Genomic DNA, 56,615 nt, shown 5'->3' with positions numbered 1-56,615 from the left:
GCGGCCCGGTCCTCGGTCAGGCGGAACAGCCGTGGCTTTGGATTGCCAGGTTGCGGCAAGGGAGTAGCGGCCCCGACCTCCATGAAACCGAATCCCGCACGCGACAGCGGCCCGAGCGCGGTGGCATTCTTGTCAAACCCGGCGGCAAGCCCGACCGGATTGGCCAGGCGCATGCCCGCCAGCGTGCAGGCCAGACGCGGCGATGTCACCTCGCCAGGCAATGGCACCACGCCGCTGTTCAGCGCCCGTAGCGACAGGCCATGTGCTATTTCAGGGTCCAGCCGGTGCAGGATGGCAAGTCCCGCGCGTTCGATCAGGGTCACCATACACCTTCGGGAAAAATATGTCCTGTCGCGCCCAGGGGCAGCGATTTGTCCCAGACCACATCGGCCAACGTCAGCCGACGGTACAGGTGCGGGAACAGATCCCCGCCCCGCGATGGCTCCCATTTGAGGTCAGGGCCCAGCGCGCCGCTGCGAAATGCCACCAACACCAGATCGCTTTCGGTGGCGAAATGGCGCGCCGCGGTTTCGGCCACCTGTGCCGCGGTCGAGAAATGAATGAACCCATCCGCCAGATCGACGGGAGCGCCAGCGGTTTCACCGGCGGCGCGGAACGCATCCCATTCGGGGCGGCGGAAGATCTTGTAAATCAGCATGACTTTCCATGCACATTGCAAGAGCCTTGGTCAATGGCAACTGCGGCACCACCCACTGTCACCGGGCAGTTGCAAAGGTGACGCAAGGTCAGGTCTGGCGGGAAATTCGACACGGGTTTGACTCCGCCGATCTTGCGAGTCACGCTTGTCCGATCAACCAATAAGGGAGCCATTTGATGAAATACCGTTTGCTTGGGTCCGCTGCGGCCATGGCGCTGTCAGCGGGGGCGGCACAGGCCGATTACACGCTTCACGTTTTGCATATCAACGACTTGCACAGCCGGATCGAAGCGGTCAACGCGTTCGATTCAACCTGCTCTGCCGAAGACGCCGCCGAGAACAAATGCTTTGGCGGCATCGCCCGGGTGGCCACCAAGGTCAACGAGCTGCGCGACAGCCTGACCGCCGATGGTCAGAATGTGATCTTTCTGGACGCCGGTGACCAGTTTCAGGGCAGCCTGATGTACACCACCTACAAGGGCGCTGTTGAGGCCGAGTTCATGGAACAGATCAAGCCTGACGCCATGGCGCTGGGGAATCACGAATTTGATGATGGTCCCGAAGGGCTGGCGGGCTTTCTTGACAAGGTGACCTTTCCGGTGATCTCGGGCAATCTGGATGTCAGCCAGTCGAATGTGCTGGCCGGCCGGGTGCAGAACCATGTGGTGCTGGAGGTCGGTGGCGAGAAGATCGGGATCATCTCGGTGCTGGCGACCGACACGGTTGAAACCTCCAGCCCTGGCCCGTCGGTGATCTTTCAGGACGAGATTGACTCTCTGAAAGCCGATGTGGCGACCCTGGAAGCCGAAGGTGTCACAAAGATCATCGCGCTGACCCATGTGGGCTATGCGCGCGATCAAGAGATTGCCGCTGCCGTGCCCGGGATTGACGCGGTGGTGGGCGGGCACAGCCATACCTATCTGTCCGCAAGCGACCCTGATCGCGCCGGGGCCTATCCGACCTGGGTCAGCCAGGAGTCTGGGGCCATGGTGCCGGTGGTGCAGGCCTATGCTTATTCCAAATACCTCGGCCATCTGGAACTGACCTTTGCCGATGACGGAACGCTGATCCATGCGGGCGGCGACACCATCCTGCTTGATGCCAGTGTCACCCCTGACCCGGCGATTGAAGCGCGGGTGACAGAACTGGCCGGCCCGATCGAAGAGTTGAAATCGACAGTCATCGGTGAAACGGCAGAGGCGATTGATGGCAGCCGCGAAACCTGTCGTCAGGGCGAATGCCAGATGGGCAATCTGGTCACCGACGCCATGCTCGACCGGGTGAAAGACCAGGGCGTGACCATCGCCATCACCAATGGCGGCGGTCTGCGCAGTTCGATCGACGCCGGGCCTGTCACCATGGGCGAGGCGCTGAGCGTGCTGCCGTTCCAGAACACCCTGTCGACCTTTACCGTGACCGGAGAGGCGATTGTGGCGGCCTTGGAAAACGGCGTCAGCGGTCTGGAAGATGGCGCAGGCCGCTTTGCCCAGGTGGCGGGGATGAAATACACCTTCGATCCGGCGCAACCTGTGGGCAGCCGGGTTTCAGATGTGATGGTTCTGGTCGGTGGTGACGCCTGGGCACCGATTGATCCGGCGGCAGAGTACATGCTGGTGTCGAACAACTATGTGCGCGGCGGTGGCGATGGCTATCGCATGTTTGTCGACGCCAGCAACGCCTATGACTTCGGCCCCGATCTGGCAGATGTCATGGCGGAATATCTGGCAAAGTCACAACCCTACACCCCCTATCTGGACGGGCGGATCACCCGCAAATAACGGCATGCCCCACACAAGGGGCCATTGGAGACAGTGGCCCCTTACCCCACGCCCTGTTTTTGCTGATGTCCGTCAGGGGTTCCTGCGCCCCGCCGCCCCCGAAGCCGAAGCTTGCAAGATGCCCTTTTTGGGCGCATAGACTCGGCCAACGGGTGACCGGGCCCCTCTGGCAGGACTTTGCGGCAATCCTGCGATGTCGGCACCTGAACCGCAACATGCCGCGCGGTCACTTGTTCATGTCTTCCTCAGATACCCTGCAGCGCTCGTCGCTGTCCTATTTCACATGGGCCTTCATCGTCACGGCGATCGGCCTGGCTCTCGGACTCTGGCTGGGGTTCAGCACCGAGCACACCTTTGGCGGCGCCATGAAGGTGTTCTTCATTGTCAGCGTCCTGGCTGTGCTGGAAATCTCGCTGTCGTTCGACAATGCTATCGTCAATGCCAACAAGCTCAAGGACATGACCCCGGTCTGGCAACAGCGGTTCCTGACCTGGGGTATTCTGATCGCGGTGTTCGGCATGCGGATCGTGTTTCCGCTGTTGATCGTGGTGATCGCCGCCAATGTCGGCCCATGGTCGGCGCTGGTTATGGCCGCAAGCCAACCGGAAGAATACAGCCGCATCATGATGGAAGCGCATCTGCCGATTGCGGCCTTTGGCGGCACCTTCCTGATGATGGTGGCGCTGTCGTTCTTTTTCGACCACGAAAAGGATGTCCATTGGGTGCGCTGGCTTGAGGAAAAAGTGTCCACCTATTCTTCGGTCAAGGGCATCGAGATCGCCTTTGTGCTGGTGGTGATGCTGGCGTTCTCCAAGGTGATCGAAGGCCAGAAGGGTGCAGCCTATGCAACGACCTTCTTTCATGCGGCAATCTGGGGCCTGCTGACTTTTTTGCTGGTAGAGGTGCTGGGTGGTATTCTGGACCGCAGCCAGCAAGCGCTGACCGGGGCCGCCCAAGGTGGTCTGGGTGCCTTCCTGTATCTGGAAGTGCTCGACGCCAGCTTCAGCTTTGATGGTGTCATCGGGGCCTTTGCCCTGTCGTCAAACCTGTTCATCATTGCCATCGGGCTGGGCATCGGGGCGATGTATGTGCGGTCGATGACCATCATGCTGGTCGAACGCGGTACGCTTGCGCAATACCGCTATTTGGAACATGGCGCATTCTATGCCATCCTGATCCTGTCGGTGATCATGTATGTCCAGACCCTGGTCCACATTCCCGAAGTGATCACGGGTCTGGGCGGCGCAACCCTGATCGGCATCGCCCTGTGGTCGTCCATTCGCTGGAACAAGGCAAACCCGGCAGAGACATAACAGGGAAGTTGGAGCGGGCGGCGGGAATCGAACCCGCGTCTTTAGCTTGGAAGGCTAAGGTCTTACCATTACACAACGCCCGCGCTCTGCTGCCGGAAATAGAGGATCGCGCGTTCAGGGTCAACCGGCCCTGTGCGGGGGGCGGAGAAGAAAAATCTCCCTCCCCTGCGCCACGCTCCGGCCCTGCGCGTCCCGCCCCAACCCGGGGTGGCGGTCAGGGTCGGATCAACCCGGCATTGCGTGCGATCATGGCGGCATGGGTGCGGTTGCGCGCCCCAAGTTTGCGCGCCAAGGTCTTGACGTGCAGCTTGACAGTCACTTCCTGAACATCAAGGTCGCGCGCTATTTCCTTGTTGGACTTGCCGTCGCAGATCCCTTCCAGCACCTCGCGCTCCCTCCGCGTCAGATCTTCCAGCGCGGCGTTGGGCGGCGGCGGATCTTCCAGCATTGACATCGGTGCGAAAATCTCACCGGTTGCCATGCGTTTGATGGCCGCGATCAACGCCTTGATGCCCAGGGTTTTCGGAACAAAGCCGACCGCGCCGCAGGCAAGTGCCTCTTGCGCCAGGTCGCGGCGGATGGTCCCCGACATCACCGCCACGGGCAGCGCCGGAACCGCAGCCCGGATCTTTTTCAACCCCTCCAGACCGTCCATGCCCGGCATTTGGTAATCCAGCACGACCAGATCAAAAGATTGCTGCGCCAGACACTCTAGCGCGTCCTGCACCCCGGCGACCGATACAACCACAATGCCGCCATCCGCCCCCAGCATTGCCGAGACCGATTCACGGAACAGATCATGATCATCGGCCAAAAGCATCCGCACGGTGTGATTTCCCTTCGATTTGCCGCGGACAGTCGCATTTTCAGGGGCGTCACTTCGCTATGAAAATGTACTAGGATATAGTCTAGCCTGACTTTGGCCCGCAGATGCAAGGGTTGCGATGACACTTTCCCCATTCATTTCGCGCGGGCCGGTCTCCGGATCGCTGCGCACCATGGCGATTGTCGGCCTTGTGTTGGGGTTGCTGGCCATCATCGGCACATTGGCGCTGGATGTGCGCGACCGACTGGATGACCTTGATCTCGCGGACAGCGACAATGGCCAATGGGTCATGATGCAGACCGAAGTCGAGGTGCTGCGTCTGCAAAGCGCGCTGGTCAAGGCGCAGGCCGGACGGGCCAGCCTTGGCGATGTGCGGCGCTGGTTCAACGTGATGTACAGCCGTCTGCAGATGCTGGAACAAAGTCCGCTCTATGCCGGGTTCATTCAGCAGCCCGAAAACCTGAGCCGGCTGAACGCAATGCAGGCCTATGCCGATCGCTGGGTCAGCGCGATTGACGCCGATGATGCGGCGCTTATGGCAGCCCTCCCAGAAATGGAGGCGCAAAGCGTCGAGGTGCAGCGGCTGGGACGGGATCTGTCGCTCGACTCGCTGCTGATGTTTTCGGCAAACACGGATGCGTCCCGCGCCAGAGTGCAGGAGACCCTGACACTTCTTGCCATGGCCGTTGTGACCACCATCCTTTTGCTGGTCTTGCTGGCCGTCATGGCGACCCGGCTGTTCCGCGTGACCCGGCAACAGGCGCGCGAAAACCAGATCGCGGGCGAACGGCTGCAACTGATCATCGCCACCTCTCCCGATGCCATTGTGGTGACGAACCGGGGTGGGTGGGTGGTCGAGTTCAACCATGTGGCCGAGGCGATGTTCGGTCTGTCACGCGGTCAGGTTCTGGGCCGGCAGATCGTGCCCCTCCTGTTTGCCCCCGAACATCAGGAGGCCTACGCCGCCCGCCTGCGTGCCATCACCACAGCTGCGGCCAGTTCTGGCCCGCAACGATTCGAGATGACCGCCCGCCGCGCCGATGGCAGGGCCATTCCGCTGGAAGCGTCGCTGGCGATCCGCGACCTGAACCGTGGGGCTCTTGTCGTCAGCTTCCTGCGCGATATCTCGCAGCGGCTGGAAGACCGGCAGGCCCTGCAAGAGGCCCTGACACGGGCGCAGGCAGGCGAAAAGGCCAAGGCGGAGTTTCTGGCCGTGATGAGTCACGAGATGCGTACTCCGCTGAACGGGCTGATCGGCTCGATGGACCTGATGCGCAACACAAGCCTTGATGAGGATCAGCGCGAACTGCTGCGGATCATGGAAGTGTCGGGCACCATCCTGCTGGGACATGTCGATTCCGTGCTGGACTTGTCGCGCACCGCCGCCGGTCAGATCCGGCTGTCTGACACACCCTTTGCGCTGGATCAGCTGATCGAGGATTGTCTGGCCAATCAGGCAGGCATCGCCCGCGCCGGTGGCAATGTGCTGCGGCATGTGCCCCTTTCGGGCCCGCTTGGCACTGTGCGCGGCGATCCGGGACGCTTGCAGCAGATCTTGCTGAACCTGATCGGCAATGCGGTCAAGTTCACCCGCAACGGCACCATCACTGTGGAAAGCGAACGCCTGTCGCACCGGGCCGGCACCACCGCGGCCAATGCCGGGGCGCAGATGATCGAATTCCGGGTGATCGATACCGGCATCGGCATTCCACACAGCGATCTGGACCGGGTGTTTGACGATTTTGCCACCGTCGATTCCTCGTTCGGGCGCGAAGCGGGCGGCACCGGGCTGGGGCTGGGCATCGCGCGGCGGCTTGCACAGGCGATGGGGGGCACGATCGGTGCCGAAAGCGAAGCCGGCGAAGGCAGCCTGTTCTGGCTGCGCCTGCCGCTGCCCGCCGCCGAATCTGTCCCCGACCCTGTCGCCGAACCTGCCCCGCCACTGGCGCAGATGCCGGGCAGGCCCACCCTGCCCCCGCTATCCGACAAGCAGGGAATGGAGATCCTGCTGATCGAGGACAACGAGATCAACCGCTTTTTGCTGCGTCGCACGCTGAGCGATCTGAACCACCGGGTGACCGAGGCGACAGATGGGATCGAAGGTGTGGCACTTGCGGCAAAGACCCGGTTCGACCTGATCATCACCGATATTTCCATGCCCCGGCTGGACGGGATCGAAGCGGCACGCCGCATCCGGGCCGGGGGCGCATCGATGCAGGCCCGCATCATCGCCCTGACGGCCCATGCCCTGCCCGAAGATGTGGAGGCGTTCCGGCTCGCCGGGCTGGATGTGTGCCTGACCAAACCGGTCAGGCGCGAGCAACTGCTGGCGCAGCTGCACGGCGATGCGCCACTGCCTGCAAGCACGGTCGCTGATCCCGTGGAACAGACCGAGTTGGATGCCCTCGCCGACGGTGTGGGCAAGCCTTTTGCGGCCTCCCTCATTGACCGGATGCTGGCCGAAGGCGGCGAAACGATCGCCCGGATCGGCGCAGAGCTTAACCCTGATGCCGAAACGGCCAGGATCGCCCACCATCTGGCGGGCAGTTGCACCATCTTTGGCGCGACTGCCTTGCGGGATGCGCTGTCGTCCCTCGAGCGGGCCATCGACGCGGCCGACCATGAAGAGACCGCCCGACTGGTTTCGACCTTACCCGCACTCTGGTCCGACACCCGTCAGGTGCTGGCCGCGCACAGCAGATCACTGCTCGCCTGAACCCTGTGCCGCGCGGCGCAAGGCGCTTGCAATCAGCCCGGGCACCCGCGCATCACGCCCCAAGGCCGGCAGGACAGGGCCCTTGAATCCGGCCTCGCTCAGGGCCGCGGGCAAGTCGTCGGTGACATGCTCGCCTTCTGCGGCAAAGAAGGGCAGGCAAACCGCGTCGGCACGGTATCCGCTGACCTCGGCCAGCCGCGGGTGCTGGTCGATGAAGGCGGCGTCACAGCGCGCCAGCAGAAGACCTTCCTTCAACCGCCCTGCAACGGCATTGGCCACATCCGACGGGGCCGAACTGCGACCCGAGCCATGGGCCGCCAGCAAAACCTCGCCCCCCGGCGGCACCCCGGCCTCGTGCAGCACCCGCAGGGCCAGGTTCTGCACCTCCAGGTCCAGCCCGAAAGGGAGCAGGCAACGCCAGCGCGCGCAGCCCGCCGCGCCACCGCACCCTGTCCGGTCACAGTGCCCGGTGTCAAACAGGGCCTCCGCACAGGCCTTGGCGAGCCGTTCCGGCAGATGCTGCCGGGTGAACCAGCCATCCGCCATGAACATCGGATAGACCAGCCCGCCCGCATCCCCCGCCCGCAACAGGGCGTCCGCAAGCCTGCCCTCGGCCGCCAGCGTGGCCGACCCCACCTGCCAGCCGGGCAAATGCGCCGCCACATCAGCAGCAAGCGCGGCCAGCGCGGCCTCGGCAGGTTCGGGGTCGGAAGGTTGGCCATGGGCCACGATCAGGGCGGTCTGTGTCATAGGGGGTGATTTAGGCGCAGCGTTTCATGTTGCAAGCATTATCGGCCCCCGGCGTCACAGGCGGGCCAGATCACAGATCATAGGGCCATGTTGCCTGCGAAAATACGCCGCCATCGACCCAGATCGTCTGCCCGGTGACAAAGCTGGCCGCCTCTGAACACAGAAACAACAGCGGCCCGGCGATGTCATCGGGCGTGCCCACCCGGCGCAACGGCGTGACCTTGGACCATGTGGCCGCATAATCGCCCGCCTCGGCCGCCGTGCGCTCGGTCGCGATGGCCCCCGGCGCGATGCAGTTGACGCGGATACCATGCGGCCCCAGTTCCACCGCTGCGGATTTGGTGAACTGCTCGATCCCGCCCTTGCTGGCGGTGTAATCCACCAGTTTCGGGAAGGCGAGCTTGTTGCAGCCAGACCCAAGCGTCACGATGCTGCCCCCCTTGCCCGCCGCGACCATGGCCCGCCCTGCCGCCTGTGTGTTCAGGAATGTCCCGCGCAGATTGGTGTGCATCACCGCATCCCACTGATCGGCCCGCAGGTCCAGAAGACCGGCCCAGGTCTGGATACCGGCATTGTTCACCAGCACGTCCGGCGCGTCTCCGGCCCAGTCTACCGCCTCGGCATGCAGGCGCTGCACGGCCCCCTCGTCGCCCGCATCCGACTCCCACGCGCGGGCACGACGGCCCAGCGCTGCGACCTCTGCCACCAGATCGACGGCAGCTTCGGCTGCACCAAGATGGGTAAAGGCCACATCATACCCGGCCCCGGCCAGCGCCGTGACCAACCTGCGCCCGATGGCCGAAGGCCCCGCTGTGACAATGGCAAACATCTTTAGTCCTCCCTCTGCCCCATGCTTCGCGCGCGAAACATCCGGTGGCAAGGGGTAACGTCGCGGGGTCAGGCGGTCAGGTCAGGTGCCGGGGCGGCGGATCAGAGGGGCTGCATCAAGGACCAGCGGTCGCAGACCCGCGCCACCTGCATCCAGCATCTCGAACAGGTGCCGCCGCATGCGCGGCTCCCAGAAGTCATTGATATGGCTGGCCAGCCCCTCGCGCGCTTCGGCATGGGGCTTGCTTTCCATGAAACGCGCGATCTGATTGGCCATGGTGATCAGCTTCTCCTGCGGGGCCAGACGGGCTTCAAGCGACATGCGCCACCTCTTTGCAATCGGTCAGACGATAAGGATGGGTATAACAATCAAACCCGTCCGGGCGGGCATTGCCGATCAGCGTCAGTCCTGCGGCTTCGGCCATACGCACCGCCGTTGCCGTGGGCGCAGACACTGCGATCAGTACCGCGAAACCCGCCGTGCAGGCCTTCTGCACCAGATCGATCGACACCCGGCTGGTCAGGATCAGCGCCGCCCCATCGGCAGGGTGCCGCATCGCCCCCACCAGCTTGTCGAGCGCATTGTGCCGGCCCACGTCTTCGCGCGACAGCATTATGCCGGCAGGCGTCCACAACGCCGCGCAATGTGCCGCGCGCGTCGCGTCATGCAGGGGTTGGTGCTGCGGCAAAGCGGCCACCGCCGCCATCACCTGCGCCGGGGACATCACCAGCGCGCTATGCACCTGCGGCGCCTCACGCACGGCCTCTTCCAAGGATTCCAGCCCGCACAGCCCGCAGCCGACCGGCCCCGCCATGCTGCGCCGCCGCTGCATCTGCCGCGCCGCCGCGCCCTCTGCCAGCCAGATCTGCAGATCCACGCCAAGCGGCGTTTCCACCACATCGATCCGCTCGATCTCGTCGCGCGCCGCGATGCCCTCGGCCAGCGTAAAGCCGCGCGCGAAATCGGTCAGGTCGGCGGGGGTTGCCATCATCACCGCATGGGTAGACCCGTTGTAGGACAGCGCCACCGCCACTTCCGCAGGCAAGACCCGCTGGCTTTCCCGCGCGAGACCGCCCGCGAATGACAGGCGCGGAAAGGGCGCTTGCGCCTGCATTATTCTGCCGCTGGCAGAATACGCCGCGCCAGCGCTGCCTGCTCGGCATAGTCTTCCTGCCATTCGCTTGGCCCGTTGGAAGGGGACACCTGCACCGCCGTCACCTTGTACTCCGGGCAATTGGTGGCCCAGTCGCTGAAATCGGTGGTGATCACATTGGCCTGCGTTTCAGGATGGTGGAAGGTGGTATAGACCACCCCGGGCGACACCTTGTCGGTGATCTCGGCCCGCAGGGTTGTCTCCCCCGAGCGAGACGCCAGCCGCACCCAGTCACCATCCCGTATCCCGCGCACCTCGGCGTCATGCGGATGCACTTCCAGCACATCCTCGGCATGCCAGACCACATTCGCCGTGCGCCGGGTCTGTGCGCCGACATTGTATTGCGACAGGATGCGCCCGGTGGTCAGGAGCAGCGGAAAGCGCGGCCCGGTCTTCTCATCCGTCGCCACATATTCGGTGCGGATGAACCGGCCCTTGCCGCGCACAAATCCATCAACATGCATCAGCGGCGTGCCTTCGGGGTTGGCCTCATTGCAGGGCCATTGCACCGACCCAAGGGTTTCCAGCCGCTCATAGCTCACCCCGGCAAAGCTGGGTGTGGTCAGGGCGATTTCATCCATGATCTGGCTGGGGTGGGTGTAACCCCAGCCCGCCCCCATGGCATTAGCAAACAACTGCGTCACTTCCCAATCGGCGTAACCTTGATTCGGGGCCATCACCTTTCGCACGCGGTTGATGCGGCGTTCGGCGTTGGTGAAGGTGCCGTCTTTCTCAAGGAACGAACTGCCGGGAAAGAACACATGCGCGTAATTTGCAGTCTCGTTCAGAAACAGGTCATGCACGATCACGCAGTCCATTGCCGCAAGCCCCGCCGCGACGTGTTTGGTGTCGGGGTCCGATTGCAGGATGTCTTCGCCCTGACAATACAACCCCTTGAAGGTGCCCTCCACCGCCGCATCCAGCATATTGGGGATGCGCAGGCCGGGTTCATTGTCGATCTGCACGCCCCAGACCCGTTCGAACACCGCCCGCGCGTCATCCAGCTTCACATGGCGATAGCCGGGCAACTCATGCGGGAACGACCCCATGTCGCAGGACCCCTGCACATTGTTCTGCCCGCGCAGCGGGTTCACCCCCACACCCGGCCGCCCGATATTGCCGGTCAGCATGGCAAGATTGGCAATTGCGATCACGGTGGTGGAGCCTTGGGAATGTTCCGTCACCCCCAGCCCGTAGTAAATCGCGCCATTGCCGCCTTTGGCAAAAAGCCGCGCTGCCGCCCGCAGCTCTGCCGCCGGCACCCCGGTCAGCAATTCCACCGCCTCGGGCGCATGATGCGGGGCGGCGATGAACTCGGCATAGTCCTGAAACGCGTCCCAATCGCAACGGTCACGGATGAACGCCTCATCCATCAGCCCTTCGGTCACGATCACATGGGCCATGGCCGAGACCACGGCGACATTGGTCCCGGGTTTAAGCGCAAGGTGGTGGTCGGCCTTGTAATGCGGGCCTTCCACCATTTCCGTGCGGCGCGGATCAATCACGATCAGTTTGGCCCCCTGCCGCAGCCGCTTGCGCAAGCGGCTGGCAAAGACCGGGTGGCCGTTCACCGGGTTGGCCCCGATCACGATCACCACATCGGTTTCCTCGACCGAGTCGAAATCCTGCGTGCCTGCGCTGGTGCCAAAGGTCTGGCCCAGACCATAACCGGTGGGCGAATGGCACACCCGCGCGCAGGTATCGGTGTTGTTGTTCAAAAACACCGCCCGGGTCAGCTTCTGCACCAGATAGGCTTCCTCATTGGTGCAGCGGCTTGATGTGATCACCCCCACCGACTGCCGACCGTATTGCGCCTGAATCCCCTTCATGCGGGCGGCGGCAAAGGTCATCGCCTCATCCCAGGACACCTCGCGCCACGGATCAGTGATCGCCTCGCGGATCATGGGTTTCAGGATGCGGTCCTTGTGCGTGGCATAGCCATAGGCAAAGCGGCCCTTGACACAGCTGTGCCCCCGGTTGGCCTTGCCGTGCTTGTAGGGCACCATCCGCACCAGCTCATCCCCGCGCATTTCGGCCTTGAAACTGCACCCGACCCCGCAATAGGCGCAGGTGGTGATCACCGACCGTTCCGGTGTGCCGATGTCGATGATGGAATTTTCCTGCAAGGTCGCGGTCGGGCAGGCCTGCACGCAGGCCCCGCAGGACACGCAATCAGAGGTCAGCGCAGTGTCGGTCTTGGCCCCGAACGACACCCGGCTGTCAAAGCCGCGGCCTTCGATCGTCAGCGCAAAGGTGCCCTGCACTTCTTCGCACGCCCGTACACAGCGGCTGCAGACGATACATTTCGCCGGGTCATAGGTGAAATAGGGGTTGGAGTCGTCCTTCGGCACCCACTGGGGGTTGACCTCGCCGCTGGTGTTCTTGGCGCGGAAATGCGTCTCCACAGCGTCATAACGCACATCGCGCAGACCCACGGCGCCCGCCATATCCTGCAACTCGCAATCGCCATTGGCCGAACAGGTCAGGCAATCCAGCGGGTGGTCGCTGATATAGAGCTCCATCACCCCGCGCCGAAGCTTCTTGAGGCGCTCGTTCTGGGTGGACACCTTCAGCCCCGGCGCCACCGGCGTGGTGCAGCTGGCCGGCGTGCCATTGCGCCCCTCGATCTCTACCAGACACAACCGGCAAGACCCGAATGCCTCCACCGAGTCGGTGGCGCACAGCTTTGGCACCGTGATGCCCGCGATTGCCGCCGCGCGCATGATGCTGGTGCCTTCCGGCACCGTCACGTCGAACCCGTCAATCCTCAGCGTGACCATCACCTTCGACTTCGCCGCAGGCGTGCCGAAATCGCGGTCGGGAATGATGAAATCCTTCATTCGGCAGCCTCTTTCACACGGGCAAAATCATCGGGAAAATGAGTCAGGGCCGACAGCACCGGATAGGGCGTGAATCCCCCCAGCGCACAAAGCGATCCGGCCTTCATCGTGTCGCACAAATCATGCAGCAGGGGGATGGCATCGGCATCGCCGCGCGCGACCCGGTCCACCGTTTCCACCCCACGCACCGCCCCGATACGGCAGGGTGTACATTTGCCACAGGACTCCACAGCGCAAAATTCAAAGGCAAACCGCGCCTGCGCCAGCATGTCGGCAGTGTCATCAAACACCACAATCCCGGCATGGCCGATCAGCCCGCCCTGCCCGGCATAGTCTTCATAGCCAAACGGCACATCGAACAGCGCGCGCGGGAAATAGGCCCCCAGTGGCCCGCCGACCTGCACCGCTTTCACGGGGCGCCCCGTGGCGGTCCCGCCCGCCAGATCATCGACAATCTCGCGCAGCGACATTCCAAAGGCCGCCTCGAACAACCCGCCCCGCGCCACATTCCCGGCAATCTGCAACGGAATCGTACCGCGCGACCGCCCGATGCCAAGCGCAGCATAGGCCGCAGCCCCGCGCTCAAAGATCACAGGTATGGTCGCCAACGAAATCACGTTGTTCACCACTGTGGGCTTGCCCATGAACCCTTCCAACGCCGGCAGCGGCGGCTTGGCGCGCACCACGCCGCGCTTGCCCTCCAGACTGTTCAGCAGGCTGGTTTCCTCGCCGCAGACATAGGCCCCCGCGCCGACGCGGATCTCCATATCGAAGGGCAGCCCCGACCCCATGACCGACGGCCCCAGCATCCCCGCCGCCCTTGCGGCCTCGACCGCCCGGGTCATCATCGCAATCGCATCAGGGTATTCGCTGCGCAGATAGACAAAGCCCTTGCCGGCCCCCACCGTGATCCCGGCAATCACCATGCCCTCGATCAACGACAAGGGATCGCCCTCCATGATCATCCGGTCGGCAAAGGTGCCGCTGTCGCCCTCATCGGCATTGCAGACAATATACTTGCGGTCGGCCACCGCCCCCGCCACCGTGCGCCACTTGATGCCGGTGGGAAAGCCCGCCCCGCCACGCCCGCGCAGGCCCGACTCGGTGACCTCCGCCAGCCGCCCCTCCACATCCATGCCCAGCGCACGCAGCAACCCGGTGCAGCCACCATGCGCCCGGTAATCGTCAACAGACAGCGGATCAATCACCCCGCAGCGCGCAAAGGTCAGCCGGGTCTGCGCCTTCATCCAGGGCAGATCCTCCACCGGGCCAAGCGCCAACGGCCCGCCATCGAACACCTGCGCCACCGATGCCGCCTCCACCGGGCCAAAGCCCATGCGACCCTGCGCCGTCTCTACCTCGACCAGCGGCTCCAGCCAGACCATCCCCCGGCTGCCATTGCGCACGATGGTCAGGTCTATCCCGCGCCGTGCGGCCTCGGCCTGCAAGGCTGCTGCCACTTCATCCGCGCCAAGCGCCCGCGCGGCAGCATCCAGCGGCACATAGACCTTCATGCCTGCCCCCTGCCCGCAGCCGCCAGAATCCGGGCTGCATCGGCCCGCCCGATCAGCCCTCCCTTCACCTGCGCCGCCGGGGCGCAGGCGCACAGCCCCAAACAGAACACCGGCTCCAGCGTCACCGCCCCATCGGCGCTGGTCTCGTGCCAGCCAAGGCCCAGCCGCGCCTGCACCTCAACCGCCAGCCGGTCCGCCCCCATCGCCTGACAGGCCTCGGCCCGGCACAACCGCACCACGGTTGCCCCGGCAGGTGCCTCGCGAAAATCGTGATAAAAGCTCACAACGCCATGCAATTCAGCCCGCGTCACCCCGGCTCCCTCGGCAAGCGCGGGCATCGCCGCCTGCGGCACATGGCCGAATTCGGCCTGCACCGCGTGCAGCATCGGCAGCATTGCCCCTTCAAGCCCCTGATGGGCCAGCACAATCTCTGCGGTACGTGCAAGGATCGCATCATCGTCCGGCATGGCTTCTCCCGTGGCTCTGCTCTGCGCCGGAGTTTATCTGCCATGACAGCCGGATCAATAATGAAATCCCGTCAAACGATAGGCAAAGCCTATTGAACCTGCCCCTCCGCCATCCGTCTTGCGGCCTCGATCAGCGCCTCGATCAGCGGCGTCGGCGGATCGCGCCGGGCGGCAATCACCCCGACCAGATGCCCGGCCTCCGGCTCAACGATCGGCACCGCCCGCACGGCACCCGACTGCGCGAACAGATCGGCCAGCGCGCGGGGCAGGATCGACACCCATGGCCCGCTGGCCACATGGGCCATCAGGGCAATTGTTGAATTGCTCTCAATCCCCGGCACCGTGCGCACCCCGGCCTCGGCCAGATGCTGGTCCACAATGCGCCGGTTCTGCATATCGCCGGTCAGCAGGCACAGCGGCAGGCCCGCCAGATCGGCCCAGCGCACCTGCGTCCGGTCCGCCATCGGCGATTCCGGCGCACAGATCAGCCGGTAGAACTCGGTATAAAGCGGCAGGCTCGACACCCGGCCCAATGGCTCGTTGTCCAGATAAGTGATGCCGGCATCCAGCTCCAGACCCTCGATTCCAGACAGGATCTCGGCGCTGGTGCGTGACAGCACGGTGACCGAAACCGCCGGATGCCGCCGGATCAGCGGCCCCGTCAGCTGCGCCACCATCGGCAAGGCCGTGGGGATCACCCCGATCCGCAGCTTGCCCGCCAGCCCTTTCTTGGCTGACCGCATCTCGTCGCGCAGGGCCCGCACCTCGGCCACGATGCCCTGTGCCCGCTCCAGCACCCGCTGCCCCTCGGGCGTCAACCCCTGATAGCGCGCACCGCGAAACACCAGCTGCACCCCCAGCTGCTCTTCCAGCTGCCGGATCGCCGCCGACAGCGAGGGCTGCGACACGCCGCAGGCCTCTGCCGCGCGTCCGAAATGGCGCGCCCGGGCCAGCGCTATGAACATTTCCAGCTTGTCAATCACCGGCGCATCCCTCCGGCTTGCGCCTTTCCCAAGGCTGCCCGCCAGAGGCCCCGGACAGCCCCACGCGCACCATCCGACACTGGTCCGCGGCAGCGCGGCCGAGCGGGGGCTCGATGCTCCCCGAGGCTGCCCCGGGGGACAGGGTCACGCCATCACCTCGAAACGGTCCACGTCCACCATCCCCATGTCGGTAATCTTGAGATGCGGAATCACCGGCAGGCACAGGAAGGCCAGCTGCAAGAACGGCTCTTCCAGCGCCACCCCAAGCCCCTTCGCCGCCGCCCGCAGCCCGATCAGGGTATCCCGCACCCCTTCGAACGGTTCCAGACTCATCAGCCCCGCCACGGGCAGTGCCAGTTCCGCCAGCACCTTGCCGTCACAGACCACCACAAACCCGCCCTCGATCTCGCCCAGCCGGTTTGCTGCCAAAGCCATGTCATGGTACTCTGCGCCCACCACTGCGATGTTGTGATGGTCATGGCAGACGGTCGAGGCAATGGCCCCGCGCTTCAGCCCAAATCCCTGCACAAAGCCGGTCGCGATATTGCCGTTCACCCCGTGCCGCTCGATCACCGCAATCTTGATCAGGTCGCGGTCAAGGTCAGGCCGCTTGTCGCCATCAACTGGCGCTATCTCAAAGGTCAGATGCTCGGTGATGATCTTGCCCGGCAGGATACCGATCACCGGCGTCTCGACGCGGTTGCCACCGGTCCGGAAATCCGCAGCCGCCACCGGCCGCGCCCTGACCGAGCGCCGCGCCACCGGCGCCACGGTCCCCCGCGCGGCAAAGGCCGCCGCATGCGCCACCACACCGCCGGCCAGCACCAGGCTGGCGCGGCAGCTCTCCAGCGTATCGATCACTGCAATATCCGCACGCTTGCCCGGCGCAATCAGCCCGCGATCCTTCAACCCAAAGGCCTCTGCCGCCGACAGGCTCGCCGCGCGGTACACGGCCAGCGACGGGCAGCCAAGGCTGATCAGCGTGCGGATCATGTAGTCCAGATGGCCATGTTCGGCGATGTCCAGCGGGTTGCGGTCATCGGTGCACAGGCACAGATAGGGCGCGTGCCGTTCGGTCAGCAGCGGGGCCAGCGCCTGCATGTCTTTGCTGACCGATCCTTCGCGGATCAGCACCCGCATCCCCTTGCGCAGCTTTTCCAAACCCTCTTCAGCCGTGGTCGCCTCATGCTCGGTGCGGATGCCGGCGCTGATATACCCGTTCAGGTCATTCCCGCGCAGCAGGGGCGCATGGCCGTCGATATGACGGCCCTGCCATGCCTCCAGCTTGGCCATGCAGCCCGCGTCCTGCATCAGCACGCCCGGAAAGTTCATGAATTCGGCCAGCCCGATCCCGCGCGGATGGTCGCGCAGCGGCAACAGATCCGCCGCCTCCAGCCGCGCCCCGGCGGTTTCCATATGGGTGGATGGCACGCAGGACGACAGCTGCACGCGGATGTCCATCAGGCAGTGCAACGACGCATCAAGAAAGTACTGCACCCCCTTGATCCCGCAGACATTTGCAATCTCATGCGGGTCGCAGATCGCGGTGGTCACCCCGCGCGGGGTCACGCAGCGGTCAAACTCGAATGGGGTGACCAGCGAGGATTCGATATGCAGATGGGTGTCGATAAATCCGGGCACCAGGATCTTGCCCGACACGTCAATCTCACGCTGTCCGCTGTAATCTCCGAACACACCCACGATGGTGTCACCACAGATCGCAACATCGGTTTCGACCAGATCGCCGGTGACCAGATCGAACACCCTGCCGCCCTTCAGCACCAGATCGGCGGGTTGCAGCCCCCGGCCTTGGGTGATCCGGTCTGACAACGGGGCTTTGGGGGCGAGATGTGGCATGAGGCGACTCCTTTCGCTTTAGCAAATCAGACCGGCAGCCGGCAGGGAAGCCGCGATTGCACCCGGCGCGATTGTGCCGGGGACAATCCCGCCCCTTGCAGCCCCGGGCCATCCCCGCCACCATGCACCATCATGAACCCGTTGCGCGGCATTGCCCTCAAACTCATCTCGGTCCTGCTGTTCATCACGATGTCGGCGCTGATCAAGGCCACCGCCGACCATGTGCCGCCGGGCGAGGCGGTGTTCTTCCGGTCGTTCTTTGCCATTCCCGTTATCCTGATCTGGCTGATCTGGCGGCGTGAACTGTCAACCGGCCTGCGCACCAAAAACCCGTTCGGACATTTCTGGCGCGGATTGGTGGGCACCACCTCCATGTGTCTGGGCTTTGCCGCCCTTGGCTATCTGCCGCTGCCCGAGGTGACGGCCATCGGCTACACCGCCCCCTTGCTGACCGTCATCTTTGCCGCCATGTTTCTGGGCGAAGAGGTGCGTGCCTTCCGGATCAGCTGTGTCATCCTTGGCATGGTCGGTGTTCTGATCGTGGTTTCGCCCCGGCTCAGCGTGCTGAACGGCGGCGCCAATCCGGCCGAGGCGCTAGGGGCGATCATGGTGCTGAGCAGCGCGGTCTTTGCCGCATTGGCCCAGGTGTTCGTGCGCAAACTGGTGCAGACCGAACAGACCGCCACCATCGTGTTCTGGTTTTCGGCGACCGCCACGCTGCTGTCGCTTGTCACCCTGCCCTATGGCTGGGTGATCCCGACCCGGACCGAGGCCGCCCTGCTGGTCACCGCCGGATTGCTGGGCGGGCTGGGCCAGATTTTCCTGACCTCCTCCTATCGCAGCGCCGATGCATCGGTCATTGCGCCTTTTGATTACGCCTCGATGCTCTTTGCCCTGCTGTTTGGCTGGTTCTTCTTTGCCGAGGTGCCCACCGTCACCATGCTGGCCGGGGCAGCCCTGGTGATCAGCGCCGGCGTGCTGATCATCTGGCGCGAGCGTCGCCTGGGGCTCGAACGGGCCCGCCAGCGCAAGGCAATGCCACCCGGCTCATAAGCCAGCCGCATCTGGGCAGCGCGCATGGCACGCTCTGCGCCGCGCCGCCTAGGGCCAGCCGATCGACACATCCGCGGGGCGCGAGTGTGCAATGGTGCGGCGGATGTTGGGCATGTCATTGCCATCAATCCAGGCCCGCGCCGCTTCAGGCGTTTTGCCATGGTGCAGCCAACGCTGCATCAGGCGACGGTCCAATTCTGCCTCGGGCACGTCGATCCACACCGTCAAGTCAAAGGCCGGGGCCATGGCTGACCATGGCGCCTCGTTCAGCAGCAGATAATTACCCTCGATCACCAAAAAGCGGTCCTCGGCCAGCACCATATCTGCGGCAGCGCGTGACAGTTCCATGCTGCGGTCAAACACCGGGATCGCAACCTCTGCATCGTTGCGCAGACGGCGGATGAGATGGGCAAAGCCGAGCACGTCAAAGGTCTCGGGCGCGCCCTTGCGCGCGCGCAAGCCGCGCCTGTCCAGCACCGCATCATCCAGATGAAATCCATCCATCGGCACCACGCGCGCGCCTGCCCCAAGCGCCGCGACAACCGCTTCGGCAAGGGTGGATTTGCCCGCACCCGGGGGGCCGGCAAGGGCGGTCAGAAACCGCCCCTGCCCCTCAGCCCGCTGACGGATCAGATCGGCCAGCCCATCGGGTGTCATGCCGGTTCTGCCACGCCTTCGGGCAGCTTTGCCCCGGTCATATAGGCCACCGCATCCGACATCGAATGCTCGCCCGACTTGATCACGCACAACCGCTTGCCAAGGCGGTGAATGTGGATGCGGTCGGCCACTTCAAATACATGCGGCATGTTGTGGCTGATCAGGATGATCGGAATGCCCCGCCCGCGCACATCGCGGATCAGTTCCAGCACCCGGCGCGATTCCTTGACGCCCAGCGCCGCGGTGGGTTCGTCAAGAATCACCACCTTGGACCCGAATGCCGCCGCCCGCGCCACGGCAACCCCCTGGCGCTGGCCGCCCGACAGGGTTTCCACCGCCTGATTGATGTTCTGGATCGTCATCAGACCCAGTTCATTGAGCTTTTCACGGGCGAACTTTTCCATCCGGGGCCGGTCGAGCTTGCGAAACACCGATCCCATGATCCCTGGCGCGCGCAATTCGCGGCCCATGAACATGTTGTCGGCAATCGACAGGGCCGGAGACATCGCAAGGGTCTGATAGACGGTTTCAATCCCCGCAGCCCGCGCCTCGATCGGGGTAGAGAACCGCACCGGCTTCCCCTCCAGCGTGATCTCGCCCTCATCGGGAATGACCGCGCCGGAAATCGCCTTGATCAGCGTCGATTTGCCGGCACCGTTATCACCGATCACCGCCAGAATCTCGCCGGGGTACAGATCGAAGTCGCAATGGTCCAGCGCTGTCACCTTGCCATAACGCTTGACCAGATTTGTGCCTTTCAGAAGCGGTTCCATCAGCTTGCCACCTTTCTGATCCATTGGTCCACGGCGACTGCAAAGATGATCAGCACGCCGATCAGGAAGAACGTCCATTGCGGGTCGGTGCCCACCAGCCGAAGGCCCATTTCGAACACGCCCACGATCAGCGCGCCAAAGAACATACCCATGATGCTGCCCCGTCCGCCAAAGAGGGAAATGCCGCCGATCACCACAGCCGTGATCGACTGGATATTGCCCAACTGCCCGGTTGATGCGGTGGGGGACACCGACCCGAAACGCCCGATCATCACCCAGCCCGCGATGGCGCAGAAAAACCCGGCCAGCGCGTAGACCTGGATCAGCACACGTTTGGTCGGCACCCCCGCAAGTTCCGCCGCCTGCGGATCATCACCCGTGGCATAGACATGGCGGCCCCAGGCGGTGTTGCGCAAAATCCAGGCCATGATGGCGACCAGCGCGATCATCAGAAACACCGCGTACAGGATCTTGACCCCACCCGGCTCGATCGATCCGCCCCACAGCTGCAAGGCCGGGGCGTTTGCGGCAATGTCGGAAGATCGTATCGTCTCGTTCGCGGAAAAGATGAAATTCGATGCCAGCAGAACCTGCCAGGTGCCCAGCGTGACGATGAAGGGCGGCAGCTTCATCTTGGCGATCAGAAAGCCGTTCATCGCCCCCATGCCGGTGCCAAGAACCAGACCGATCAGAATCGCCAGCTCTGCCGGAAGACCGAAGCGGAAAGTGATCTGTCCCATCAGCACGGATGAAAACACTGCAATGGCCCCTACCGACAGATCGATGCCGGCGGTCAGGATCACGATGGTCTGCGCACAGCCCAGAATGCCGACGATGGCAATCTGCTGCAAGATCACCGACAGGGTGCCGGCCCTGAAGAAATTCTCCGACAGAAACCCGAACACGATCAGCGCGGCCACCAGCACGATCAGCGGCACCGCCGAAGGTGTCTGATGCAGCCAGTGCTGCAGCTTTTTCAGCAGGCTCTGCTCTTCATGAAACTCGGCCACTTTCTCGGAGGCGCCTTTCAGCCCCTCTTCGAAACTGGTCGCGGTCTTTGCATCTGATGCCATGTCGTTCCCCTCCCCGGCGCAGCCGCTCGGCTGTGCGTTGGCTGTGACAAGGGCGGCGCGATGGCCGCCCTTGACCGTAAGACTGAGGTCAGGCAACGCCGCAAATCAACTGCGCTGTTGCCAGGGTGCCAGGATCAGCCCCAGCACAGCTCCATGCCTTTGGTGGTATCGAGCGACTCGACGCCATCAACCGGCTTGTCGGTGATCAGCGCCACGCCCGTGTCAAAGAAGGCCTTGCCTTCGGTCGGGGCCGGTTTCGTGCCATCTGCGGCGAATTTCGCAATGGCTTCGACACCCAGAGCCGCCATCTGCAGCGGGTATTGCTGGCTGGTCGCACCGATCACGCCGTCCTTGACATCCTGCACGCCCGGGCAGCCGCCATCGACAGAGACGATCAGCACGTTTTCCTTGCCTGCCGCTTTCAGCGCCTCGAACGCGCCGGCGGCTGAAGGTTCGTTGATGGTATAGACCACATTGATGTCGGGGTCTTTGGCCAGCAGCGATTCCATCGCCTTCAGGCCGCCTTCTTCGTTGCCCGAGGTGACTTCATTGCCCACGATGCGCGGATCGGTTTCATCGCCCCATTTGTTCGGGTCCACCAGATCAATGCCCATGCCCTGCAAGAAGCCCTGGTCGCGCAGGACATCGACTGATGGCTGGGCGATGGACAGATCCAGGAGCGCGATCTTGGCATTGGCGGCCTCAGCCCCCAGCGTTGCATTGGCCCACTGACCAATCAGCAGACCGGCCTGAAAGTTGTCGGTGGCAAAGGTTGCATCCGCGGCATCAATCGGGTCCAGCGGGGTGTCGAGTGCGATCACCAGCACGCCTGCCGCACGGGCAGCGGCAACTGAATCGACGATTGCCTTGGTGTCCGACGCCGCAATCAGAATGCCCTTGGCCCCATCGGCCACGCAGGCCTCGACCGCAGCGACCTGGCTTTCATGGTCGCCGTCAATCCGGCCGGCATAGGATTTCAGCGTCACACCCAGTTCGGCTGCCTTGGCTTCGGCCCCTTCCTTCATCTTCACGAAGAACGGATTGGTATCGGTTTTCGTGATCAGGCAGGCGCTGGTCTGCGCGGCGGCTGCGGTTGCCATCAGCGCAAGCGCGGCCGAGCCCATAAGGACTGTCAGTGACTTTTTCATGCGGTTCCTCCCAAGGATGACAGGGGATTTACCCCTGCTGCAATCATGTTGCGCAGCCGTTCCTCCTGCTGCGGTGGGCATACAAAACCTGATTCGCGTCTTTGCGTCAACATAAATAAATAAGAGTGATTTAATATTGACAGAATGCCGCAATCGCCTGCACCTTTGGTCAGGGAGGAAGCGCTCTGGCCCGGTGCCGGGGGGCGACATACGACATGCTGATTGGTATTCCGTCCATTCTGGGGCCAGAGCTTCTGGCCGCCTTGCGCGCCATGGGACATGGCGACGAAATCGCGATCGTTGATGGCAATTATCCGGCACAAGACCATGCGCGCCGCCTGGTGCGGGCCGATGGCCACGGGCTTTTGCCACTGTTGCAGGCAATTCTGACCGTGCTACCGCTGGATACGGATGTGCCCTTCGCGCTGTTCCGTGCCAGCCTGAACAACGATCCTGCGCAAACCGGCGCGATCCATCATCAGATAGAGGCCCTGTGTGGCTGCATGAAGCCGGGTTTTGCCGTGCAGGCCTTGGCGGGCGATGATCTGTATCCGCGCATCCGCGCCGCCCACACAGTCATTGCCAGCAGTGAAACCGCGCTTTATGCCAATGTCATCCTGCGCAAGGGTGTGATCAGGGGCGACGGATGATACCATCGGGCGATATCGCAGCCATTGCCGACCGCCACGGCACCGATGACCCGGTTCTGCGCGGCACCAACCAATCCGGCATGCGTGCCCAGAACGAACGGCTGGTGCTGACCCTGCTGCGCCAGCACGGGGCGCTGGCAAAATCCGATATTGCCCGCATCACCGGCCTGTCGGCCCAGACGGTTTCGGTCATCATGCGCGCGCTGGAACAGGACGGCTTGCTGGCACGCGGCACGCCGCAGCGTGGCCGCATCGGTCAACCGTCGATCCCGATGTCTCTGGCCCCCGAAGGCGCGTATTTCTTCGGGCTCAAGATCGGGCGGCGCTCGGCTGATCTGACGCTGGTCAATTTTCTGGGCCAGGTGCTGCGGCTTGAGCGCCAGGTCTATCGCTATCCGACCCCCGGGGCCGTTGTGGATTTTGTCCGCGCCACCCTGCCCGGCCTGATCGCAGATCTGCCCGCCACGTCGCGCGGGCGCATCGGCGGACTTGGCGTGGCAATGCCCTTCCAACTGTGGAACTGGGTCACAGCCCTGGGCGCGCCGCAATCCGAGATGGATGCCTGGCGCCACCGCGACATTCAGGCCGAACTGGCCGCGCTCTCCGGATTGCCGGTCTTTGTGCAGAATGATGCCACTGCCGCCTGTGGGGCCGAGCTGGTCTTCGGCACTGGCGAACGGCCCAAGGATTTCCTGTATTTCTACTTCGGCACCTTCATCGGCGGCGGTCTGGTGCTGAACGGCCAGCTGTTCACCGGGCGCAGCGGCAATGCCGCCGGCGTCGGGCCGATCCCGGTTCCCGGCCCCGATGGCCAGACCCGACGGCTGCTGGACGTGGCCTCGATGTCGGTGCTGGCCGATGCGATGGAGGCAGCAGGCGAATCGTCCGACCATCTGTGGGCCCAGCATCTGGACTGGCAGGTCAGCCCTGCCGTTTTGGAAGCCTGGATCGACGGGGCCGCCCGCGGTCTGGCACATGCCATCCTGTCCGCCGCCGCCCTGATCGAGTTGGAGGCGGTGCTGATCGACGGCTGGATGCCCGCCAGCATCCGGGCCGCGCTGACCGCGCGCACCCATGCCGCACTGCACGCGCTGGATCTGGCCGGGATCGACCCGCCCGCGATCCGTCAGGGCACGGTGGGGGCCAATGCGCGCGTGCTGGGGGCAGCGGCCATTCCGCTGTCGCATCGGTATCTCATCGATCAGAACGCAGCGGGCCGCGACACCTAGCCGCAATTTTGGGGCTTGCGCGCGATTCGCGTGCCGAAAATGCTTTCCGTCACCGGTTATGGGCCCTAAAGGTCTTGAAAACGGTGCCGCCAAGTCTTTGATCGGCAAAAACCCGCCGCGACGCCAAAGACGCAAAAACGCCACGCCACGACGAGGGAACGTCCGCTCTATGTCACTCGCCCTGATTGCTGCGCTGCCTTTTCTGGGTGCGCTTCTCCCCGGCCTGATGATCCGCGCAGGCAAGAATGCCTGTGCCTTGGTCACAGGGTCAGTGACCGCCCTTGCCCTGCTGATGCTGGGCCTGAACGCCCCCGCCGTCCTGCGCGGCGAGGTGGTGCAGACCCGCATCGAATGGATCCCGTCGCTGGGCCTGAACGCCAATTTCTTTCTCGATGGTCTGGGGCTGCTTTTCGCGGGGCTGATCCTCGGCATTGGCCTGCTGATCATCCTCTACGCCCGCTTCTATCTCGCGAAATCCGATCCGATGGGGCAGTTCTACACCTACCTCATGCTGTTCCAGGGCGCGATGGTGGGCATCGTCCTGTCCGACAACATCCTGCTTTTGCTGGTGTTCTGGGAACTGACCTCGCTGTCGTCCTTTCTGCTCATCGGCTATTGGAAACACCTGCCCGAAGGCCGGCAAGGCGCGCGGATGGCGCTGACCGTCACCGGCGGCGGCGGGCTTGCGATGATCGCGGGCATGCTCATTCTGGGCAATATTGCGGGCAGCTATGATCTGTCGGTCATTTTGCAGAACAAAGAGGCGATTCAGGCCTCGGACTGGTATCTGCCGGCGCTGATCCTGATCCTGCTGGGCTGCTTTACCAAATCGGCCCAGTTCCCGTTCCATTTCTGGCTGCCGCATGCGATGGCCGCGCCCACGCCCGTTTCGGCCTATCTGCATTCGGCAACCATGGTCAAAGCCGGGCTGTTCCTGATGGCGCGCATGTGGCCGGTGCTGTCGGGCACGCCGGAATGGTTCTACATCGTGGCAACCACCGGGCTGATCACCATGGTCATGGCGGCCAAGATCGCGCTGTTCAAGGATGATCTCAAGGCGTTGCTGGCGTTTTCCACCGTGTCGCATCTGGGCCTGATCACCATGCTGCTGGGGTTCGGCACGGCCGAGGCGGCCACGGTGGCCGTGTTCCACATCATCAACCACGCCACCTTCAAGGCTGCGCTCTTCATGTCGGCGGGCATTGTCGACCATGAGGCGCATACCCGGGATCTCAAACGTCTTGGCGGCCTGCGCACCCTGATGCCGATCACCTTCACCATCGTGACCATCGCGTCGCTGTCGATGGCGGGCATTCCGCCGCTGAACGGCTTCTTGTCCAAGGAACTGATGCTGGAAGAAGCCGCTCATACGGCATGGATGGCAAATCCCTGGCTGATCGGGGTGCTCGCCACCATCGGCGCGCTGTTTTCGGTGGCCTATAGCTTTCGCTTCATCGCCCATGCCTTCCTTGGCCCGGTGCGCAGCGATTACCCCGCAAAACCGCATGATCCGGGCTTTGGCCTCTGGGCGGCCCCAGCCCTCTTGGCCTGCCTTGTCATCCTGATCGGCCTGTTCCCGATGCTCACCGCTGCCTGGCTGGTGAACGCGGCGGCAAGTGCCGTGACCGGCGCGCCGGTTGCGGTCAAGATCACCCATTGGCACGGGCTTTATGCCCCCGCCCTCTGGATGTCTCTGGCCGCGATCGGCGGCGGTCTGATGGCACTGGGCCTGCACCCGCGCCTGATGGCGCTGTGGACCGCCACGCCGCGGCCCGAGGCCAAGCGGATCTTTGACGGGTTGATGGAACCCTTTGCCACGCTGGCGGGCCGCATCGCCAATGGCCTGCATGACGGCGCGCTGACCCGCTATATTGCCATCGGCACGCTGGCGATTGCGGCGGTCTGTTATTACGCCTTCGACACTGGCACCCATGCCATCGGCACCCGCGATCTGATGCCTGTTCCCCCGGTTCCGGCGTTGGGCTGGCTGTCGCTGGTGCTGGCAACCCTGGCCATCGTGATCTTCCACCGCAACCGGCTGCTGACGCTGGTTCTGGTGGGGATCGTCGGTCTGATGGTTTCGGTCGGCTTCGCCTATTTCTCGGCCCCTGACCTGGCGCTGACCCAGATCTCGGTCGAAGTTGCGACCATCATCCTGATGCTTCTGGCCCTGAACTTCCTGCCCAAGGCGACCCCGGTCGAAAGCGCCCCGCTGCGCCGGACATGGGATGGTGCCATCGCGGTGATCGCCGGTGTCGGCATCGCGGCACTGGCCTATGCGTTGATGACGCGTGACCCGGCCTTCCAGGCCATTTCCGACTTCCACATCACCAATTCAAAGCCCGGTGGCGGCGGCACCAATATCGTCAATGTCATTCTGGTCGATTTCCGGGGCTATGACACGTTCGGTGAAATCATCGTTCTGGGAATCGCGGCGCTGGTGATCTTTGCCCTGACCGAGGCGCTGTTGCGTGCGGGGCCGGCCAATGACCGCCTGCTGGCCTGGAAACCCGACCAGCGGCGCGCCGGCGACCGGCATCCGATGATGCTGGTGGTGGCGACCCGGGTGATCCTGCCCATTGCGCTGATGGTCGGTTTCTTCATCTTCCTGCGCGGGCATAACGAACCGGGCGGCGGCTTCATCGCCGGTCTGATCGTCGCCATCGCGCTGGTCATGCAATACATGGCGTCGGGCTTTGCCTGGACGGCGGCGCGGCAAAAGGTGGATTACCATGCGCTGATCGCCTGCGGCGTGCTGATCGCGGCCGCCACCGGCATCGGGGCCTGGTTCAATGGACTGCCCTTCCTCACCTCGGCCTTCGGCTATTTCACCATCTGGCCGCTTGAGGAATTCGAACTGGCCACGGCGTTGTTGTTCGACATCGGGGTGTTCCTCACGGTTCTGGGCGCGGTGATGCTGGCGCTGGCTTCGCTGTCGCGGATCGGACTGCGCGCCGGAGAAACCGTGAACACGCAGCCGTTTGATATCGACCCGTCCGAAGGCCGGACCCTGAATTCCGAGGAGGCCCGCTGATGGAGGCTCTTGTCGCATCCGCAATCGGCATGATGACCGCCGCCGGCGTCTATCTGATGCTGCGCCAGCGCACGTTTCCGGTGATTGTCGGTTTGACGTTGCTGACCTATGCGGTCAACGTCTTCCTGTTCACCTCTGGCCGTCTGGCCACCAACGTGCCCGCGATCTATGGCGAAGGCGCGCCGGGCTATGCCGATCCGCTGCCGCAGGCGCTGGTGCTGACTGCCATCGTGATTTCCTTCGGCATGACGGCCGTCATCGTGATGATGGCACTGGGCGCATTTCTGGAAGCTGGCCATGACAAGGTGGATATGAACGACGACGACACCCCGGCCAATGGGGGCCAGAAATGATGTCTCACTGGATCGCAGCGCCGGTTTTGCTGCCGGCCATCATGGGTGCGCTGATCGTCCTGCTGATGCGCAACGACCTGCTGCTGCAGCGCGTGTTCTCGCTGGTGGCCAGCTTTGCCCTGCTTGCTGTCAGCCTTGCCCTACTGATCGCCGCCAGCACGGAAGCCCCCGAGGTTTACCGCCTTGGCGACTGGCCCGCCCCCTTTGGCATCGTGCTGGTGCTGGACCGCCTGTCGGCGATGATGGTCCTGCTGACGGCGGTGCTGGCCGTCTGTGTGCTGCTCTACACCATCGGCACCAATTGGGATGCGCGCGGGCGCCACTTCCACGCCCTGTTCCAGTTTCAACTGATGGGCATCTGCGGCGCCTTCCTGACAGGCGATGCCTTCAACCTGTTCGTGTTCTTCGAGGTGTTGCTCATCGCCTCCTACGGTCTGATGATCCACGCGGGCGGCAAGGACCGGCTGCGCGCAGGCGTCCAATACGTGGCCTTCAACCTTGTCGGCTCATCCCTGTTCCTGTTTGCGCTGGCGGCGATCTATTCGATCACCGGCACGCTGAACATAGCCGATCTGGCGGTCAAGGCAGCGGCCTTGTCCGAAGGGGACGCCGCCCTGTTCCGCGTGGCGGCCGTGATGCTGATGATGGTCTTCGCCATCAAGGGCGCGCTGGTGCCGCTGCAGTTCTGGCTGCCCGGCACCTATTCCAATGCCCCCGGCCCGGTGGCGGCGCTGTTCGCGGTGATGACCAAGATCGGGGCCTATTCGGTGATCCGCTTCGGGGTGCTGGTGCTGCCGCCGTCCCATCCGATCACCGGCACGCTGATCGCCGATCTGATGCTGCCCGCAGCATTGCTGACCCTGATCATCGGCGCACTTGGCATCCTTGGGGCGACCACCCTGTCGCGGCTGGCTGCCTTTGCCGCCGTGGCCTCGATGGGTACCGCCTTCATCGCCATCTCGGCCTTTACCCCGGCCTCCATTTCGGCCGCGCTCTACTACATCGTGCACTCCACCCTTGCCGGGGCCGCCCTGTTCCTGATCGTCGATCTGGTGGTGGACCGTCGCGCGCATGACTCCTTGCGCGACGCCCTGCCCCCGATTGCGCAGGCCGGGCTGATTTCGGCGCTGTTCATGGTCTCGGCCATCGCCACCGCAGGCATGCCGCCGCTGTCGGGCTTTATCGGCAAACTTCTGGTGCTTGATGCGCTGCGCGACTCTGCGGCCCTGATCTGGTCGGTCATTCTGGTGACCTCGCTGATCATGATCGTAGGCTTTGCCCGTGCCGGGTCGACCCTGTTCTGGAAGGCCCACGCCTCTGCCCCCGAAGGCGATGCGCCCCACCATCCGGCGCAGGCGCTGGCCTTTGTCGCCGTCGGTCTGCTGCTCGCCGGTCTGGTCGGGCTGACGGTGCTGGCTGGCCCCGTCATCGACTGGATCGAAGGAACCTCCGCAGGCCTGTTTGACACCAGCGCCTATATCAACGCCAATCAACTGCCCGAGGTGAAGTAAGATGCTGCGCCGCCTCTTTCCCCACCCGCTGCTGTCGATCCTGTTGTTTGCAACCTGGATGCTGCTGGTCAACGGCTTCAAGATCGGCAGTCTGGTGATGGCGCTTATCCTGGCCATCGTCATCCCCAAGCTGACCGCGCCCTATTGGCCGAACCGCCCGCCGCTCCGCAACATCCCGGCCTTTGCCGGCTATGTCCTGCTGGTGATGTGGGACATCGTCAAAGCCAATATCGAGGTTGCCCGGATCGTGCTGTTCATGCGCAATGAAAACATCCGCTCCGGCTGGGTCGCCGTGCCGATTGACCTGAAAACCCCCGAGGCGATCACCATTCTGGCTGGCACCATCACCATGACACCGGGCACCGTCACCTCTGACATGTCATCCTGTGGCCGGGTGCTGCTGATCCACGCCCTGCATGCGCCGGACCCTGACAGCATCGTCCACGACATCAAGACCCGCTACGAGGCCCGCCTGAAAAGGATATTCGAATGATCCTGAATTACGCCCTTGATTTTGCCTTCCTCTGCTTTGGCCTTGGTCTGGCGATGAACCTGTACCGCGTGTTCCGGGCCCCCGGCGTGCCCGACCGCATTCTGGCGCTTGATACGATGGTCATCAATGTGCTGGCCCTGATCGTGCTTTACGGGGTGCGCACCGGATCGGGCGTGAACTTCGAAGCGGCCTTGCTGTTTGCCATGACCGGCTTCGTCTCCACCGTGGCCTATTGCAAATTCGTCCTGCGCGGCGACATCATCGAGTGAGTGGTATGGACCAGATTGTCGAATACTTCCTTGCAGCCCTGCTGGTGATCGGCGGTGTTTTTGCCATCGTCGGCAGTTTTGGCCTGCTGAAACTGCCCACCACGATGCAGCGCCTGCACGCCCCCACCAAGGCAACCACCATCGGCGTCGGATCGGCGCTGATCTCGTCGATGCTGTATTTCTGGTTCTTTGAAGGCACGCTCAGCTGGCATGAGCTGATGATCACGCTGTTCCTGTTCCTGACCGCGCCGATCACGGCCAATTTCATCGCAAAGGCGCAGCTGCATCTTGCCGTCAAGCCGGAAGACCTGCCGCCCAGCGGCGTCGGCACCGCTTGGGCCACCTTCGACCCCGAGGTGGAATCGGTCAGTCCAACCCTGATCCGCGACCGCGCGCCTGACTGATTTCTGACCAACGGGTCAAATACGCGCAGCGTCAGGCTTGTCCGGTGGCAGCGCCCATGCCACATTACGCGAAATTTTTCGCAGCAAAGGGCCTGCCGTGACCGCGCCTTCCTCTGACATGCCCCTCTCTGCCACGCAGCTCGTGCATCTGGCCCCCGATCATCCGCCCCATGACCGCAACCCCGGCATGGCGCTGGATCTGGATTGGGTGGCCGGCGTGCAGGCCAATACCTCGGCCATCGAACGGCGCGCGGCCAGCCTGGGCGGCCGGCGATCGGTCAAGAAAGACCATCAGGCCGCCTGGCTGCTCAAGGCCATCAGCCTGATCGACCTCACCACCCTGTCGGGCGACGATACCCCGGGCCGCGTGCAACGGCTCTGCGCCAAGGCGCGAGCCCCGGTGCGCGCCGAAACCCTGCACGCCCTGGGGATGGAAGGGCTGACCGTCGGCGCAGTCTGCGTCTATCACGACATGGTGGAAACGGCAGTGCGCGCGCTGGAAGGCACCGCCATCCCCGTCGCCGCCGTTTCCACCGGCTTTCCGGCGGGCCTGTCGCCCTGGCATCTGCGCGTGCAGGAGATCCGCGAAAGCGTCGCCGCCGGGGCGCGTGAAATCGACATCGTCATCTCGCGCCGCCATGTGCTGACCGGCAACTGGCAGGCGCTGTATGATGAAATGGCAGAGATGCGCGCCGCCTGCGGCGATGCCCATGTGAAGGCCATCCTTGCGACGGGCGAGCTTGGCACCCTGCGCAACGTGGCACGCGCCTCGCTGATCTGCATGATGGCGGGCGCCGATTTCATCAAGACCTCGACCGGCAAGGAAGGCGTGAACGCCACCCTGCCGGTCAGCCTGACGATGATCCGCGCCATCCGCGACTATCAGGACCGCACCGGCATCAAGGTCGGCTACAAACCGGCGGGCGGCATCTCCAAGGCCAAGGATGCGCTTCTGTATCTGGCACTGATGAAGGACGAGCTCGGCCACCCCTGGCTGCAACCCGACCTGTTCCGTTTCGGGGCCTCCAGCCTGCTGGGCGATATCGAACGCCAGCTCGACCACCACCTGACCGGCCACTACTCCGCCGCCAACCGCCACGCGATGGGATAAGGCCATGACAATCAAAGAAATCTTCGACACCATGTCCTATGGCCCTGCCCCCGAATCCAATGCCGAAGCGCTGGACTGGCTGGCGCGGCACGATCACCGCTTTGGCCATTTCATCAACGGCAGCTTCACAGCCCCCCAAGCGCTGTTTGACAGCACCAATCCCGCCACCGGCAAGGTGCTGGCGCAGGTCAGCCAGGGGTCTGAGACCTCGGTGGATGCCGCCGTCGCCGCAGCCCGCCGGGCGCAGCCCAAATGGGCGCGGCTTCCGGCGCATAAACGCGCGCAATACCTTTATGCGCTGGCCCGTCTGGTACAGAAACACGCCCGCCTGCTGGCGGTGCTGGAAACCATGGACAATGGCAAGCCGATCCGCGAATCCCGCGATATCGACCTGCCCTTGGTGGCGCGGCACTTCTATTACCACGCAGGCCTGGCACAACTCGCCCCGACCGAGCTGCCGGGGATGGAGCCTTTGGGCGTTTGCGGCGCGGTGATCCCGTGGAACTTCCCGCTGCTGATGCTGGCGTGGAAAGTGGCCCCTGCGCTTGCAGCGGGCAATACCGTGGTTCTGAAACCCGCCGAGTACACCCCGCTGACCGCGCTGCTGTTCGCCGACATCAGCCGCGAGGCGGGCCTGCCCCCCGGCGTGCTCAACATCGTCACCGGCGACGGCGACACCGGAGCGGCGCTGGTGGCCCATCCGGGCGTCGACAAGATTGCCTTCACCGGATCGACCGCCGTGGGCAAGGGCATCCGCCGCGCCACGGCCGGAACCGGCAAGGCCCTGACCCTGGAGCTTGGCGGCAAATCCCCCTACATCGTCTTCGATGATGCCGACATCGACTCGGCCATCGAAGGGCTGGTCGATGCGATCTGGTTCAACGGCGGGCAGGTCTGCTGCGCGGGCAGCCGTCTGCTGGTTCACGAAGGCGTCGCCGACCACTTCCATGCAAAATTGAAACGCCGGATGGACGGGCTGCGCATCGGCGACCCGCTGGACAAATGCATTGACGTGGGTGCCGTGGTCGATCCGGTGCAACTGGCCAGCATCACCCGCATGGTCGATGCGTCGGATGGCGACAAATACACCGCCGACACCCCCCTGCCCTCGGGCTGCTTCTACCCGCCAACGCTGATCACCGGCCTTTCTGCCGCATCGCCCCTGATGCAAGAGGAAATCTTCGGCCCGGTTCTGGTCAGCATGACCTTCCGCACCCCCGCCGAAGCGGTGGAGCTTGCCAACAACACCCGCTACGGCCTGGCCGCCACCGTCTGGACCGAGAATGTGAACCTTGCGCTGGACATCGCCCCCAAGCTGCGCGCCGGGGTGGTCTGGGTCAACGGCACCAACATGTTCGACGCCGCCGCCGGGTTTGGCGGCGTGCGCGAAAGCGGCTTCGGGCGCGAAGGCGGCTGGGAAGGCCTGCTCGCCTACCTGCGGCCAAGCGGCAAGGCGGCGGCGCTCAAACCCGTCGCCCCGCTGCCCGCTCCGAAATCGGCCACGGTCGATACCCTCGACCGCACCGCAAAGCTGTTTATCGGCGGCAAACAGGCCCGGCCCGACGGCGGTTATTCGCAGCCGGTCTATGGCCCGAAAGGGGCGCTGCTGGGCCATGTCGGCATCGGCAACCGCAAGGATATCCGCAATGCGGTAGAGGCGGCGCAGGCCGCCAAAGGCTGGGGCCGCGCCACCGCCCATAGCCGCGCGCAGATCCTGTTCTACATCGCCGAAAACCTGTCGGCCCGTGCCGAAGAATTTGCCGCCCGCCTCAAGGCCCAAACCGGCAGTTCCGGCACGGCAGAGGTCGAGGCCGCCATTGCCCGCCTGTTCAGCTATGCCGCCTGGGCCGACAAGTTCGATGGCGCGGTGAAATCCGTGCCGATCCGCGGTGTCGCTTTGGCGATGAACGAACCCTGCGGCGTGATCGGCGCGCTGTGCCCCGATGATGCCCCGCTTCTGGGGCTGATCTCGGTCATGGCCCCGGCGATTGCGATGGGCAACACCTGCGTCCTGGTGCCGTCCCAGCCCTTCCCGCTGTCGGCGACAGATCTCTATCAGGTGCTGGAAACCTCTGATCTGCCCGCAGGCGTGGTCAACATCGTCACCGGCCCGCATGCCGAACTGGCAAAGCCGCTGGCCGGTCACATGGATATCGACGCGGTCTGGAGCTTTTCCTCCACCGATGTCTCGCAGATCATCGAGGCGGACTCGGCAACCAATCTGAAACGCACCTGGGTCAATCATGCCCGCGCGCGCAACTGGTTTGCGCCCGACGCCGAAGGCCGCGCCTTCCTGCGCCACGCAACTGCGGTGAAAACCGTCTGGGTGCCTTACGGCGAATAGGCCGTGCAGCCCCTCTGGGGCCTGGGGTCAGGCACGGCCCGCTGTCGCCGACAGTGTCAGCGGGTCAATGCCGAGCGTTTTCAACGCTCTCACCCATTTCGCGCTGTCATCTGCGGCAAAGATCAGATCGGCGGGCGCATCGGCCAAAAGCCAGTCATTGCGCGAGATCTCGGCCTCAAGCTGCCCCGGCCCCCAGCCGGAATAGCCCAGCGCAAGCAGCGCCGCATCCGGACCCTCGCCGCGGGCCAGCGATTCCAGAATGTCCAGCGTGGCCGTCATCAACAGCCCACCCGGAACCGCCATGGTTGCAGGCCCGCGCGCATAATCGGGCGAATGCAGCACAAAGCCGCGCCCGCGCTCCACCGGGCCGCCGAAATGCACGCGGATGTCACGTCCTTCCGGCGCGCGCGAAATGTCCAGATGATCCAGCAACCCGGCAAAGCTCAGATCCGGGGTCGGCTTGTTGACGATCAGCCCCATGGCCCCGTCTTCGGAATGGGCGCAAATCAGGATGACACTGCGGTCAAACCGCGCGTCCCCCATACCGGGCATCGCAATCAACAGTTTGCCGCCAAGATCCATTCTTGCCACTCCTGCCTGAGATTTTTCTAACATGGTCCTGATGCAACGCTGCCTCAAGGGGCTTGTTCCCTCCGCGTGCTACAATGGCTTCCCGTCTTTGTGACTTTCCATTCCGGGGCCAGTGCTTATCTTCCCCACCATGATCCGCGTCCTTGCCCTCTGCCTCGCCCTTGCCCCCGCCGCCGGTTTTGCGCAGGCACAGCCTGATGTGGTGCGCGGTGAATTCCGCTCGGGCTGGCAAACATCATCCGGAACCCATATGGCCGCGCTGCATCTGCGCCTGGCACCCGATTGGAAAACCTATTGGCGCGCGCCGGGCGATGCGGGCATTCCGCCACAGTTTGACTGGGCCGGATCGGAAAACCTTGGCTCGGTCCGTTTCCATTGGCCCGCGCCCGATGTGTTCCACACCAATGGCATGCAGACCGTCGGCTATCATGACGAACTGGTTCTGCCGATCGAGATCACGCCGAAAGACCCGCGCAAGCCAGTGCGGCTACAGGCGTCGATTGATCTGGGCGTGTGCAAGGACATCTGCATTCCGACCACGCTGCTGCTGGGCGGCGCGCTCACCACGCCCGGGCAGTCTGACGGCACCATCAACGCCGCCCTGCGCGCCCGCCCCGCCACCGCGTCCGAGGCCGGGCTGACCCGTATCGCCTGCCGGATCGAACCGATCCGCGATGGGCTGCGCGTCACCGCCCGGATGGACCTTCCGCTGCAAGGACACCAGGAGGCTGTGGTGTTCGAACCGGGCATCGCCAATGTCTGGGTGTCGGAATCACAGGTCAGCCGCGACGGGCGCAGCCTGACCGCGGTGGCCGAAATGGTGCCGCCCTCGGGCCAGCCCTTCGCCCTGAACCGCTCTGCCATGGTGGTCACCGTGATCGGCGGTCAGGGCCGCGCGGTGGAAATCCTCGGCTGCCCCGCCGGTTGACGCCATGCCCGTCAGCGCCTTGCCGGCCGCAAGCGCACCATCCAGAACGCCGCAAGGCTCACCCCCCCCGCGCCCAGGGCAAACACGCCAAAGGCCATGCCCAATGGCAGGGCTGGCACCGCACCGCCCAGCCAACCGTCCAGCACCGCCGGTGCCAGGGTTACGGCAAACAGCACCGCCAGCACCGCGCCCGTGCCCAGCAGAACCCCGCGCGAGCGCCCCGCGCGCAGCCCCCGTGACAGCGCCCGGAACATCTGGCCGATATCGGCCTGCACCGCCATCAACGCCGGCACCATGATCAGCACCAAAAGCATGCCAAACGCCAGACCGTAAACCAGCGTGATCACCGTAGGCTTGAGGAATTCGGCCTGCGAACTGCCCTCGAACAACAGCGGCGACAGACCGATGACGGTGGTCAAGGTGGTCAGCAGCACCGCGCGGAACCGGTCGGCCACCCCATCGACAATCGCGGGAAACAGCCCACGCTTATGCGCATAGTCGTCAATCGTCGAGACCAGCACGATGGAATCGTTGATGATGATGCCTGACATCCCGATCAGCCCCACAACCGAGAACAGCGACAGCGGCACCCCCCAGTGGAAATGCCCCCACATCGCCCCGATCAGCCCAAAGGGAATCACCGACATCACCACCAAAGGCCGGGTCCAGCTGGCAAAAATCCAGGCAAGGCACAGGTAAATCCCCATCAGGCACAGGATCACAGCGGTACCGGCATCACTGAGGAATTCGGCCTGCTGTTGCACCAACCCGCCTTGGCGGACCTCGACGCCGAAATCCTGCGCGATCCCGGGCAGAATCGTTTCGCGGATGGTGGCCTGAATCTCTGCCGCCCGCGCCGGATCATCCTCGGCCAGATCGCCTGACACCGAGACAATCCGCAACCCATTCTCGCGCCGGATGGTGGAAAACCCGGCCACCTGCTCGACCGTCACGATATCGGCCAGCGGCACATAGCTGCCGGCAGCCGTGCGCAACAACGTGGCATCCAGAAAATCTGCCGTCAGCTCATCGCGCGGCAGCTCCAGCCGGATCGCCACGGATCGTGGCCCGTCCGGATAGGTGGCCGCCTCGATCCCGTTCAGCCGGTCGCGCAGGCTGCGCCCAAGCTCGTCAATCACAAATCCCAAAGACTGCCCCAGCGGGGTCAGGTTCAGGATCAGCTCTTCCTTGTCATAGGCCAGAGAATCCTCCAGCGCCGACACTTCCGGATAAACCGCCAGCCGGGTCTTCAGCGCCTCGGCGGCGGCCTTCAGCCCGGCAGCCTCGGCCCCGAACAGATCAATCGCCAGCGCATCGCCGCCGGGGCCAAAGCGCCCGCCCCGGAACGACAGCTCTTCCATCAAAGGATGGCCGCGCACCTCTTCCTGCAGGGCCTGCACAAAGACATTGCTGGAATAGGGCCGCGAATCCGGGTCGATCAGCTCGATCGAGATGCTGCCCAACTGGTCGGCATCCTTGCCCTCGGCACTGGCCAGCCCGCGCCCACCCGATCCGCCGATTTCGGCCATGGCAAAGGTGATCGGGTTCCTGCCATGTTCGGCCTCGAACCGCGCGCCCACCGCCTCCGCCGCGCGCTGCACCTCGCGCATCATCTCCAGCGTGTCTGCCCGCTCTGCCCCCGGCAGCATCGAGAAATTGCCGGTGACCGATGCCTGTTCCGGCGCGTTGAAAAACCGAAACGGCAGATCGCCCCGGATGAACAGCGCCGCCGATGCCGCCAGCAGGCAGACCGCCCCCGCCAGCACCGGATACCGCGCCAGAAGGACCAGACGCATCAGGGGCTTGATCACATGCGCGCCCAGCCAGACCATGCCCCGGTTCACCTGCCGCGACGGCCAGTCATACCATTTTTCCACCCGCGCCGCAGCGATGGCATGGGCCATGTGATTGGGCAGTATGAGAAAACATTCCACCAGCGAGGCAATCAGAACCGCAATCACCGTGAACGGAATATCGCTGATCAGGTCGCCAAAGCGCCCGCCGATGGCGACAAGGCCAAAAAAGGCGATCACCGTGGTCAGGCTTGACGCCACCACCGGCTGTGCCATCCGCAGCGCCCCCCGCTCCGCCGCAACCACCGGGTCTTCCCCCAGGGTGCGCCCGCGAAAATCGGCGTGCTCGCCCACCACGATCGCATCGTCCACCACGATGCCCAGCATGATGATCAGCGCAAACAGCGACATCATGTTCAGCGTCAGCCCGGCCGCATACATCACCGCCACCGCCGCCAGCATCGCCACCGGAATGCCGGCGGCCACCCACAGCGCCGTGCGGGCGTTCAGAAACAGGAACAACAGCACCACCACCAGCGCCAGCCCGCTCAGCGCGTTGTCGAGCAGCAGATACAGCCGGTCGGTAATCTCTTCCGCCCGCGCGCGCACCAGATCGATCGTCACCCCCGGTGGCAACGAGAGCTGCATCGCATCGGCCACATCCTGAACACTGGCCTGCATGCGGATGGCATCGCCTTCGGCATTGCGGTCCACCCGCACGGTCATCGCCGGATTCGCGCCGACAAAGCTCGCCCGCCCAGCATCGGCCCCAATGGCGGTCACAGTCGCAATATCGCCGACCGTCAGCTTGGTGCCATCCGGCAGGCTGCGCAGCACCACCCCGCCGATTTCCGCCGCCGTCCGCCGTTCCGATCCGGTCCGCACCCGCGCCGATCCATCGCCGACATTGCCCGCCGGGTTGGTCTGCACCGCAGCGCCAATCGCCGTGGCAATCTCGCGCAGGGTGATGTCATGGCGGATCAACGCCACCGAGGGCACTTCGACCACCGTTTCCGGGTCCGCCATGCCGCGGATCGTCGTGCGGGTGACGCCCACCTGAAACAGCCGCGCCACGAATTCATCGGCAAAGCGGCCCAGCTGATCCACGCCCACCGGCCCGGTGATCACCACATCCGTCACCTGATCCCGCCATTGGTTGCGGCGGATCACCGGCTCTTCGGCCTCATCGGGCAGGTTTGTCACCGAATTGACCGCGGTCTGCACATCCTCGACCGCCTGTGCCAGATCCAGCCCCGGTTCAAACTCCAGCGAAATCCGGGCCGAGCCCTCATTCGCGCGGGAGGAGATATCGGCCACGCCATCCACCGTCAGCAACGCGGGTTCCAGCACCTGCACAATGGCGCGGTCCACATCTTCGGCTCCGGCCCCGCTCCAGGCCACCGACACGTCGATCTGGCTGATGATCACATCGGGAAAATACTGCGCTCTGATGCGCGAGGCCGAGACCAGCCCGGCCACGATCATCAGGACCAACAGCAGATTGGCCAATGTCCGGTGCCGGGTGAAATAGGAAATCAGACCGCTGCCGCGCGCCGGGGTAAGCCTTGCCATGCCTCAGCCCCCCATCCGGTCTTCAAGCCGTGTCACCATCTGGGCAGGCACCTGATCCTGCGCCAGCTGTTCCAGCAACCGCGCCTTGGCCTCCTCTGGCATCCGGGCATTGCCCTCGACATAGGCGATCAACCCGGCCCGGCGTTCGGGGCTAAGCTGGATGGTGTCGGTCACCGCTCCAGACTGGGCGCCCGGCTGCGCTGCGGGCTGCACCTGCGCCCCCGCATCCGGTGACGCGTCAGCGCCGGGCCGGATCGGGTTGATCCTGATCCCCGCGCCCAACAGGGGCGAGCGCTCCACCACCACCTCACGCCCGGCAATGCCGCGCACATCCACAATCACGTCATCCCCCTGCCGCCGCAGGACCGGCACCTGCTGCACCTCCAGCCGGTCTTCGGCCCCGACCACCAGAACCCCGCCTGTGCTGTCCACCGCCGTCGCCGGCAACAGCGCCACGCCGTCAACCTCCGGCTCGGCGATTGCCACGGTGACAAAATCTCCGGGACGGAACCCCCGCGCCCCGTCCAGCGCGGCATAGATCAGCCGCCCCGTCGCCCCTTCACCCACTGCGGCGCCCACGCGCTCCACCCGGCCCAGGGCGGCAATCTCGGCCCCCAGCACATCCAGCGACACCACCACCGGCGCGGCGGTCAGGCTGCCGCGCTCATCCAGCAGCCGCGTAAACTGCGCCGTCGACAGGCGGAACGACACTTCCAGCCGATCCGGGTCAATCAGCTCCGCCAACCGCTCATTGGCCCCGACCAACCCGCCGGCCACCACCGTGACCCCGTTCAGCCGGCCCGTAAAACTGGCGCGGATCACGGTATCGGCCAGCGCACGGTCAGCCTCGGCCAGCGCAATGCGCGCCCGTGCCAGACCCGATGCCGCCTGATCCACCCGCGCCTCGGCCTGCGCCAGCGCCGACCGGCGCGACAAGACCGCCTGCTCGGCGGATGACAGGGCCAAAGCCGCCGTTTCCACCGCCGCCGCCGATCCGACACCCCGGGCCAGCAAATCCTCTTGCCGGGTCAACGCCTGACGCCGCAATTCGGCCTGCGCGCCCGCCGCTGCCAGATCATCGCGCGCCAGCAGCAGGCCCCGGTCGCCATCGCGCACCTCGGCCTCGGCCTCGCTCAGACCCGCCTGGGCCAGATCGCGCGCCGATGTGGCATCGGCCGGGTCCAGCCGCACCAGCACCTGGCCCTCGGTCACCGTCGCCCCATCCTCGACCCCCGCCGCAATCTCCAGCACGCGCCCGCCACTGGGCGCGCGCAGCTCCAGCGTGCGGCGCGACCGGATCTCACCAAAGGCCACCGTCTGCGGGATCAGCACGCCCGGCGTCACTTTCTGCACATTGGCAGAAAACACCCGCTCCCGCGCGGGCTGGGCGGGCCGTTCGGTCGACAGCCGGTCACTCAGCGCCCCGGCAATCAGGCTGGCCCCAAGCGCCAGCAGCCCCAAGGTCAGGGCGGCCAGAAACAGGCCGGTCAGGGAACGCGCCAGAAATCGCATGAAAGCTCCGGGTCAAAGGACAACAAGACAGTAACGCGGACCGGGGTCGCGTCCAGCCACAAGCCTGTTACGCGCGGGCGGCCGCTTTCCGTCGCGGGCCTGTCCTATTTCCGGCGCAGATGTTCGTCCAGCCGCGGCATGATCTCGACAAAGTTGCAGGGCCGGTGCCTGATATCCAGCTGCCAGCGCAAAATCTCGTCCCAGGCATCGCGGCAGGCCCCGGGGCTGCCCGGCAGCGCAAACAGATACGTCCCACCCGCCACGCCCCCGCAGGCGCGGCTTTGCACGGCAGAGGTGCCGATCTTCTGCATCGACACGATGGTGAACACTGTCCCAAACGCCTCGATCTCTTTTTCATAAACATCGCGATGCGCCTCAACCGTCACATCGCGCCCGGTCAACCCGGTGCCCCCCGTGGTCAGGATCACATCAACCGCCGCATCGGCGATCCACTCCCGCAACTGCGCCGCAATCAGCGCCCGGTCATCGGCCACAATCCCCCGCGCCGCCAGCACATGGCCCGCGCCCGCAATCCGCTCCACCAGCGTGTCACCTGACCGGTCATCGGCCGCCGTGCGGGTGTCGCTGACCGTCAGCACCGCGATCCGCACCGGCACAAATGCCATCGTTTCGTCAATCCGGCTCATCGCTGCCCCCCGGCCAACCGCGCCTCCAATGCCAACAGATCATCCCAGGCTTCGCGTTTGGCGATGGGCAGGCGCAACAGCGTGTCCGGATGGATCATCGGCAGAACCGCACGCCCTGCGAACGCCTGCCACTGCCCCCGCAGCCGTGCGATGCCCTGCAGGCCCGTCAGCGCCGACAAGGGCGTATTGCCCATCACCACAATCACCTCGGGGGCCACCAGCTCGATATGGCGCTCCAGAAACGGCCGCATCATGGCCACGTCCTCTGCCATCGGCGCGCCATTGCCCAGACAGCGCCAGGGCAAAACATGGGCCAGATAAAGCCCTGCCCGCGCCGCCTCGGCCCGGCGCGACAGGCCGATCGCCTCGAACATGTCATCCAGCAAGGCCCCGGCCCGGCCCACGAAAGGCCGGCCCTCGCGGTCTTCCTCGGGCCCCGGCGCCTCACCCAGCACCATCACGCGCGCGCCGGGCACACCATCGCCAAACACCATGTTGCGCGCGCCCCGCCGCAGCTCGCACGGCTCAAATCCGGCCATCGCCGCGCGCAACGCGTCCAGCGTTGTGGCGCGCGCGGCCATCACCTTTGCTTCGGCCACCGCATCCACCTTCACGGCCTCGGGCAGCACCGCAGGGGCCGTCGCCCGCCGCCCCGACGCAGCCTCCCGCGCCGCTGGCGCAGACAGACTGTCCGGTGCCAGCATCGGCGCAGGTTTCACCGCCTCGGGCAGATCATAGCGGTTCAGCGGATCGTCCAGCAGCCAGTCGTCGATGCCCAGATCCACCTGCCACAGCAGCGCCGCCTGCGAGGCATGCCAGTCCGCCAGAATGTCTTGCCCGATTCCCATGCCGCAAAGGGTAGGCTGGCCGCCCCGCCCCCGCAAGGCACCGATCACCGTTGCCCATTGCCCGCCCCTTTGGCATAAGCACCCCAAACCCGCAGCCAGTCGTAAGGAGACACCCATGTTCCGCGCACGCCATCTGCTGGGAATAGAACACCTGTCGCCGCAGGAAATCCTCGCCATCCTCGATCTGGCGGATCGCTACGTCGATCTGAACCGCCGCACGGTCAAACAATCCGATGCGCTGGCGGGCATGACCCAGATCAACATGTTCTTCGAGAATTCCACCCGCACGCAAGCCAGTTTCGAACTGGCGGGCAAGCGGCTGGGGGCCGATGTGATGAACATGTCGGTCGCGCAAAGCAGCGTGAAAAAGGGCGAAACCCTGATCGACACCGCCATGACGCTGAACGCCATGCACCCCGATCTGCTCGTGGTGCGGCACGGATCCTCCGGCGCGGTCAACCTGCTGGCGTCAAAGGTGAATTGCGCGGTGCTGAACGCGGGCGACGGGCGGCACGAACATCCCACCCAAGCCCTGCTCGATGCCCTGACCATCCGCCGCGCCAAGGGCCGCATCCAGCGCCTGACCGTGGCGATCTGCGGCGACATCGCGCACAGCCGCGTGGCGCGCAGCAATCTGATCCTGCTGGGCAAGATGGAAAACCGCATCCGCCTGATCGCCCCGCCCACCCTGATGCCCGCCGGTGTGGGCGATTTTGGGTGTGAGCTGTTTGACGACATGCGCAAGGGGCTGGAAGGCACCGATGTGGTGATGATGCTGCGCCTGCAACGCGAACGCATGGATGGCGGCTTCATCCCGTCTGAACGCGAATATTACCACCGCTACGGGCTGGATGCCGAAAAGCTGAGCGCCGCCAAACCCGATGCCATCGTCATGCACCCCGGCCCGATGAACCGCGGCGTCGAGATTGACGGCGAATTGGCCGATGACATCAACCGCTCGGTCATTCAGGAACAGGTCGAAATGGGCGTCGCGGTGCGCATGGCCTGCATGGACCTTCTGGCCCGCAACCTGCGCGCCGACCGGGGTGCCAAAGCGGCAGAGGTCATGGCATGACCGCCCCGCTCGCCATCCCCCCCGGCCCCGAACGCTGTGTCTGGGTCTTTGTGATCGACCTGCCAGACCGCGAGGCCGAGGCCTTCGCGCGCGGGCCGCTGGCCGATGCCCTGGGCGTTGCGGCGGTGGACGCCACCCATACAGAACTGGTCGATGCCGACACCTTCACCGAATACGGCCTCTCGCGCTATCTGGCCGAAGGTCAGGGCATTGCCGAAGACAGCCTGGCCCCCGACAGGGCCACCCTTGACGCCCTGCGCGGCCCGCTTCTGCTGGTGTTCCGCGCCGCCCTTGGTCAGGGCAGCCTGTCACCGCGCGCCCCCCTGCACCTGATCGGGCGCTATGACGAGGTGCCCGCCCCGGCCCGCATTGGCCTGGCCCCCTATGACCCCGAAGCCGACCTTGCTCCGATGCAGCCCCGCAAAGGCCCCTCCGACGCCGCCATGTCGGGCCGGGTGGCCACGGTGGTGCTGATCCTGCTGGCGATCTTTGTCGCCCTGTTCGTCTGGGGGGCCGGATGACCGCGCCTGTTCTTGCCGAGGGGGAAACGCTGCGCGCCACCTTCACCCCCGACCGCCTGACCTATTGGCGCGCGCATCTGATCATGGCCGTCGTCCTTGGTGCGGTGGTCGGCCTGTGGCTCCTGTGGCAGGGCAACCCCTACCCGGTCATGGGGCCCATCGGCGCCGCTCTCGCCATTGCGGCCCGTGCCGCCTATGTCGCCTCCGAGGCGCTGACCGATCTGTGGTATCTGACCAGCCACCGCCTGATCGGCCCGCGCGGCCTGACCGTGCCGCGTGCACAGATCAAGGCCGCGCGCCCCTTCCTCGGGTCGGTGCAGGTCACCACCATCACGGGGGACCGGCACCTGATCAAATACCTCGCAGCCCCCGCCGCCGACGCGGCCCGCCTGACGCAAGCCCTGCGATGACCCCAATCTGCACAAAGGCCCGCCGATGACCCTGTTTCTGGAAAATGCCCGCATCATCGACCCCGAAGGGGACACGATCACCACCGGCAATGTGATCCTTGATGCAGGGGTGATCGCCGCCATCGGTGCGGCCTCCGCCCCCAAGGATGCTCAGGTGATCGACTGTGGCGGGGCCTGCCTGGCCCCGGGCATCATCGACTGGGGCGTCAAGATCGGCGAACCCGGCGAACGGCATCAGGAATCCTTCCGCTCTGCCGGCCTTGCGGCGGCGGCGGGCGGTGTGACCACGATCATCGCCCGCCCCGACACCTCCCCCGCCATCGACACGCCCGAAGTGCTGGAATTCGTCACCCGTCGCGCGGCCGAGGCCTCACCGGTCCGCATACGCCACATGGCTGCCCTGACCAAGGGCCGTGACGGCCGCGAGATGACCGAGATCGGCTTTCTGCTCGACGCCGGGGCCATTGCCTTCACCGATGCCGCCCGGGTCTGCACCGACCCCAAGGTGCTGTCGCGCGCGCTGACCTATGCCCGCAGTCTGGGCGCGCTGGTGATCGGCCACCCGCAGGACCCGGGCCTGTCAAAAGGCGCCTCTGCCACCAGCGGCAAGTTCGCCTCCCTGCGCGGCCTTCCGGCGGTGCATCCGATGGCCGAACGCATCGGCCTGGACCGTGACCTTGGCCTGATCGAGATGACAGGCGTCCGCTATCACGCCGACCAGATCACCACCGCCCGCAGCCTGCCCGCGCTGGAGCGCGCCAAGGCCAACGGGCTGGATGTCACCGCAGGCGTGTCGATCCACCATCTGACGCTGAACGAATTTGACGTGGGCGATTACCGCACCTTCTTCAAGCTGACCCCGCCGCTGCGGTCCGAGGACGACCGGCTGGCGATCATCGAGGCGGTGGCCAGCGGATTGATCGATGTGATCGGCAGCTTCCACACCCCAGCAGATGAGGAATCCAAACGCCTGCCCTTCGAGGATGCGGCCAGTGGCGCGGTCGGCCTGCAAACCCTGCTGCCCGCCGCGCTGCGCTTGGCGCACGCAGGCCAGCTGACCCTGCCGCAGCTGTTCCGCGCATTGGCCCTGAACCCCGCCCGCCGCCTTGGCCTGCCGCAGGGCCGCATGGCCGAGGGCGCGCCGGCGGATCTTGTGCTGTTCAACCCCGACACGCCCTTTGTGCTCGACCGCTTCACCCTGCAGTCGAAATCCAAGAACACGCCCTTTGACGGCACCCGGATGGAAGGTAAGGTTCTGGCCACCTTTGTCGCCGGCCATCAGGTTTACGGAGCCTAACGCGAAATGCCCGACTTCACCTCTGCGCCCCTGCTGCTGGCCCTGACTGCCGTGCTTGCCTATCTGCTGGGCTCGGTGCCCTTTGGCATCGTCATCACCCGCCTGCTGGGCCTGGGCGATCTGCGCGCCATCGGCTCGGGCAATATCGGGGCCACCAATGTGCTGCGCACCGGCAACAGGCCCGCAGCCCTTGCCACCCTGCTGCTGGATGCGGGCAAGGGCGGCATCGCCGTGCTGATCGCCCGTGCGGCTTTGGGGCCGGATGCGGCCCAGGTGGCGGCGCTGTTTTCCTTTCTTGGCCACCTGTTCCCGGTCTGGCTGGGGTTCAGGGGCGGCAAGGGGGTGGCGACCTTCCTCGGCACGCTGCTGGCCCTTGCCTGGCCGGTTGGCCTTGCCGCCTGCGCCACCTGGGCGGTGACGGCGGCCATCACCCGCATCTCATCGCTCTCGGCGCTGGTCGCCGCCGCCCTCGCCCCGGTCTGGCTGGCGGTGCTGGGCTATCCGCAGATGATCCTGCTGGCCATCACGCTGGGCGCGCTGATCTTTGCCCGGCACAGCGCCAATATCGCGCGCCTGCGGCAAGGCACCGAGCCAAGGATCGGCAAAAAATAACCCTCCCCGCCCGCACCTGCGACACCTGATCCGGCAGAGCGGCTGCGCCGCGCTGTTTTTATCTCGTCGCGCGGGCTGCGCCGCGTCTCCTCGGGTCGGCGCGCTCCGCGCAGGCGCAGCCCCGCTCAGAGGCTGGCGGCCCGGTAGATCGGCGTCAGGGAGTGATCCCACTCGGTCTCATAGAGCCGCAGCCAGCGGTCGGCCTGCACCTCGCCCTGCGCCAAAGACTGGTGCAGCGGCGCGAGGTAGATCTCTTCGCCAAGACCGCGCGCCACCAGACCCGCCTGCGACAGCTCCACCGCCGCACGGGCCAGCGCTTCCAGCTTCACCCCGCCCGCCTCGCCCTTCAGAGCCGAAACCGAGGCCGCAACGCGCAACCCCTCGCGGGTGGCGGCATCGAACCCCTTGGCCAGATCCCAGGCGGCATCCAGCGCGGACTGGTCATACATCAGCCCCAGCCAGAACGCGGGCAGCGCATTGATATGCGCCTCGTCGCCGCAATCGGCCCCGCGCATCTCGATGTATTTCTTGACCCGCGCTTCGGGGAACACCGTTGTCATGTGGTCGGCCCAGTCCGACAGGGTGGGCAATTCGCCCGGCAGCGCCGGCAACTCCCCTTTCAGGAAATCGCGGAACGACTGGCCCAACGCATTGATATAGGTGCCGTCGCGGTAGACGAAATACATCGGCACATCCAGCACCCAGTCGACATATTGCTGAAAGCCGAAGCCCTCATCAAAGGCAAAGGGCAGCATCCCGGTGCGGCTGTCATCCAGCCCTCGCCAGATCCGGCTGCGCCAGCTCCTGTGGCCATTCGGCTTGCCGTCAAAAAACGGGCTGGAGGCGAAGAGCGCGGTCGCCACAGGTTGCAGCGCAATCGCCACCCGCAGCTTTTTCACCATATCCGCCTCGGAGGCGTAATCGAGGTTCACCTGCACCGTCGAGGTGCGGTACATCATCTGCGTCCCATGCGTGCCAACGCGGCCCATGTAATCGGTCATCAGCCGGTAGCGCCCCTTGGGCATCACCGGCATGTCCTGATGGCTCCACTCGGGCGCCGCCCCGATCCCCATGAAGCGCACGCCCATCGGCCCGGCGATTTCCGCCACCTCCTCCAGATGCAGGCGCAGCTCTGCCGCCGTCTCATGCATGTCAGACATCATCGCGCCCGACAGCTCAAACTGCCCGCCGGGTTCCAGGCTGATATTGGCCCCGTTGCGGTGCAGGCCGATCACATTGCCGGCCTCCCGCACCGCCGTCCAGCCAAAGCGCGCCTCCAGCCCCGCAAACAGCGCCGAGATCGACCGCTCGCCCGCATAGGGCAAGGGCGCATGGCTGCCCTCCAGCCAGCCGAACTTTTCATGCTCGGTGCCGATGCGCCACTGGGATTTCGGCTTGTTGCCCGATTCCATCAGCTCTGCCAGCTGGTGAAACGATGTGATCTGACCGCCGCCGGATTGTGGGATGGACATGAATTGAGGCTCCGGCTGGGGTCATGGGTTGCGCCTCACAGGTGTCTTGCGCCGTGGCCCGAGTCAAGACGGCGCGATGCGGCACCGGCGACATATCACAAAACGTTATTGGTCCGCCGGGCGAGGGCCGCCTTGCGCCACCACGCCGCGCCCGGCCCTGCGCCAGACCACCCGGTTTTCACCGCCCGCCATCACGGCGCGGCTGCCAGTGCCGGGCACCGGCGCGAGGGCGGCCAGCAGATCGGCGCTCGACAGGCCCGGCAGGCTGGAAAACGCATCAAACAACGCCTCTGTCCCCGCTGCCTCGACCGGGATCAGCAGGGCCTGGCCGTCGGTCTGTTTCAGACGCCACAGCCGCCGCCCACGGATCGAGATCAGCCGCACTTCCACCAGATCCCGCAGACTGACAAAGCCGCCCAGCTGCGGGCCCATGTAACTGACTTGCCCCTCATCCACCTGCACCACGCCCGGGGCCTCGCCCGCCGGCACAAAGCGCAAGCGCCGCCCTGCCAGCACGGCCAGCGCCACGCCGCCCAGGCCGATCACCGCCCCCAGCGGCACCAGCAGATAGCCGCCCAGCCACATCAGCCACAAGCCAAAGCCCAGCACGGCCACGCCCACACCCACCTCGCGCCAGCGCCACAGCGCGGCCTGCACCTCGGGGCGGATCATCGCCAGTCCCCCGCCGCCATCTGCCACAGCACCAGCGCCGCCACCGCCGCCGTCTCGGCCCGCAGGATGCGCGGGCCAAGGCTGATCGGGCGCACAAAAGGCAACCCGCGCAGCAGCGCCTGTTCCGCATCGGAAAACCCGCCCTCCGGCCCGATCAGAATCGCCCCCGGCCGGCCGGCCTCAAGGCCCGCCAGACCGGCAGCACCCGGCCCGGCCCCGGCCAGCGCCTCATCGGCCCAAAACAGCGCCCGGTCCGCGGGCCAACCCGCCAGCGCCCGCTCCAGCGGCTGCACCTCGCCCACCTGTGGCACAGCAGTGGCCCCGCATTGCTCGGCCGCCTCGATCGCATGGGCCAGTTGCTTGTCCTGCCGCCAGCGTTCCCCTTGGGTGAAACGTGTCGTGACCGGCATCAGCCGCGCCACCCCCAATTCCACCGCCTTTTCCACGATGAAATTGGTGCGCTCCTTGCGCACCGGCGAGAACAGCAGCCACATGTCGGGCGGCAGCTGCAAGGGCTTGGTCTGCACCTCGCAGAGCAACGCCCCGCGCCGCTTGCCCGCATCCACCACCCGCGCCAGCCATTCGCCGTCCCGCCCGTTGAACAGCAACACCCCCGCCCCGACCGGCAGGCGCATCACCGAGAACAGATAGCTCGCCTGCTCGGGGCCAACCGCCACGGCTTGCCCCGCGCCCAAGGGCTGATCTACATAGAGTCTGACCTTTGCATCCATAGGCGCCACGCTATGACCCAATTCCCGGAAATGCCAGAGCTGGCGCAGAGCCAATTGTCTGGCGGCGTTGCCGATGCCCCAAGCGACAACTGGGTGGACCGGCATGCCCCCGCCCCGGCCCGGCCCTATCTGCGTCTCAGCCGGGCCGACCGGCCCATCGGCACCTGGCTTTTGCTGATCCCCTGCTTCTGGGGCATTGCCCTTGCCGCGGCAGTGGACGGCTATCGGCTGTGGGATCTGTGGCTGGCGGTCAGCTGCGCCGCCGGGGCCTTCCTGATGCGCGGCGCGGGCTGCACCTGGAACGACATCACCGACCGCCACATCGACGGCAAGGTCACCCGCACCCGGTCGCGCCCGATCCCGTCAGGTCAGGTCACGGTGCGGCAGGCGCTGGTCTGGATGGCGGCGCAGGCGGGTCTGGCCGCCCTGATCCTGTTCACCTACAACGGGCTGGCCATCGGCCTTGGCATCGCCTCGCTGGCCCTGGTCGCGATCTACCCCTTTGCCAAGCGCTTCACCTGGTGGCCGCAGCTGTTTCTGGGGCTGGCGTTCAACTGGGGCGCGGTGCTGGCCTGGGCGGCGCATGCGGGCACGGTTCCCTTGGCCGCCGTGGTGCTCTATGCCTCCGGCATCACCTGGACGCTGTATTACGACACGATCTATGCCCTTCAGGACCGCGAGGATGATGCCCTGATCGGGGTCAAATCGACCGCGCGGCTGTTTGGCACCCATACCGGCTGGTGGCTCAGGCTGTTCCTGCTCGCCACCGTCGCGCTGATGGGGCTGGCGGTGATCCTCGCCCTCTTGCCCAGCCGCGATCCGTTGCAACTGGCCATCGCCCTTGCCGGGGTCTGGGCCTTTGGCTGGCATATGGTGCGGCAGATGGCGGGGCTGCGCGTTGACGACCCTGCCTCCTGTCTGGTCCAGTTCCGGGCCAACCGCGATGCCGGGCTGATCGTTGCGCTGTTTCTTGCCGTTGCCGCCGCGCTTTGATTGATCACGGCGGCTGCGGCTTTTAAACCCGCAAGGGAATCATCTGCCAACGGATCGGTCACCCGGCCGCCTCCCCCTGCTCCGGCCCAAGGCCCGGCCCATCGCCCGGCCCGAACCCCGGACAGCATTCAGTCAGGAACCGAGCCTTGCCCAAGCGCCTGCTTCTTCGCACCACCGCCCTGATGTCCACCACCCGGGCGCAGCTGGACAGCGGCCATCTGCCCCATGGCGTCATCGCCCTTGCAGCGGTCAGCGGTGCGGGCGTTGTGGCAGCCCTCGCCGCCTGGGCCTCGGCGCTGTGGATCGAGACACGGTCGGAACAGGCCGTGACCTCGCGCCTGCTCGATGCCGGTATCACCTGGGCCACGGCAGAGGCCGATGGCTTGCAACTCCATCTCATCGGCACCGCCCCGAATGAGGCCGCGCGCTTCCGCGCCGTGAACCTCGCAGGCACGGTGATCGACGCCTCCCGCGTGCGCGACATGCTCGATGTCACGCCCGTCAAGGCCATCGAAGCCCCGAAATTCTCGGTCGAGATGCTGCGCAACGATGATGGAATCCAGCTGATCGGTCTGCTGCCCACCAGCGATTCCGCCGAAGCCCTGCTGGCCGAGGCGCGCGCCCTGCGGTCTGATGGCGCAATCTCCGACATGCTGGAAACCGCCGCCTACCCGGCGCCCGAAGGCTGGGACGCCGCCTTTGCCTTCGGGATGGAGGCGGTCAAACGCCTGCCCCGGTCCAAGGTCTCGGTCGCGGCAGGCCGGGTCAGCGTCACCGCCATCGCCACCAGCACCGAAGAACAGCGCCAGCTCACCAATGATCTGAACAACGCGCGCCCCGAAGGGCTGCAGGTGTCCATCGACATCTCGGCCCCGCGCCCGGTGCTGACCCCCTTCACCCTGCGCTTCGTGCTGGATGATCAGGGCGCGCGCTTTGATGCCTGCGCCGCCGATACCGACCGCGCCCGCGCCCGCATCCTTGCCGCAGCCCGCGCCGCCGGTGTGCCGGGCCGGCCCAATTGCATCGTCGGCCTTGGCGTCCCCACCCCCAGCTGGGCCGATGCGGTCGCCACCGCCATCACCGCCGTCACCTCGCTTGGGGCCGCGACCATCACCTTCTCTGATGCCGATGTCTCGCTTGTGGCCGCCGCCACCGTGTCCCAATCCGACTTTGACCGCATTGTGGGCGAACTCGACTCGGCCCTGCCCGAGGTGTTTTCGCTGACCGCCACGCTGGAGCGCAGCTCTGACGTGGCCCTGGGCCCTGCCGAATTCACCGCCACCCTTTCTGCCGATGGCCGGGTCGAACTGCGGGGCCGCGTCACGGATGACCTGCTGCGCAATGCCACCGCCAGCTATGCCAAGGCCCGCTTTGGGGTCGGCAAGGTCTATTCCGCCACCCGGCTAGACAATGACCTGCCCGATGGCTGGCCAGTCCGGGTGCTGGCCGGGCTGGAAGCCCTGGGTGAACTTGCCGAGGGCCGCCTTCTGGTGCGCGCCGACACGGTCGAGGTCGAAGGCGTCACCGGCTCCCAGGCCGCGCGCAGCCGCATCTCGCAGGTGCTGTCCGACAAGCTGGGTCAGGGCCAGACCTTCAAGGTGTCGGTCCGCTATGATGAGGAACTCGACCCCCTCGCCGCCCTGCCCACCCCGCAGGAATGCGCCGCCGATGTGACGGCCGTGCTGGAACGCCGCAAGATCACCTTCCCGCCCGGATCGGCAGAAATCGACGGCCAGACGGTGGGCATCATGGACGCCCTGGCCGAAGTGCTGGAAGACTGCACCGCCGTCCGGATGGAAATCGCCGGCTACACCGACAGCCAGGGGTCCGACAGCGGCAATCTGGCCCTCAGCCAGGCCCGCGCTGATGCCGTGCTGCTGGCGCTGCAAGGCCGCGGCGTCACCGTCGATGCGCTCAAAGCCACCGGCTATGGCGAGGCCAACCCGATTGCCGACAACGCCACCGAGGCCGGGCGCGAGGCCAACCGCCGCATCGAATTCAAGCTCCTCGACCAACCCGCCGCCACCGCTGGCACCCCCGCCAGCCCAGAGGCCGGCGCGCAGGCCAGCGCCGACCCGTCCGATGACAGCAGCCCCTCGGTCGCGCCCACAGAAAAGACCCGCCGCCCCCTTGCGCGCCCGGCGCGTGACGGCTAGGCCAAAGGTGTCAGGCCCTTGCCCCCCATGAAGCAGACCGCATGAACCGCACCGAATTCATCATCGTCACGGCCATCATCCTGATGGCGGCCTTTGCCCTGGGGTGGTTCTCGCACTGGATCATGCACCGCTTTGCCCGCGTCCCCGGCGGCGACATGAGCGAGATGGACCGCCTGTCCTCGATGCTGCACGATGCCGAAGAAACCCGCGATCAGGCGATCATCTATCTGGAACAGCGCGAAGCCGAGCTGATGAACCAGATCGCCCAGACCGAGGCAGAGCTGCGCGCCGCGATGGGTGGCCTGCGCGACGCGCGGCACGAGGCCGAGGAAATGCGCGCCTATATCGAACGCATGAACGCCAACTCCTGATCGGGCCTCCTGCCTAGATCCCGTCCAGACAGGCCGCCATCAGCGCAGACCCGGGGTCGCACAGCCCGTCGATCACGTCAAAATGATGCCGCCCGCCCTCCACCGTCCAGGGGCAGGCCCAGTTCTCTGCCAGCACCCGCGCCTGCCACAGAAACGCGGGCCGCTCCTGCCCGCCGACCCAGACATGGCAGCCCACCCCCGCACGCGGACGCAACAGCGCCGGGCTTTCCGCCAAAGCCTCCGCAGCATCCAGCCGCAGCCTTGCGTTCATGTCCGTTGCCATCAGCGGCCGCAGATCCGCCAGCGGCGAAATCGGCACCACCCGCGCCAGCTCTGGCCCATCCCCGCAAGCCATCCGCGCCGCCAGATGCCCGCCCGCCGAATGCCCCGTCACCACCATTGGCCCCGCCACCCGCGCCGCCACCGCCCGCACCGCCGCCCGGATCTCCACCGTCATCTGCGCAATCCGCGCCTCGGGTGCCAGCGTGTAGGATGGCATCGCACAGGCCCAGCCCCGCGCCACCGCGCCCGCCGCCAGATGCGACCAGTCGCCCCGGTCAAAATCCAGCCAATAGCCGCCATGCACAAACACCAGCGCGCCGCGCGGGGGGCCCTCCGGCAGAAACAGATCAAACCGCTGCCGCGCCCCCGGTCCATAGGCCACATCCAGCTCGCCCCGCATCCCCGCCCGGAACGCCGCCGCCTCTGCCCGCCAGCGCGGCACAAACCCCTCCGCGCCCGGAATGAAGGCACCATTGGCATAGGCCCGGTCCGCCTCGCTTGCAAACTCCACTGTTCCACCCCGATTTGATCAAATATCCAGGCCAGACCCCGCTCCGAACTGGACAGGCCGCCCCCGCCATGCTTTGCATGGTTCAAACCGAAATAGGAGGCCCCCATGCTCGATTCCGTGACCGATCTGGCGTCGCTGTTGAAAGACCCGACCCTGCTTGCCACCAAAGCCTATGTCGCAGGCGAGTGGATCGACGCCGATGATGGCGCGACCTTCGCCGTCATCAACCCCGCACGCGGCGACGAAATCGCCCAGGTGCCCAATCTTGGCCGGGCCGAAACCGCCCGCGCCATCGACGCCGCCAACCATGCCATGAAAGACTGGGCCGCCCGCCCCGCCAAGGAACGCGCGCAGATCATGCGCAAATGGTTCGAGCTGATGATGGAAAACCAGGATGACCTCGGCACCATCCTCACCGCCGAAATGGGCAAACCCCTGGCCGAGGCCAAGGGCGAGGTCGCTTATGGTGCCAGCTTCATCGAATGGTTCGGCGAAGAGGCCAAGCGCGTCTATGGTGAAACCGTCCCCGGCCATCAGCGCGACAAGCGCATCACCGTGCTCAAGCAACCCATCGGCGTGGTCGGCTCCATCACCCCATGGAACTTCCCCAACGCGATGATCACCCGCAAGGCTGGCCCGGCGCTTGCCGCCGGCTGCGGCTTCGTCGCCCGCCCCGCCGCCGAAACCCCGCTTTCGGCGCTTGCCATGGCGGTCTTGGGCGAACGCGCGGGCCTGCCCAAGGGCATCCTGTCTATCATCACCTCGAAGAAATCCTCCGACATCGGCAAGGAATTCTGCGAAAACCCCATCGTGCGCAAACTCACCTTCACCGGCAGCACGGAAGTGGGCCGCATCCTGCTGCGTCAGGCCGCGGAACAGGTGATGAAATGCTCGATGGAACTGGGCGGCAACGCGCCCTTCATCGTGTTTGACGACGCCGATCTTGATGCCGCCGTGGCGGGGGCCATGATGTCGAAATTCCGCAACAACGGCCAGACCTGCGTCTGCGCCAACCGCATCTATGTGCAGGCCGGGGTCTATGATGCCTTCGCCGCCAAACTGCAGGCCGCCGTCGCCAAAACCCGCGTCGGCGACGGGCTGACCGAAGACGTGCAGTTCGGCCCGCTGATCAACGCCGCCGCGATCGAAAAGGTCGAGGAACATATTGCCGACGCCACCGCCAAAGGGGCCAAGGTTGAGACCGGCGGCAAGCGCCACGCACTCGGCGGCAATTTCTTTGAACCCACCATCCTGACCGGCGTCACCGATCAGATGCTGGTGACCACCGAAGAAACCTTCGGCCCCCTGGCCCCCTTGTTCAAGTTCGACACCGAGGAAGAAGTGGTGGCCAAGGCCAATGACACCATCTTCGGCCTTGCCAGCTATTTCTACAGCCGCGACATCGGCCGCATCACCCGCGTGCAAGAGGCGCTGGAATACGGCATCGTCGGCGTGAACACCGGCATCATCAGCACCGAAGTCGCGCCTTTTGGCGGCGTCAAGCAATCCGGCCTTGGCCGCGAAGGCAGCCACCACGGGATGGATGACTACATGGAACTGAAATACATCTGCCTGTCGATCTGACCCAAAGATCGCAAACGCAGCATCTGAACCAACAAAAAGGGGGGCAAAGCGCCCCCCTTTTTCGTCAGCTGCCCACCGACCGCGTTGCCGCCGATCCGCCAAAGCCGCCCCGGCTGGCCACCGCCGCCCGTGTCATCGGCGGCTGGCCTGCGGTGGTCGGGCCCTTGGCAAAGGCCGTGGTACCCATCTTGCCGGTCGAATTCAGCCGTGAAAGCTGGGTGCCGCCGGTCGGCGTCGCATAACCGCCGCCCGCCTTTGGCACCACCGGCTGCGCCATCGCGCGCCCGCCGCCCAGCGCCTGCCCGATCAGGTAACCGGCAAGCAGCGGCATGAAGATGCTGCCGCCCCCGCCCGACCCCGCCGCCGCATCGCCACCGCAATTTCCGGCCCCGTGCTCTTGCTCACACAGCTCCTGGCTTTCATAGCGGGGGGCCGTTTCGGCATGAACGGCCAGCGCCTCGGCAAAGGTGGTTTCGCAATCCTCGCGGGTGAACCAGCCACCCTGCGCCGCCGCCGCCATGCAGCTTTCCTTGTCCGGAAAGGCGGCCGCATCGGTCTGTTCTTCCTGCTGGCAGGCGGCCAGCCCAAAGGCGGCTGCCCCCAGAATCCCCAGCGATACCGCGCGTGATCGTTTCATGGCTCTACCCCTCAATGAAATGCGGCTTGAACCGCGACAGGTCTTGCGTGATAAGCTGGCGGTCTTCGCGCACGCCCAGCCCCACGCAGGTTTCCCCGACAACCCAGGCCCCGATCACCGGGCGAAAGCCCCCCATCACCGGCAAGGGCGCATAGGCCTGCACGATCATCGGATGCCGGTCATAGGCGCGGTTGGCCGCGCGCTCCAGCACGCGGCCCTGCGCGGTAATCGTCACCGACGCCCCCTCGCGCGAAAAGATCGGCTTGGTCACATGGCCCGCCAGCATCAGATGCGCGGCATCGGCCAGCCCCTTGGTGTCATCGGCAAAAAACGCGGGCAGCAGGTTCGGATGGCCCGGAAACATCTGCCACAACACCGGCAGAATGGCCTTGTTCGACAAAAGCGCCTTCCAGGGCGGCTCGATGAAGCGGCACTGCGCGCTGGCCAGATGCGCCGAAAACTCATCGGCAAACAGGTCTTCCCAGGGGTAGAGCTTGAACAGCGTGCCGATCACCCGGTCCTCGGCATCGGTGAACTGGCCCTCTTCGCTGATCCCGATCTTCTCAAGGTCGGTGTAATGCGCCCCCATCCCGGCCTCTCGCGCGGCCCAGGCCATGGTTTCCACCGTGGCATAATCCTCGGGCGCACCCGCCATCGCGGCAAAATGCAGGTCGGTGTCGGCCGGAAAGATCTCGGCAAACCGCTCCACCAGCGCCTCATGCAACCGGTTGAACTGGTCCGACCCCTCGGGCAGCACCCGCGCCGCCAGCTGATCCTCATACCACAGCCACTGGAAACTGGCGCTCTCATACAGCGATGTCGGCGTATCGGCATTGTATTCCAGCAGCTTGGCCGGACCCTTGCCATCATAGGCCAGATCGAACCGGCCATAGACCTCCGGCTCCCCCGCCTCAAAGCTGTCGCGGATGAAGTCCCAGCGCAGGCGCGGCAGGCCCATCCGCTCCATCAGCGCCTCATCGGCCAGCACGCGGGCCACCGCCTCGCGGCACATGGCGTGCAGCTCGGTGCAGGGGTCTTCGATGCGCCCCTCGATCTCTTCCAGCGAAAAGCTGTAGGCGCTGCTTTCGTCCCAATAGGGCTCGCCATGCATATCGGCGAAGGTAAAGCCAAGCTCTGCCGCCTTCGCACGCCACTCCGGGCGTTCAGGCACGGAAATACGGTCCAAATCTCTCTCCTCTGGTCGCCCTTCATATGGCGGCGCGGACGCGCCCCGGCAACCCGGCCTGACGCATCCGTGTCGATATGTCCGCTCAGAAGGTCCGGAAGGTCATGGTGGTCAGGGTGCGGCTGATGCCGACAATGTCAAACAGCGCGGCATTCAGATACTGGCCCACGTCTTCCTCATCCGGGATATAGACCTTGGCCATCAGATCATATTCGCCGCTGGTCGAATACATCTCCGACACCACCTCACGGTCCCAGATGGCGCTGGCCACCTCATAGGTCTTGCCGGGGATGCAGCGGAACTGAACGAATACGCAGCGCATGGGGGCCTCCTGTCCTTGCCCCGCACCCTAGCGCGCGGGGGGCGTGGGGAAAAGGGCCTAGCCGTCCGCTTGCGCACTCAGCGTCAGCGGCACACTCGCCGGCTTC

General features: G+C 65.3%; 52 protein-coding genes, 1 tRNA gene and 1 pseudogene (2 of these 54 only partly in view). 24 read left to right on the top strand and 30 right to left on the bottom strand.

Features of this window, described 5'->3' with window-relative positions; all coding sequences use genetic code 11:
- Positions 1-323, bottom strand: partial view of a quinone-dependent dihydroorotate dehydrogenase gene (locus CXR43_RS13410; protein WP_103334734.1) — the start only. Its footprint begins 736 nt before the window's first position; only the first 323 of its 1,059 coding nucleotides appear in the window; it begins with the start codon at positions 321-323; its stop codon lies beyond the left edge, outside the window.
- On the bottom strand, positions 320-658 hold the full coding sequence (locus CXR43_RS13405) for a DUF952 domain-containing protein (protein WP_103334555.1): 339 nt from the start codon (positions 656-658) through the stop codon (positions 320-322). Before CXR43_RS13405 ends, CXR43_RS13410 begins: the two co-directional genes overlap by 4 nt.
- Before the next feature lie 176 nt (positions 659-834).
- Here CXR43_RS13405 and CXR43_RS13400 point away from each other — a divergent pair, with 176 nt between their 5' ends.
- Together CXR43_RS13400 and CXR43_RS13395 are read left to right on the top strand one after the other, a co-directional pair.
- Positions 835-2,436: a bifunctional metallophosphatase/5'-nucleotidase gene (locus tag CXR43_RS13400; RefSeq protein WP_103334554.1), complete on the top strand. Its 1,602-nt coding sequence runs from the start codon at positions 835-837 to the stop codon at positions 2,434-2,436.
- A 236-nt stretch (positions 2,437-2,672) separates the two neighbouring features.
- The gene (locus tag CXR43_RS13395) at positions 2,673-3,749 is read left to right on the top strand and encodes a DUF475 domain-containing protein (RefSeq protein ID WP_103334731.1); all 1,077 of its coding nucleotides are present in this window, start codon (positions 2,673-2,675) and stop codon (positions 3,747-3,749) included.
- Positions 3,750-3,758: 9 nt separating this feature from the next.
- On the opposite strand, the gene CXR43_RS13390 is transcribed toward CXR43_RS13395, so the two are convergent.
- Positions 3,759-3,832 (bottom strand) — tRNA-Gly (locus CXR43_RS13390).
- Between the two features lie 131 nt (positions 3,833-3,963).
- The gene (locus CXR43_RS13385) at positions 3,964-4,569 is read right to left on the bottom strand and encodes a response regulator (RefSeq protein ID WP_354001015.1); all 606 of its coding nucleotides are present in this window, start codon (positions 4,567-4,569) and stop codon (positions 3,964-3,966) included.
- 124 nt (positions 4,570-4,693) lie between these two features.
- Between CXR43_RS13385 and CXR43_RS13380 the strand changes: the two genes are divergently transcribed.
- Positions 4,694-7,291 carry an ATP-binding protein gene (locus CXR43_RS13380; RefSeq protein ID WP_103334552.1) on the top strand — a complete coding sequence of 866 codons (2,598 nt, stop codon included), beginning with the start codon at positions 4,694-4,696 and terminating at the stop codon, positions 7,289-7,291.
- On the opposite strand, the gene CXR43_RS13375 is transcribed toward CXR43_RS13380, so the two are convergent.
- The 9 genes from CXR43_RS13375 to ade all read right to left on the bottom strand — a co-directional run bounded on the left by CXR43_RS13375 (position 7,277) and on the right by ade (position 17,684).
- The gene (locus tag CXR43_RS13375; protein WP_103334551.1) at positions 7,277-8,041 is read right to left on the bottom strand and encodes a CbiX/SirB N-terminal domain-containing protein; all 765 of its coding nucleotides are present in this window, start codon (positions 8,039-8,041) and stop codon (positions 7,277-7,279) included. The genes CXR43_RS13380 and CXR43_RS13375 overlap by 15 nt on opposite strands.
- A 70-nt stretch (positions 8,042-8,111) precedes the next feature.
- On the bottom strand, positions 8,112-8,870 hold the full coding sequence (locus CXR43_RS13370) for an SDR family NAD(P)-dependent oxidoreductase (RefSeq protein ID WP_103334550.1): 759 nt from the start codon (positions 8,868-8,870) through the stop codon (positions 8,112-8,114).
- A gap of 81 nt (positions 8,871-8,951) precedes the next feature.
- On the bottom strand, positions 8,952-9,191 hold the full coding sequence (locus CXR43_RS13365) for a formate dehydrogenase subunit delta (RefSeq protein WP_435530804.1): 240 nt from the start codon (positions 9,189-9,191) through the stop codon (positions 8,952-8,954).
- A complete protein-coding gene (gene fdhD / locus CXR43_RS13360; protein ID WP_435530807.1) occupies positions 9,181-9,987 on the bottom strand; it encodes a formate dehydrogenase accessory sulfurtransferase FdhD in 807 nt (268 codons plus the stop codon). Before fdhD ends, CXR43_RS13365 begins: the two co-directional genes overlap by 11 nt.
- The gene (gene fdhF, locus CXR43_RS13355; RefSeq protein ID WP_103334548.1) at positions 9,984-12,863 is read right to left on the bottom strand and encodes a formate dehydrogenase subunit alpha; all 2,880 of its coding nucleotides are present in this window, start codon (positions 12,861-12,863) and stop codon (positions 9,984-9,986) included. The genes fdhD and fdhF overlap by 4 nt, the downstream gene beginning before the upstream one ends.
- Positions 12,860-14,377: a formate dehydrogenase beta subunit gene (locus CXR43_RS13350; RefSeq protein WP_103334547.1), complete on the bottom strand. Its 1,518-nt coding sequence runs from the start codon at positions 14,375-14,377 to the stop codon at positions 12,860-12,862. The genes fdhF and CXR43_RS13350 overlap by 4 nt, the downstream gene beginning before the upstream one ends.
- Positions 14,374-14,844, bottom strand: a complete 471-nt coding sequence (locus CXR43_RS13345) for a formate dehydrogenase subunit gamma (protein WP_103334546.1) — start codon at positions 14,842-14,844, stop codon at positions 14,374-14,376. Before CXR43_RS13345 ends, CXR43_RS13350 begins: the two co-directional genes overlap by 4 nt.
- Before the next feature lie 89 nt (positions 14,845-14,933).
- Positions 14,934-15,827 (bottom strand): LysR family transcriptional regulator, encoded by an 894-nt coding sequence (locus CXR43_RS13340; protein ID WP_103334545.1) that lies wholly within the window; start codon positions 15,825-15,827, stop codon positions 14,934-14,936.
- Positions 15,828-15,971: 144 nt separating this feature from the next.
- Positions 15,972-17,684 (bottom strand): adenine deaminase, encoded by a 1,713-nt coding sequence (ade, locus tag CXR43_RS13335; protein WP_103334544.1) that lies wholly within the window; start codon positions 17,682-17,684, stop codon positions 15,972-15,974.
- A gap of 132 nt (positions 17,685-17,816) precedes the next feature.
- Here ade and CXR43_RS13330 point away from each other — a divergent pair, with 132 nt between their 5' ends.
- Entirely contained in the window at positions 17,817-18,737 is a 921-nt protein-coding gene (locus tag CXR43_RS13330) for a DMT family transporter (protein WP_103334543.1), read from the top strand.
- Positions 18,738-18,785: 48 nt separating this feature from the next.
- Here CXR43_RS13330 and CXR43_RS13325 read toward each other — a convergent pair whose 3' ends face one another.
- The 4 genes from CXR43_RS13325 to CXR43_RS13310 form a co-directional block, all read right to left on the bottom strand.
- Entirely contained in the window at positions 18,786-19,394 is a 609-nt protein-coding gene (locus CXR43_RS13325) for a nucleoside/nucleotide kinase family protein (RefSeq protein ID WP_103334542.1), read from the bottom strand.
- A complete protein-coding gene (locus CXR43_RS13320) occupies positions 19,391-20,167 on the bottom strand; it encodes an ATP-binding cassette domain-containing protein (RefSeq protein ID WP_103334726.1) in 777 nt (258 codons plus the stop codon). Before CXR43_RS13320 ends, CXR43_RS13325 begins: the two co-directional genes overlap by 4 nt.
- Positions 20,167-21,240, bottom strand: a complete 1,074-nt coding sequence (locus tag CXR43_RS13315; RefSeq protein ID WP_103334541.1) for an ABC transporter permease — start codon at positions 21,238-21,240, stop codon at positions 20,167-20,169. The genes CXR43_RS13320 and CXR43_RS13315 overlap by 1 nt, the downstream gene beginning before the upstream one ends.
- A 134-nt stretch (positions 21,241-21,374) precedes the next feature.
- Positions 21,375-22,388: a sugar ABC transporter substrate-binding protein gene (locus CXR43_RS13310; protein WP_103334540.1), complete on the bottom strand. Its 1,014-nt coding sequence runs from the start codon at positions 22,386-22,388 to the stop codon at positions 21,375-21,377.
- Between the two features lie 215 nt (positions 22,389-22,603).
- Here CXR43_RS13310 and CXR43_RS13305 point away from each other — a divergent pair, with 215 nt between their 5' ends.
- The 10 genes from CXR43_RS13305 (at position 22,604) to CXR43_RS13260 (ending at position 33,786) form a co-directional block, all read left to right on the top strand.
- Entirely contained in the window at positions 22,604-23,038 is a 435-nt protein-coding gene (locus tag CXR43_RS13305) for an RbsD/FucU family protein (RefSeq protein WP_103334539.1), read from the top strand.
- Positions 23,035-24,267: an ROK family transcriptional regulator gene (locus tag CXR43_RS13300; RefSeq protein WP_103334538.1), complete on the top strand. Its 1,233-nt coding sequence runs from the start codon at positions 23,035-23,037 to the stop codon at positions 24,265-24,267. The genes CXR43_RS13305 and CXR43_RS13300 overlap by 4 nt, the downstream gene beginning before the upstream one ends.
- 169 nt (positions 24,268-24,436) lie before the next feature.
- The gene (locus CXR43_RS13295) at positions 24,437-27,301 is read left to right on the top strand and encodes a monovalent cation/H+ antiporter subunit A (RefSeq protein WP_103334537.1); all 2,865 of its coding nucleotides are present in this window, start codon (positions 24,437-24,439) and stop codon (positions 27,299-27,301) included.
- Positions 27,301-27,654, top strand: coding sequence for a Na+/H+ antiporter subunit C (locus tag CXR43_RS13290; RefSeq protein ID WP_103334536.1), 354 nt, complete (start codon positions 27,301-27,303; stop codon positions 27,652-27,654). Before CXR43_RS13295 ends, CXR43_RS13290 begins: the two co-directional genes overlap by 1 nt.
- Positions 27,654-29,165, top strand: coding sequence for a monovalent cation/H+ antiporter subunit D (locus CXR43_RS13285; RefSeq protein ID WP_103334724.1), 1,512 nt, complete (start codon positions 27,654-27,656; stop codon positions 29,163-29,165). The genes CXR43_RS13290 and CXR43_RS13285 overlap by 1 nt, the downstream gene beginning before the upstream one ends.
- Before the next feature lies 1 nt (position 29,166).
- Positions 29,167-29,658 carry a Na+/H+ antiporter subunit E gene (locus tag CXR43_RS13280; RefSeq protein WP_103334535.1) on the top strand — a complete coding sequence of 164 codons (492 nt, stop codon included), beginning with the start codon at positions 29,167-29,169 and terminating at the stop codon, positions 29,656-29,658.
- A complete protein-coding gene (locus CXR43_RS13275) occupies positions 29,658-29,927 on the top strand; it encodes a K+/H+ antiporter subunit F (protein ID WP_103334721.1) in 270 nt (89 codons plus the stop codon). The genes CXR43_RS13280 and CXR43_RS13275 overlap by 1 nt, the downstream gene beginning before the upstream one ends.
- 5 nt (positions 29,928-29,932) lie before the next feature.
- A complete protein-coding gene (locus CXR43_RS13270) occupies positions 29,933-30,331 on the top strand; it encodes a Na+/H+ antiporter subunit G (protein ID WP_103334534.1) in 399 nt (132 codons plus the stop codon).
- A gap of 118 nt (positions 30,332-30,449) precedes the next feature.
- Positions 30,450-31,442, top strand: coding sequence for a deoxyribose-phosphate aldolase (gene deoC / locus CXR43_RS13265; protein ID WP_168219838.1), 993 nt, complete (start codon positions 30,450-30,452; stop codon positions 31,440-31,442).
- Between the two features lie 4 nt (positions 31,443-31,446).
- A complete protein-coding gene (locus tag CXR43_RS13260; protein ID WP_103334533.1) occupies positions 31,447-33,786 on the top strand; it encodes an aldehyde dehydrogenase family protein in 2,340 nt (779 codons plus the stop codon).
- A 27-nt stretch (positions 33,787-33,813) separates the two neighbouring features.
- Here CXR43_RS13260 and CXR43_RS13255 read toward each other — a convergent pair whose 3' ends face one another.
- Positions 33,814-34,368, bottom strand: coding sequence for a YqgE/AlgH family protein (locus CXR43_RS13255; RefSeq protein ID WP_103334532.1), 555 nt, complete (start codon positions 34,366-34,368; stop codon positions 33,814-33,816).
- Between the two features lie 139 nt (positions 34,369-34,507).
- On the opposite strand from CXR43_RS13255, the gene CXR43_RS13250 reads away from it, so the two are divergent.
- Positions 34,508-35,305: a protein-disulfide reductase DsbD domain-containing protein gene (locus CXR43_RS13250; RefSeq protein WP_103334531.1), complete on the top strand. Its 798-nt coding sequence runs from the start codon at positions 34,508-34,510 to the stop codon at positions 35,303-35,305.
- Between the two features lie 11 nt (positions 35,306-35,316).
- On the opposite strand, the gene CXR43_RS13245 is transcribed toward CXR43_RS13250, so the two are convergent.
- The 4 genes from CXR43_RS13245 to CXR43_RS13230 form a co-directional block, all read right to left on the bottom strand.
- A complete protein-coding gene (locus CXR43_RS13245; protein ID WP_103334530.1) occupies positions 35,317-38,670 on the bottom strand; it encodes an efflux RND transporter permease subunit in 3,354 nt (1,117 codons plus the stop codon).
- A 3-nt stretch (positions 38,671-38,673) separates the two neighbouring features.
- On the bottom strand, positions 38,674-40,182 hold the full coding sequence (locus CXR43_RS13240) for an efflux RND transporter periplasmic adaptor subunit (RefSeq protein WP_103334529.1): 1,509 nt from the start codon (positions 40,180-40,182) through the stop codon (positions 38,674-38,676).
- A gap of 104 nt (positions 40,183-40,286) precedes the next feature.
- On the bottom strand, positions 40,287-40,829 hold the full coding sequence (gene moaB / locus CXR43_RS13235; RefSeq protein ID WP_103334528.1) for a molybdenum cofactor biosynthesis protein B: 543 nt from the start codon (positions 40,827-40,829) through the stop codon (positions 40,287-40,289).
- Entirely contained in the window at positions 40,826-41,725 is a 900-nt protein-coding gene (locus CXR43_RS13230; RefSeq protein WP_435530803.1) for a uracil-DNA glycosylase, read from the bottom strand. The genes moaB and CXR43_RS13230 overlap by 4 nt, the downstream gene beginning before the upstream one ends.
- Before the next feature lie 67 nt (positions 41,726-41,792).
- On the opposite strand from CXR43_RS13230, the gene CXR43_RS13225 reads away from it, so the two are divergent.
- Genes CXR43_RS13225 through plsY form a run of 5 tightly spaced genes read left to right on the top strand, consistent with a single transcriptional unit; the run spans position 41,793 to position 45,592 of the window.
- Positions 41,793-42,752 (top strand): aspartate carbamoyltransferase catalytic subunit, encoded by a 960-nt coding sequence (locus tag CXR43_RS13225; protein WP_103334526.1) that lies wholly within the window; start codon positions 41,793-41,795, stop codon positions 42,750-42,752.
- Complete coding sequence (locus CXR43_RS13220; RefSeq protein ID WP_103334525.1) at positions 42,749-43,273, top strand: hypothetical protein; 525 nt, start codon at positions 42,749-42,751, stop codon at positions 43,271-43,273. The genes CXR43_RS13225 and CXR43_RS13220 overlap by 4 nt, the downstream gene beginning before the upstream one ends.
- Complete coding sequence (locus CXR43_RS13215) at positions 43,270-43,683, top strand: hypothetical protein (protein ID WP_103334524.1); 414 nt, start codon at positions 43,270-43,272, stop codon at positions 43,681-43,683. The genes CXR43_RS13220 and CXR43_RS13215 overlap by 4 nt, the downstream gene beginning before the upstream one ends.
- A gap of 25 nt (positions 43,684-43,708) precedes the next feature.
- Positions 43,709-44,980: a dihydroorotase gene (gene pyrC, locus CXR43_RS13210; protein WP_103334523.1), complete on the top strand. Its 1,272-nt coding sequence runs from the start codon at positions 43,709-43,711 to the stop codon at positions 44,978-44,980.
- Positions 44,981-44,986: 6 nt separating this feature from the next.
- Entirely contained in the window at positions 44,987-45,592 is a 606-nt protein-coding gene (plsY, locus tag CXR43_RS13205; protein WP_103334522.1) for a glycerol-3-phosphate 1-O-acyltransferase PlsY, read from the top strand.
- 125 nt (positions 45,593-45,717) lie between these two features.
- Here the strand turns inward: plsY and CXR43_RS13200 are convergent, their stop codons facing one another.
- The 3 genes from CXR43_RS13200 to CXR43_RS13190 all read right to left on the bottom strand — a co-directional run bounded on the left by CXR43_RS13200 (position 45,718) and on the right by CXR43_RS13190 (position 48,467).
- Positions 45,718-47,064 (bottom strand): glutamate--cysteine ligase, encoded by a 1,347-nt coding sequence (locus CXR43_RS13200; RefSeq protein ID WP_103334521.1) that lies wholly within the window; start codon positions 47,062-47,064, stop codon positions 45,718-45,720.
- A 105-nt stretch (positions 47,065-47,169) separates the two neighbouring features.
- Positions 47,170-47,736: a hypothetical protein gene (locus tag CXR43_RS13195; protein WP_246831386.1), complete on the bottom strand. Its 567-nt coding sequence runs from the start codon at positions 47,734-47,736 to the stop codon at positions 47,170-47,172.
- On the bottom strand, positions 47,733-48,467 hold the full coding sequence (locus tag CXR43_RS13190; RefSeq protein WP_103334520.1) for a 16S rRNA (uracil(1498)-N(3))-methyltransferase: 735 nt from the start codon (positions 48,465-48,467) through the stop codon (positions 47,733-47,735). The genes CXR43_RS13195 and CXR43_RS13190 overlap by 4 nt, the downstream gene beginning before the upstream one ends.
- A gap of 12 nt (positions 48,468-48,479) precedes the next feature.
- Here CXR43_RS13190 and ubiA point away from each other — a divergent pair, with 12 nt between their 5' ends.
- From ubiA to CXR43_RS13175, 3 genes and pseudogenes are all read left to right on the top strand, one after another.
- On the top strand, positions 48,480-49,460 hold the full coding sequence (gene ubiA / locus CXR43_RS13185) for a 4-hydroxybenzoate octaprenyltransferase (RefSeq protein WP_103334519.1): 981 nt from the start codon (positions 48,480-48,482) through the stop codon (positions 49,458-49,460).
- A 182-nt stretch (positions 49,461-49,642) separates the two neighbouring features.
- Positions 49,643-51,616: an OmpA family protein gene (locus tag CXR43_RS18190; RefSeq protein ID WP_103334714.1), complete on the top strand. Its 1,974-nt coding sequence runs from the start codon at positions 49,643-49,645 to the stop codon at positions 51,614-51,616.
- A 17-nt stretch (positions 51,617-51,633) separates the two neighbouring features.
- A pseudogene (locus CXR43_RS13175) lies at positions 51,634-51,987 on the top strand (hypothetical protein); the annotation flags it as partial.
- 13 nt (positions 51,988-52,000) lie between these two features.
- Here CXR43_RS13175 and CXR43_RS13170 read toward each other — a convergent pair.
- Positions 52,001-52,780, bottom strand: a complete 780-nt coding sequence (locus CXR43_RS13170) for a hormone-sensitive lipase (RefSeq protein WP_103334517.1) — start codon at positions 52,778-52,780, stop codon at positions 52,001-52,003.
- A gap of 105 nt (positions 52,781-52,885) precedes the next feature.
- Between CXR43_RS13170 and CXR43_RS13165 the strand changes: the two genes are divergently transcribed.
- On the top strand, positions 52,886-54,364 hold the full coding sequence (locus CXR43_RS13165) for an NAD-dependent succinate-semialdehyde dehydrogenase (protein WP_103334516.1): 1,479 nt from the start codon (positions 52,886-52,888) through the stop codon (positions 54,362-54,364).
- 64 nt (positions 54,365-54,428) lie between these two features.
- Here CXR43_RS13165 and CXR43_RS13160 read toward each other — a convergent pair whose 3' ends face one another.
- From CXR43_RS13160 to CXR43_RS13145, 4 genes are all read right to left on the bottom strand, one after another.
- Positions 54,429-55,001 (bottom strand): DUF1190 domain-containing protein, encoded by a 573-nt coding sequence (locus tag CXR43_RS13160; protein ID WP_103334515.1) that lies wholly within the window; start codon positions 54,999-55,001, stop codon positions 54,429-54,431.
- 4 nt (positions 55,002-55,005) lie between these two features.
- Entirely contained in the window at positions 55,006-56,187 is a 1,182-nt protein-coding gene (locus tag CXR43_RS13155) for a glutathionylspermidine synthase family protein (RefSeq protein ID WP_103334514.1), read from the bottom strand.
- A gap of 85 nt (positions 56,188-56,272) precedes the next feature.
- Complete coding sequence (locus CXR43_RS13150) at positions 56,273-56,509, bottom strand: Lrp/AsnC ligand binding domain-containing protein (RefSeq protein ID WP_103334513.1); 237 nt, start codon at positions 56,507-56,509, stop codon at positions 56,273-56,275.
- Between the two features lie 57 nt (positions 56,510-56,566).
- Positions 56,567-56,615 carry the 3' portion of an ATP-dependent DNA helicase gene (locus tag CXR43_RS13145; protein ID WP_103334711.1) on the bottom strand. The gene runs 1,496 nt beyond the window's last position, so the window shows 49 of its 1,545 coding nt (coding positions 1,497-1,545); the start codon falls outside the window, past its right edge; its stop codon occupies positions 56,567-56,569.

This window comes from Pseudotabrizicola formosa (assembly GCF_002900965.1).
GTDB classification, from domain to species: Bacteria; Pseudomonadota; Alphaproteobacteria; order Rhodobacterales; family Rhodobacteraceae; genus Pseudotabrizicola; species Pseudotabrizicola formosa.
The sequence above is the reverse complement of the archived record's forward strand: the minus strand, read 5'-3'. Positions and strand labels throughout refer to the sequence as shown.

Bases quoted from the DNA above. Each gene is read 5' to 3' on its own strand.
- CXR43_RS18190 (WP_103334714.1), top strand. From the start codon at position 49,643: ATGTCCACCACCCGGGCGCAGCTGGACAGCGGCCATCTGCCCCATGGC.
- CXR43_RS13365 (WP_435530804.1), bottom strand. From the start codon at position 9,191: ATGTCGCTTGAAGCCCGTCTGGCCCCGCAGGAGAAGCTGATCACCATG.
- CXR43_RS13285 (WP_103334724.1), top strand. From the start codon at position 27,654: ATGTCTCACTGGATCGCAGCGCCGGTTTTGCTGCCGGCCATCATGGGT.
- CXR43_RS13290 (WP_103334536.1), top strand. From the start codon at position 27,301: ATGGAGGCTCTTGTCGCATCCGCAATCGGCATGATGACCGCCGCCGGC.
- CXR43_RS13245 (WP_103334530.1), bottom strand. From the start codon at position 38,670: ATGGCAAGGCTTACCCCGGCGCGCGGCAGCGGTCTGATTTCCTATTTC.
- pyrC (WP_103334523.1), top strand. From the start codon at position 43,709: ATGACCCTGTTTCTGGAAAATGCCCGCATCATCGACCCCGAAGGGGAC.
- deoC (WP_168219838.1), top strand. From the start codon at position 30,450: ATGCCCCTCTCTGCCACGCAGCTCGTGCATCTGGCCCCCGATCATCCG.
- CXR43_RS13380 (WP_103334552.1), top strand. From the start codon at position 4,694: ATGACACTTTCCCCATTCATTTCGCGCGGGCCGGTCTCCGGATCGCTG.
- CXR43_RS13260 (WP_103334533.1), top strand. From the start codon at position 31,447: ATGACAATCAAAGAAATCTTCGACACCATGTCCTATGGCCCTGCCCCC.
- CXR43_RS13250 (WP_103334531.1), top strand. From the start codon at position 34,508: ATGATCCGCGTCCTTGCCCTCTGCCTCGCCCTTGCCCCCGCCGCCGGT.
- CXR43_RS13305 (WP_103334539.1), top strand. From the start codon at position 22,604: ATGCTGATTGGTATTCCGTCCATTCTGGGGCCAGAGCTTCTGGCCGCC.
- CXR43_RS13215 (WP_103334524.1), top strand. From the start codon at position 43,270: ATGACCGCGCCTGTTCTTGCCGAGGGGGAAACGCTGCGCGCCACCTTC.
- CXR43_RS13395 (WP_103334731.1), top strand. From the start codon at position 2,673: ATGTCTTCCTCAGATACCCTGCAGCGCTCGTCGCTGTCCTATTTCACA.
- CXR43_RS13240 (WP_103334529.1), bottom strand. From the start codon at position 40,182: ATGCGATTTCTGGCGCGTTCCCTGACCGGCCTGTTTCTGGCCGCCCTG.
- CXR43_RS13280 (WP_103334535.1), top strand. From the start codon at position 29,167: ATGCTGCGCCGCCTCTTTCCCCACCCGCTGCTGTCGATCCTGTTGTTT.
- fdhF (WP_103334548.1), bottom strand. From the start codon at position 12,863: ATGAAGGATTTCATCATTCCCGACCGCGATTTCGGCACGCCTGCGGCG.
- CXR43_RS13320 (WP_103334726.1), bottom strand. From the start codon at position 20,167: ATGGAACCGCTTCTGAAAGGCACAAATCTGGTCAAGCGTTATGGCAAG.
- CXR43_RS13330 (WP_103334543.1), top strand. From the start codon at position 17,817: ATGAACCCGTTGCGCGGCATTGCCCTCAAACTCATCTCGGTCCTGCTG.
- CXR43_RS13370 (WP_103334550.1), bottom strand. From the start codon at position 8,870: ATGTTTGCCATTGTCACAGCGGGGCCTTCGGCCATCGGGCGCAGGTTG.
- CXR43_RS13255 (WP_103334532.1), bottom strand. From the start codon at position 34,368: ATGGATCTTGGCGGCAAACTGTTGATTGCGATGCCCGGTATGGGGGAC.
- CXR43_RS13405 (WP_103334555.1), bottom strand. From the start codon at position 658: ATGCTGATTTACAAGATCTTCCGCCGCCCCGAATGGGATGCGTTCCGC.
- CXR43_RS13345 (WP_103334546.1), bottom strand. From the start codon at position 14,844: ATGCCGGACGATGATGCGATCCTTGCACGTACCGCAGAGATTGTGCTG.
- CXR43_RS13350 (WP_103334547.1), bottom strand. From the start codon at position 14,377: ATGAAGGTCTATGTGCCGCTGGATGCTGCCGCGCGGGCGCTTGGCGCG.
- CXR43_RS13295 (WP_103334537.1), top strand. From the start codon at position 24,437: ATGTCACTCGCCCTGATTGCTGCGCTGCCTTTTCTGGGTGCGCTTCTC.
- CXR43_RS13165 (WP_103334516.1), top strand. From the start codon at position 52,886: ATGCTCGATTCCGTGACCGATCTGGCGTCGCTGTTGAAAGACCCGACC.
- ade (WP_103334544.1), bottom strand. From the start codon at position 17,684: ATGCCACATCTCGCCCCCAAAGCCCCGTTGTCAGACCGGATCACCCAA.
- CXR43_RS13375 (WP_103334551.1), bottom strand. From the start codon at position 8,041: ATGACACAGACCGCCCTGATCGTGGCCCATGGCCAACCTTCCGACCCC.
- CXR43_RS13325 (WP_103334542.1), bottom strand. From the start codon at position 19,394: ATGACACCCGATGGGCTGGCCGATCTGATCCGTCAGCGGGCTGAGGGG.
- CXR43_RS13310 (WP_103334540.1), bottom strand. From the start codon at position 22,388: ATGAAAAAGTCACTGACAGTCCTTATGGGCTCGGCCGCGCTTGCGCTG.
- CXR43_RS13300 (WP_103334538.1), top strand. From the start codon at position 23,035: ATGATACCATCGGGCGATATCGCAGCCATTGCCGACCGCCACGGCACC.
- CXR43_RS13190 (WP_103334520.1), bottom strand. From the start codon at position 48,467: ATGGATGCAAAGGTCAGACTCTATGTAGATCAGCCCTTGGGCGCGGGG.
- CXR43_RS13220 (WP_103334525.1), top strand. From the start codon at position 42,749: ATGACCGCCCCGCTCGCCATCCCCCCCGGCCCCGAACGCTGTGTCTGG.
- CXR43_RS13315 (WP_103334541.1), bottom strand. From the start codon at position 21,240: ATGGCATCAGATGCAAAGACCGCGACCAGTTTCGAAGAGGGGCTGAAA.
- CXR43_RS13200 (WP_103334521.1), bottom strand. From the start codon at position 47,064: ATGTCCATCCCACAATCCGGCGGCGGTCAGATCACATCGTTTCACCAG.
- CXR43_RS13160 (WP_103334515.1), bottom strand. From the start codon at position 55,001: ATGAAACGATCACGCGCGGTATCGCTGGGGATTCTGGGGGCAGCCGCC.
- CXR43_RS13270 (WP_103334534.1), top strand. From the start codon at position 29,933: ATGGACCAGATTGTCGAATACTTCCTTGCAGCCCTGCTGGTGATCGGC.
- moaB (WP_103334528.1), bottom strand. From the start codon at position 40,829: ATGAGCCGGATTGACGAAACGATGGCATTTGTGCCGGTGCGGATCGCG.
- plsY (WP_103334522.1), top strand. From the start codon at position 44,987: ATGCCCGACTTCACCTCTGCGCCCCTGCTGCTGGCCCTGACTGCCGTG.
- ubiA (WP_103334519.1), top strand. From the start codon at position 48,480: ATGACCCAATTCCCGGAAATGCCAGAGCTGGCGCAGAGCCAATTGTCT.
- CXR43_RS13150 (WP_103334513.1), bottom strand. From the start codon at position 56,509: ATGCGCTGCGTATTCGTTCAGTTCCGCTGCATCCCCGGCAAGACCTAT.
- CXR43_RS13195 (WP_246831386.1), bottom strand. From the start codon at position 47,736: ATGATCCGCCCCGAGGTGCAGGCCGCGCTGTGGCGCTGGCGCGAGGTG.
- CXR43_RS13385 (WP_354001015.1), bottom strand. From the start codon at position 4,569: ATGCTTTTGGCCGATGATCATGATCTGTTCCGTGAATCGGTCTCGGCA.
- CXR43_RS13400 (WP_103334554.1), top strand. From the start codon at position 835: ATGAAATACCGTTTGCTTGGGTCCGCTGCGGCCATGGCGCTGTCAGCG.
- CXR43_RS13225 (WP_103334526.1), top strand. From the start codon at position 41,793: ATGTTCCGCGCACGCCATCTGCTGGGAATAGAACACCTGTCGCCGCAG.